This window comes from Sphingobium sp. TCM1, from assembly GCF_001650725.1.
Taxonomy (GTDB): domain Bacteria; phylum Pseudomonadota; class Alphaproteobacteria; order Sphingomonadales; family Sphingomonadaceae; genus Sphingobium.
The window spans coordinates 455,427-511,584 of record NZ_LXVX01000039.1 but is presented as its reverse complement, the minus strand read 5'-3'; the positions used below and the strand labels follow the sequence as shown (position 1 = coordinate 511,584).

Below are 56,158 nucleotides of genomic sequence, written 5' to 3'. Positions count from 1 at the left end.
GGTGACGAGTGCCGAATGGGCGCGGCTCAAGGCCTATTTCGGCCCTGCCGTGGCCGAGATCGACTGCACCTTCCCCGCGACCGGCGGGCAGGAGCAGCTGCGCGCCGCCATCGCCCGCATCCGCGAGGAGGCCGAGCAGGCCGTGCGCGAGGGGCGGACCGAGATATTCCTGACCGACGAGGGCGTGGGCGCCGACCGCGTCGCCATCCAGGGCGTGCTGGCGGCGGCTGCCGTCCACACTCATCTGGTGCGCAAGGGGCTGCGCAGCTATGCGTCGATCAACGTGCGCTGCGCAGAAGCGCTGGACACCCATTATTTCGCGGTGCTGATCGGCGTCGGCGCCACGACGGTGAACGCCTATCTGGCCGAAGCGAGCATCGCCGACCGCCATGCGCGCGGCCTGTTCGGCGACCTCGGCTTCGACGCCTGCATCGAGCGTTATCGCGTCGCCATCAACGAAGGCCTGCTGAAGATCATGTCCAAGATGGGCATCGCGGTCATCAGCTCCTATCGTGGCGGCTATAATTTCGAGGCGGTCGGCCTGTCGCGCGCGCTGGTCAACGATCTCTTCCCCGGTATGCCGGCGAAGATTTCGGGCGAAGGCTATGCCTCGCTTCATTACAGCGCCATGCTGCGCCACGAGGCGGCGTTCGACGCGGCGGCGGTGCGGCTGCCGGTCGGCGGCTTCTATCGCCAGCGCAACGGGGGCGAAAGCCACGCCTATTCGGCGCAGCTCATGCACCTGCTCCAGACCGCGGTGGCGACCGACAGCTATTCGACCTATCTGCAATTTTCGCGCGGGGTGCGCGACCTGCCGCCGGTCTATCTGCGCGACCTGCTGGAGTTCAACTTCGCCCGCGAGGCGGTGCCGATCGACGAGGTCGAGGCGACCACGGAAATCCGCAAGCGCTTCGTGACGCCCGGCATGTCGCTGGGCGCGCTCTCGCCGGAGGCGCATGAGACGCTGGCGATCGCCATGAACCGCATCGGCGCCAAGGCGGTGTCGGGCGAGGGCGGCGAGGATGCCGCGCGCTTCAAGCCCTATGAGAATGGCGACAACGCGAACAGCGTCATCAAGCAGATCGCGTCGGGCCGCTTCGGCGTCCATGCCGAATATCTGGGGTCGGCCGAAGAGATCGAGATCAAGGTCGCGCAGGGCGCCAAGCCCGGCGAGGGGGGCCAGCTGCCCGGCTTCAAGGTGACGGAGTTCATCGCCCGCCTGCGTCACTCGACGCCCGGCGTGACGCTGATCTCGCCGCCGCCGCATCACGACATCTATTCGATCGAGGATCTGGCGCAGCTCATCTACGACTGCAAGATGATCAATCCGCGCGCGCGGGTCTGCGTCAAGCTGGTCAGCCAGGCCGGCATCGGCACGGTCGCGGCGGGCGTGGCGAAGGCCCATGCCGACGTCATCCTGATCGCCGGCCATGTCGGCGGCACCGGCGCTAGCCCGCAGACCTCGATCAAATATGCCGGTACGCCATGGGAAATGGGCCTGTCGGAAGCGAACCAGGTGCTGACGCTCAACGGTCTGCGCCATCGCGTGAAGCTGCGCACCGACGGCGGCCTCAAGACCGGTCGCGATATCGTGATCGCGGCGATCCTGGGCGCCGAGGAGTTCGGCATCGGCACATTGTCGCTGGTCGCCATGGGCTGCATCATGGTGCGCCAGTGCCACAGCAACACCTGTCCGGTCGGCGTCTGCGTGCAGGATGAAAAGCTGCGAGCGAAGTTCACCGGCACGCCGGAGAAGGTCATCAACCTCATGACCTTCATCGCCGAGGAAGTGCGCGAGGTGCTGGCGCGCCTGGGCTTCCGCAGCCTGGACGAGGTGATCGGGCGGACCGAACTGCTCAAGCAGGTCAATCGCGGCGCCGAGCATCTGGACGATCTCGACCTCAACCCGATCCTGGCCAAGGTGGACGCGCCGGACGATCAGCGCCGTTTCAGCCTGGAGGGTCGGAACCCGGTACCCGAAAGCCTGGACGCGCAGATGATGAAGGACGCGCGCGCCGTGTTCGAGCGCGGCGAGAAGATGCAGCTGACCTACACGGTGCGCAACACGCATCGCGCCGTGGGCACGCGCCTGTCCGCCGCCGTGACCGAGAAGTTCGGCATGTCGACGCTGGCCGACGGGCATCTGACCGTCCGTCTGCGCGGGAGTGCGGGGCAGTCACTGGGCGCCTTCCTCTGCAAGGGCATCAAGCTGGAAGTGTTCGGCGACGCCAACGACTATGTCGGCAAGGGGCTGTCGGGCGGCATCATTTCGGTACGCACGACCGTTTCCAGCCCGCTGTCGTCGAAGGACAACACCATCCTGGGCAACACCGTCCTCTACGGTGCGACCAGCGGCAAGCTGTACGCCGCCGGTCAGGCCGGTGAACGCTTCGCGGTCCGCAATTCGGGCGCGCAGGTGGTGGTCGAGGGCTGCGGCGCCAATGGCTGCGAATATATGACCGGGGGCACTGCTGTGATTCTGGGCAGGACCGGCGCCAATTTCGGCGCGGGCATGACCGGCGGCATGGCCTTCATCCTGGACGAGGACGGCAGCTTCCCGACTCGCGCCAACCCGGAAAGCATCGTCTGGCAGCGGCTGGAAAGCGCCCATTGGGAAGCGCAGCTCAAGTCGCTGATTGCAGAACATGCGGTGGCGACCGACAGCAAATGGTCGAACACCATCCTGGACGACTGGGACCGGTGGCGGCGCTATTTCTGGCAGGTCTGCCCGAAGGAGATGATCAACCGCCTCGCCCAGCCGCTGAGCGATGCGCAGGCGGAGGTCGTCGCGGCGGAATAAGCCCTGCCGGCAAGACTATCGGGGGTCGGTCGCGGCGACCGGGAGCATCGTCTCCCCGTCGGCGGGATCGGCCCCTTCCTGCGTCGGGACCACCTGCACCGGCATCGGCCGCGCCGCCGACGCGCCGTCGGCAAACCGGATGATGCGGGGGTGCAGTTGATGCGCGGTCGAGGGCTGCGCCACTTCCACAACCGGAGTCGGTTCCTCGGCCAGATAATCCTGCACCACCGGATCGTCGCTGCCCGAGATCATGCCGTCGCTGTCCAGCCCGGCCATGTCGGCGGCAAAGCGCCGGTCGGCGAGTGTCGGGCCGCAGCCGGTGCAATGGATCGCAACCGGACCGGTGTCGGCGGATGCCGCGACCGGCGCAGGGGCATCGACCTGGACGTAGGGATCGTCCATGCTTTCCAGCGGTGAGCGCTGGGGACTGATGGCGTAGCCGCCCAGCGCCAGGCCCATCGCCGCAGCGGCGGTCATCGTCGCCGTCGACAGCATCCACAATCGCATCGTCCTGCTCCTCTTGCCTCCGCTCCGGGGTTGGGACCATCGCCTTTCTCGACAAACATAACGCGGATGCAGATCGGTGGTTGCATGGGGCAAAAGCCTTTGCTAAGGGCCGCCTCCTACCAAGGCACCGGCGCCGCCGGTTTCCCTGTTGATGTGCGGTCGTGGCGGAATTGGTAGACGCGCAACGTTGAGGTCGTTGTGGCCGAAAGGCCGTGGAAGTTCGAGTCTTCTCGACCGCACCATCATTCTTCAGTCGGATCATTATCACCGCCTTGGCGGTCCGGTCAGCCACCACGCCGGCGAATGAACGAGGGCGTCGACCGCGATGCGGGGCGCCCTCCTCCTGCAAATAAGTTTCGCGCGGCGTTAAGCGATCGGCCTCGTCCCGCGCGGCGTGTTGGCGTGTTGGCGCGCTGCCCCGCGCCCCGGCCGAACTGCCGGCGAGCGGATCGAGTTCACCGCGCCGATCATCTTGACCCTGCCGGCCCGGCCGCAAGCGCCCGCGTGCGTAGAGGGAATTGCTTGTGCCACCGATGGCACAAATGCTATCCGGCGGTCATGGACACGCTTTCGATGACAAGGTCGGCTCTCCCCGACGCCGTGCAGATCGCCCCCGAGGATCAGGTGGCAGTCGCCTTGCGCGCGCTGGAGGCCGGCGAGAGGGTGGAGGTCGGCGGTGCGGCGCTGCACATCGAGGAACCGATCGGGCGAGGGCACAAGGTTGCGCTGCGGCCGATCGCGGCGGGCGAGCCGGTCAACCGCTATGGCTGGCCGATCGGCACCGCCAAGCAGGATATTGCGCCGGGCCATCATGTCCACAGCCACAACCTCGTCACCAATCTGAAGGCCGAGGAGCCTTATGATTATGCGCCGATCGGGGCGCGAGACCAGCGCCAGCCGGGGGACTGGCGCTTCCGGGGCTATCGACGCGCCGACGGATCGGTCGGCACGCGCAACGAAATCTGGGTGATCCCGACCGTCGGCTGCGTCGCCCGTACTGCCGAGCGCGTGGCGCAGCGCGCGGCCAAGGCCCATGCAGGGTTGGTCGATGATGTCGTCGCCTTCCCGCACCCGCTCGGCTGTTCGCAACTGGGCGACGATCTGGACGGCACGGCCCGGCTGCTGGCGGCGCTGGCGAGCAGCCCCAATGCCGGGGGTGTGCTGCTGATGGGGCTGGGCTGCGAGGAGAACCAGCTGGCCGCGTTGCTGGAGCGCGTGCCGGAGGAGCGGCGCGACCGCATCCGCACCGTCGGCGCGCAGATGAGCGCGGACGAATATGAATCGGCGGCCGAGGCGATCGAGCAACTGGTCGCGATTGCCGCCCGCGACCGGCGCGAAGAGGTCGATCTCAGCGCGATGCGCGTCGGCCTCAAATGCGGGGGGTCGGACGGGCTGTCGGGCCTGACCGCCAACCCGCTGATCGGCCGGATCGCGGACATGGTGACGGCGGCGGGCGGGCAGGCGATCCTGACCGAGATTCCCGAAATCTTCGGCGCCGAGCGGCTGCTGATGCAGCGTGCGTCGGATCGCGCGGTGTTCGATGACCTCGTCGCGCTGGTCAACCGCTTCAAGCGCTATTTCATCGATCATGGCGAGCCGATTTCCGAGAATCCCAGCCCCGGCAATGTCGCGGGCGGCATCACGACGCTGGAGGAAAAGTCGCTGGGGGCGGTGCAGAAGGGCGGCCATGCGACGCTGACCGACGTGCTGGCCTATGGCGAGCGGCTGCGCCGGCCGGGTCTGACGCTGCTGGAGGCGCCGGGCAATGATGCGGTGTCAACCACCGCGCTGGCGGCGGCGGGGGCGACGATCACCCTCTTTTCGACCGGCCGGGGTACGCCGCTCGGCAGTCCGGTGCCCACGCTCAAGCTCGCCACCAACCATGACCTTGCCGCGCGCAAGCCCGGCTGGATCGATTTCGACGCCGGACAAGTGCTGGACGAGGGGCTGGATGCCGCGGCCGATGCGCTGATGGCCCATATCTGCGCCATTGCCTCGGGCGAGCCGGCGCGCAACGAAGCCAATGGCGAACGCGACATCGCCATCTGGAAACGCGGCGTGACGCTTTGATTCAGGCGGTGGCGCGGGCCGTGCGGTCCCGCTTCGCCTGGATCGCGCGCCGCGCATCATCGACCGCCTTTTCCTCGGTGGCGAAGAGCAGGCTGTCGAGCACGGCCGACAGATGTGCGCGCATCGCCATGCGGGCGGCGGCTGGATCGTGGTCCTTCAACCCTTGCAGCACGGCGCTATGCTCGTCGACCACCGGCTTGATATTGGCGGTCCGTGCCTTCTGGTGCAGCAGTGCGGCTTCGGGCGACGTGTCGCGCAACCGCCAGAGCTGCTCGATCGCCTCATAGACCGCCTGGTTGCGTGTCGCCCGCGCGATCGCGAGGTGAAAGGCGCGATCCGCCTGGACCGATCCAGCCGGGTCCAGATTCTCGCGGGCGATCTGGGCGACCAGCGCCTCGATCTCGACCAGTTCTCCGTCCGTTACCTGGGTTGCGGCCAGCGCCGCCGCTTCGCCCTCGAACAACAGGCGCGCCTCGGTCAGTTCGATCGCGCTGATGTTGAAGCCGGGGACATCCTCCTTGCCGGGCAGGCGCACCACATAGGCGCCCGACCCGATCCGCACCTCGACCAGCCCCTGCACCTCCAGCGCGATGATCGCCTCCCGCACCGTGGGGCGGCTGACGCCATGCTGCTGCGCCAGTTCGCGCTCGGCCGGCAGCCGCGCCCCCACCGGATAGCGTCCGGCGGCCAGATCCTCGAGCAGCGCGCGCGCCAGATCCTGGTAAAGTCGTTCCTGTCCCCGCGCGGTCATCGTCATTCCTCTGGCATTACCGCATGAAGGATAGGGCCTTACCAAAATGGGGTCAACGCACGGGGCCGTGGAACTCCGCTTCGACGATGCCCAGATGCCAGCCGGGCGGCACGGCCTCGGCCCCGGTGTCGCCGGCCGCCCTGGCATTGTTCAGTTCGATGACCTTGCCGAATGCATCCTTGTCCGCCACCGCGCCGGTCTGGCGGATGCGCAGGGCCGTGCCGGTCGTCGCGGGGAAATCCAGCGTCACATAACCGAGCGACCGGTCCGTCGTGCCCCGCCAGACCGTCCTGCCGTCGATGCTGATCTCCAGCGGATAGGCGCGGGAACGCCATCCGACCAGCTTCAGGTCGATGGCGTTCAACTCGACCGGCGCGGCGAAGCGATAGTCGATCCAGGCGTTGCCGGGCTGACCGTCGCTCGACCAGCGGGTCAGTTCATTGTCGTCCAGCGTGCGCCCCGCCTCGCCCTGGCCCGATCCGGCGCTGACGCCCTGGGGCATATGGGTGGTTCGATGTTGCTGGAAGCTCGGCGTCTCCGGCGTCGGGCCACGCACCAGCGATCCGGGCTGATGATCCTCCGGAAAATCCGCCGACAGGCCGCCGGTCGCCGGCGCCGCCGCCCTGCCAGCGATCGAAAGGCGCGCCGACGGCAGTCCTTCGGCCGTGACGCTCAGGCCGACCGTTCCGGCACGGGTACCCGCGCGCAGCAGCACGCGGGTTATCCCGCCCTCCAGCGGCAGGGTCTGCGACAGGATATGATTATCCTCGTCGCGCGCGGTGCCGGCGTAGCTGGTCGTGCCGTCGGCGCCATGGGGCTTCGTCACGACGGCTTCACCGGTGGTTTCGCCGGCACGCCGCCTGCCGGTGGAATCGCCCTGCGCGATGCCGCCGCGCCACTGGGCGGGGCCGTCCAGCGTGAAATGCAATGTCCGATTGTCGACCGGCACGCGCCGGCCCCCGGCATCGACCGCCTCGACGTCCACCAGTGCGATGTCGGCCCCGTCCATCACGAAACCGCGCGGCGAAACGCGGGGCGTCAGCCGGAGGGCCATCGCCGGGCCGGTGGTTTCAAGCCTGTATTCCGATGTGCGGCCGTCCTTGTGGGTCGCCACGGCGCGCAGCGTTCCGGTTGCGAAATCGACATGCTGCCAGCGGAAAAGGAAGCTGTCGCTCCGCTCGCCCTTGCCCAGCGACCGGCCGTTCAGGAACAGTTCGACCGTCTCGCCATTGGATACGACCGTCACCGCCTTGCGCGTGCCGGGCGCATAGTTCCAGTGGCCGATGATGTGGGTGGCGGGGGTGACGCTGTCGACCCAGTCGCTCCACATCACCCTGTGCGCGAAAAAGCCCTGCTTGGGGATGCGGACCGCATCGACCTCGCCCGAGCGGCGATAATTATTGTCGCCGCGGAAATGGGTGTTGCTGTCGCTGAAGATGATGTTGACGCCGCCCGAGCTGACCCGCGTCCCGGTGCCGGGCCGCGCCCGATAATAGTCGCTCCAGCGCCGCACATCCTCGATCGCATGGCTGTCCTGGTTGCGGTTATAGTCGGGCGCATCCTTGTGAAAGGGCGGGGTAAATTCGTCCTGATAGAGGCGGGCGCCTTCATCACGCGAATATTCCATCGCCCACATCGGATGGCAGGCGCTCCTGTTGATGTAGAGCATCTCCCCGCCATATTCGGCGAGCCTGCTGTCCAGCATCTCGCGCGATCCGATCGCGCGGCCGCCATGCGGATCATAGCGGTCGCGGATCGCCTTCAGCTCGGCCATATGAGCCTCGCTGATGCTCTCATTGCCGCCTTCATAGAAGAGGATGGACGGGTTGTTGCGGTTGTAGATGATCGCATCCCGCATCACCTCCTTGCGTTGTTCCCAGCGTCGTCCGCTGGTGTCGCTCTCGGCGTCGCCCGCCGGCATCGCCTGCATCAGCCCGACGCGATCGGCGGACTCGATGTCCTGTTTCGATGGCGTGACATGCATCCAGCGCACCAGATTGCCGCCGCTCTCGACCATCAGCGCATTGGAGAAATCGCTGATCCAGGGCGGGATGGAGACGCCCACCGCCGGCCACTCGTTGGACGTGCGCTGGGCATAGCCATGGACCTGGATCGCCCGGCCATTGAGTTCGACCATGCCGTCGCCGAACCGGGTCTGGCGAAAGCCGGTGCTTGTATCGACGCTGTCGATGATCCTGCCGCCTTCGACCAGGCTGGTGGTCACGGTGTAGAGATAGCCATAGCCCCAGCTCCAATAATGCAGGTCCCCGATCGGCCGCGCGGCGGACAGCATCGCCGTCTCTCCGGGCGCGACCGATGTCGATGCGCCGTCATAGCGGGCGACGCGCCTGCCGGACGGGTCGCGTATCTCCACCCGCAAGGTCAGGCGGCGGGCGCGGTCGCCTTCGTTGCGGACCTGGGTTTCGGCATGGATGGTGGCGCGGCGCGCCTTCAGGTCGAAGGCGTCGGCCCAGACATATTGGCCGGTCGTGCCGAGACCGGAGAAGAGCGGCAGCGTCTGATAGACCAGGCCGGTCAGGTGCAGCCGGACATTCTTGGTGATGCCGCCATAGTTGACGTTGAAATTATCGTTGTTCCACTGGAAGCCGCTGCCGCTGGCGCGCTCCTTATATTTCCAGTCATTGTCGATCCGCACGGCGATCAGATTCTCGCCCGGCCGCAGTGCCGCCGTGATGTCCGCGCCGAAGGCCATGACGCCATTTTCGGACAGGGCGACCGACCGGCCGTTGACCCAGACTTCCGCCGCCTGACGCACCCCCTCGAACTCCAGCAGCGCCTTGCCATGGGGTGCGGTGCGGGGGAGGGTGACGCGCTTGCGATACCAGGTGATGCCGGTCGACAATTGCTTGATGTCGCGGGCGAAGGCCTCCGTCTCGTTGAAGGCATGGGGCAGGGTCACGGGGCGCCAGCCGCTGTCGTCGAAGCCGGGCTGCTGCGCCCCGGCAGGGTCGCCGGTGCTGCTCAGCCAGCCGGGGTTGAGATTATAGGTGCGGCGGGGCGAGGCCACGACTCGCGAGGCGTCATGGGCGAAAGCCGACACCGACATGGACAGGTCCGCGACTATCGCCAACAGCGCGATCCCGATCGGCGCGCTGCTCCTCTTCCACCGCGTCTGCCCGTTCCGCATGGCCGTCCTCTCCTGATCTGGTCAGGCCAGTCTGACGGATATGGCGCATTTGGTCAACCATCATCCCAAAAGGAGGCTGTGGGGTTCACATCGTGAATTAGGCCGTCCCGCGCTCCAGTCGCGCCACAAGCGCCGCCGCCGCGCGCGTCACATCGTCCCAGGTGATCTCGAACCCGGCCTCGTCGCCATAATAGGGATCGGTGACGCCGCTTCCCGCGCGTCCGGGTACAAGGTCCATGAGCAATTGCAGGCTGGCCGTGCCGTCCGACGGACGGATGCGGCGGAGGTTGCGCAGATTGTCGGTGTCGAGCGCGAAGACATGGGTGAAGCGGCGGAAATCCTCCGCGCTCACCTGTCGTCCACGATAATGGGAAATGTCGATGCCGCGCGCCAGCGCCACCGCCTGCGCGCGAGCGTCGGGCGGGCTGCCGACATGCCAGTCGCCCGTCCCCGCCGAATCGACGATCATGTCCAGCCCGGCTTTCTCCGCCTCCGCCCGCAACGCGGCTTCGGCCAGCGGCGAGCGGCAGATATTGCCGAGGCAGACGAAGAGAATGGCGGGCCTGCTCATCCGTCCGCCGCCGCCGTGGAAAGGCCAAGGCCCGGCACGCCGATCGATCGCTTGCCCGAAAAATCCGTGCGCGCGACGATGACGCCCAGTTTCTCCATATAGTCGATCAGCCGGCGCACCCGCCCCGGCGAGCTGGTGCCATAGGCGCGGGCGAGCGCGCCGTCGTCGGGGCAGGGCTGGCCGTCCAGCGCCGCGCGGGCGATCAGCAGGAAGGGGGCGAGCATGTCCTCCGGCACCGGCTCCGCCGCCCTGATCGCGTCCTGCCAGCGGGGATCGTCGGCATTCGCCATGCCCGCCTGCGCCATGGCGAACCGCTTGCGGAAGGCGGGCAGGTCGAGCGGGGACCGCTTCAGCCCCTTCATCCGGCAGCGCACGCCGAAGTCCTGGTAGAGCGCCGCCACGCCGGGCGCGGCATCGCCCAGATCGGCGACGATATCCTCCAGCACGGCGATCACGATCGGTTCATTCTCGCCAAAGTCGAGCTCGGGCGCGGCGGGCTTGGCCGATGGGGCGTCGGCCAGCTGGCGCATGATGTCCTCGGCGGCGCGCGGCGGCGGATCGGCGCGTGGCGGGGGCGGGGGCAGAGCATCCTCCTCGACCCTGGCGAACAGCAGTTCCTGAAAATCCTCTCCGGTCGTCACCGGCGGCGGCATCAGCTTGTGCGTGCCGCCGCGCGTCCCGGTTTTCACCACGCCGATCTTGACCGCGACCGGCCGTCGCGCGATCGCCGGGCCAAGGCCCAGGAAACGGCCACGTTCCAGATCGCGGATCTGCTCCGCCTGCCGCCGCTCCATGCCCAGCAGGTCGGCCGCGCGCGCCATGTCGATGTCGAGGAAGGTGCGGCCCATCAGGAAGTTGGAGGCTTCGGCCGCGACATTCTTCGCGAGCTTGGCGAGGCGCTGGGTCGCGATCACGCCGGCGAGGCCGCGCTTGCGGCCCCGGCACATCAGGTTGGTCATGGCGGCGAGAGACAGCCGCCGCGCCTCGTCCGACACGTCGCCGGCGGCGACCGGGGCGAACATCTGCGCCTCGTCCACCACCACCAGAGCCGGATACCAATGGTCGCGCGGGGCATCGAACAGGGTCGACAGGAAGGTCGCGGCGCATTTCATCTGTGCTTCGAGTTCGAGGGAATCGAGGCTCAGCACCACCGAGGCGCGATGTTCGCGGATGCGCGCCGCCATCTTGACGATTTCGCGCTCATTATAGTCGCCCGCGTCGATCACCACATGACCATATTCGTCGGCCAGGGTCACGAAGTCGCCTTCGGGATCGATCACCACCTGCTGCACCATGGCGGCACTTTCTTCCAGCAGGCGGCGCAGCAGATGCGACTTGCCCGACCCGCTATTGCCCTGGACGAGCAGGCGGGTGGCGAGCAATTCCTCGACATCGACCAGCACGTCCTTGCCGTGGCTGTCGGTTCCTATGCTGATGCTGGCGGTCACGGCAGCGTCTTGCCCATAGGCAGGGCAGGGCGCAAGCCCGTTGTCATCGAAGCGCGGTCGCGGCAATGTATTTATGCAAACCTTTGCAATATCGCAATTGCATGGGTTTTGCTTGGCTACTCAAGGCGGGATTTGCTTGACGCCCACCTTGTTGCGATGCAGCATCAATCTCCTATGGCGACTCTGGCACCCCCTTCCGCAGCCCCTGCGATCACGCAGAATCCCGACATCCGCTATCTGGGGCGTCTGCTGGGCGACGTCATTCGCGCCTATGGCGGGGAGAAGCTGTACAAGCAGACCGAATATATCCGCTCCGCTTCGGTCGACCGGGCGCGGGGGTTGCAGGGCGCGGACCTGACCGACACCGGGCTGGACGCGCTGAGCCTGGACGATACGCTGGCCTTCACCCGTGGCTTCATGCTCTTTTCGATGCTCGCCAACCTGGCCGAGGACCGGCAGGGCGTGGCGGCAGAGCCGGGGGCGGACGTCGCTTCCGCGATCGCGCGGCTCGAATCGCATGGCGTCGACCGCGATGCGGTGCTCGACCTGCTCGCGCACAGCCTGATCGTGCCCGTCCTGACCGCCCACCCGACCGAGGTGCGGCGCAAGAGCATGATCGACCACAAGAACCGTGTCGCCGACCTGATGCAGCTCAAGGACGCCGGGCGCACCGAGACGGACGATGGCGAAAATCTGGACGAGGCGATCTTCCGCCAGATCGCGCTGCTGTGGCAGACGCGCCCGCTGCGCCGCGAAAAGCTGTTCGTCGCGGACGAAATCGAGAATGTGCTCGCCTATTTCCGCGACACCTTCCTGCCTGTGCTGCCCGCTCTCTATGCCCGCTGGGAACGGGTGCTGGGCGCGCGGCTGCAAAGCTTCCTGCGGGTGGGATCGTGGATCGGCGGCGACCGCGACGGCAATCCCTTCGTCCAGGCGCCGCAGCTGGAATTCGCGCTCAAGCGGGGCGCCCAGGCGGCGATCGCCTATTATCTCGACGCGCTGCACGCGCTCGGCGCGGAACTCTCGCTTTCGACCGAACTCGCCCATGTGCCGCAGGCGGTGCTGGACCTGGCCGAGGCGAGCGGCGACGCATCGCCCAGCCGCAAGGACGAACCCTATCGCCGCGCCATTTCCGGCATCTACGCCCGCCTGGCCGCCACCTGCGTCCAGCTGACCGGCGCGCAACCGGCCCGGCCGTCCAGCCTCAAGGGCGCGGCCTATGCCGCGCCGCAGGAGTTGCGGCGCGACCTCGTCACCGTGGCGCAGGGGCTGGCGAGCGAAGGCGACGGCGCGCTGGCGAGCGGCGGGGCGCTGGGCCGGCTGATCCGCGCGGTCGAGACGTTCGGCTTCCATCTCGCCACGCTCGACATGCGCCAGAACAGCGCCGTGCATGAACGCGTCGTCGCCGAACTGCTCAGGATCGCGGGGGTCGAGGCGGACTATCTCGCGCTCGACGAATATGCCCGTATCGCCCTGCTGCGGAAGGAGCTGGCGACCAACCGGCCGCTGGGAGCGCCCTTTTCCGACTATTCGGAGGAAACCGCGTCGGAACTGGCGATCGTCCATGCCGCCGCGCAGGCGCACCGCACCTATGGCCCGTCCTGCATCACCCATTATATCATCTCCAAGGCCGAAAGCGTGTCGGACCTGCTGGAGGTCAACATCCTGCTCAAGGAAGCGGGCCTCTGGCGCGCCGGCGTGGGCGGCGCCGCGCCGCAGGCCGCGATCATGGCGATCCCGCTGTTCGAGACCATCGCCGACCTGGAGGCCGCGCCCAAGATCATGTCCGCCTATTTCGGCCTGCCCGAAATTGCCGGGGTGGTGCACGGGCGCGGCCATCAGGAAGTGATGATCGGCTATTCGGACAGCAACAAGGATGGCGGCTACATCACCTCCACCTGGAGCCTCTACAAGGCGAGCCAGGCGCTGGAGCCGGTGTTCGCAGAGGCGGGCGCGGCGATGCAGCTGTTCCACGGCCGGGGCGGCGCGGTGGGGCGCGGAGGCGGATCGGCCTTCGCCGCGATCCAGGCGCAGCCGCGCGGCAGCGTGCAGGGCCGCATCCGCATCACCGAACAGGGCGAGATGATCGCCGCCAAGTTCGGATCGCGCGATGTCGCCATGACCAATTTGGAGGCGATGACGAGCGCGACGCTGCTCGCCAGCCTGGAGCCGGAAGGGATTTCGGACCGTGACGCCGCCCGTTTCAGCGCAGCGATGGACGAATTGTCGAAAAACGCCTTCGCCGCCTATCGCGACCTCGTCTACGGCACCGAGGGGTTCAAGGAATTCTTCCGCCAGCTGACCCCGATCCAGGAGATTTCCGGGCTCAAGATCGGATCGCGCCCGGCGAGCCGGACCAAGAGCAATGCGATCGAGGATCTGCGCGCCATCCCCTGGGTATTCAGCTGGGCGCAGGCGCGAGTCATGCTGCCGGGCTGGTATGGCGTGGGCCATGCGCTGTCGGCGTTCGAGGACAAGGCATTGCTGGCTGACATGGCGCAGCACTGGTCCTTCCTCAAGTCCGCGCTCGCAAATCTGGAAATGGTACTGGCCAAGTCCGACCTGGGCATCGCCGCGCGCTATCTGCCGCTGGTCGAGGACCAGGCCAGGGGCGAGGCGATTTTCGGCCGCATCCGCGATGGTTGGGCGCAAACCCATGACGGCCTGCTGGACGCTACCGGCCAGTCGCGGCTGCTGGAGAAAAGCCCGGCGCTCGACACCTCGATCCGGCTGCGCCTGCCCTATATCGAGCCGCTCAACCTGCTCCAGGTCGAACTGCTGAAACGCCATCGCGCCGGCGAGGACGACGCGCGTGTCAAGGAAGGCATCGAACTGTCGATCAACGCGATCGCCACGGCGCTGCGGAACAGCGGATAGGGGAGAACCCTCGCCCATTCTCCTCCGTCACCCCGGCGAAGCGGCGATCCATCTCCCAGCGTTGTGCTTGCGGTAAGGTCAGGAGATGGGTTCCCGCATTGGCCTGCGGCCACCCTTCGGGGCGCGGGAATGACGGAACGGGGTGGTTAGCGGACGGACGGCTCATGAGGCATGTCGCCCGACAAGCGGACATTGCAAAATTCAAACATTCTTGCATCATGGCCGCATGGCAAATATGTTAGCTCGGATCATTGGTTGGTGGCGAAGTCTCGACCTCCCAATGAAAATTAATGCTGCGGCTTGCGCATTTCCTATTTTGATTATGCTCTTTACGCGTGGTCCGGATACAGTTGATAGATCCGGATACGAATACTCTATCCTTGAAACGATTGCTCAGTGGTTCATTGGAATACCTGCGCTATTTATGTTTGCGCCCGTGGTAGGAGCATCCCAATTTGGGCTTCTATGGCTTGCGCGCCGCTCTCCTGATGTCTGGATGCGTTGGCTATTTTCCACTGCTGCTATAATTTTATTGTATCCGTATCACGATTTCCTTCGGACCACCGATCTAACTGAAAATTCCACCGCTGCACTGGCTGCGATGTTTTATCCACTTTATTTGGCGGCAGGAGCGCTACCTGTTGCCGCTGGTATTTGGTGGATAAGAGTCTGGTTTGGGCGTGACGACGAACATTGATCAATGACCAAAAATGGTCTTTCCAGAACCCCGCGATTCCTTGTCCTGCACCCTGCCCTTCATGCAACAGGCCCGCCCAGACGCCCATGCATGTTGCGCCGGACTGCCCGATTGGATCAGCCCGGCGCACCATCATGTCATAATCTGCGGGAAATGTGCGAAGCCAGGTCTTACCCCAGCGGCGCTGAGGCCCAGCGCTTGAGCCGCGCATAGAGGCCCGCGATGACGCCTGCGAAGATCAGTATGGCGAGCGGCACCGCCCAGTGATTTTCGCCCACCAGCGCCAGCGGCGCGTCGCTGTCCGTCCCAGCGACGATGCCGGCGAAGGCGACGCCGAACAGGCTTTCGCCGACGATGAAGCCGGTCGCCATCAGCACGCCCATGCGCTCGGCGAACTCCGGATTGCTCTGGCGCAGCGCCCAGCGGTTGTAGACATGGCCGATGACCGCGCCGACCGGGATCAGCAGCGTCAGCGCCATCGGCAGGTAGATACCCATGCCCACCGCCAGCGGCGGCAGGCGCAGCTTGCCGGCCTTGCCCAGCAATTCGTCGATCAGGATGACGACCGCGCCGATGCCCGCGCCGATGCCGATCAGGCCCCAGTCGAGGTCGCCGCCCAGCACGCCCTTGGCCAGGGCGGAGATCAGCGCGGCCTGCGGGGCGGGCAGCGCATTCTGGCCCGCGCCCGGCGCGCCGGCAAAGCCGAAGGCGCTGTTGAGCAGGTCCAGCACCGGCGGGATGACGAGCGCGCCGAAGATGACGCCAAGCACCAGCGCGAGCTGCTGCTTCCACGGCGTCGCGCCGACCAGCTGGCCGGTCTTGAGATCCTGGAGATTATCGTTGGAAATGGTGGCGATGCCGAACACGATCGCCGTGGTGAAGAGGGCATAGGCGATCAGCGCCTGGGTCTGCGACGGGTCGCCGCCCGACCCGTAGATGGCGGCGAGCAGCAGCGACGCGCCCAGCACGGCGAGGATGCCGACGCCCGAAATCGGGCTGTTCGACGCGCCGATGAGGCCCGCCATATAGCCGCAGACCGACGCGATGACGATGCCCGCCACCAGCACATAGGCCAAGGTCAGCCCGATCACCGGCACCGGATTGGCGGCGATCGGCCCGCCCTGCGCGAAGATCCAGAGCAGCACGCCGATCGGCAGCAGGGCGGCCAGGATGGTGCCGCCGACGATGGAGATGGGCAGGTCGCGCTCGGTGATGTCGAGGCTGGCGGCGTCGCCCGCCCGGCGCGTGGCGTTGGCGGCCAGAGCGGAGCGGATGCCGCTGACGATAGGGCCAAGGATCTTGAGCAGGGTCCAGATCGCGGCGACGCCGATCGTGCCTGCGCCGATGAAGCGCGCCTTCATGCGGAAGGCGGTGCCGACCACGTCGGACAGTTCCGCGCCCGCAGGCAGCGGGGCGGTGAGATAGGGGACGAGGCCGGTCCAGCTGATCAGCAGGCCGATGAACATGGCGACGCCCACCGACAGGCCGACCAGATGGCCGACGCCGATCAGCGCCATGGAGAAGCTGGTCGACATGGAGGTCGCGCCCGCGCCGAACTTGAAGAAGGTCGCGGCTTCCTCCGCGATGATCTTGGTCTTGGCGGTGATCGAGAAGGCGGCGGCGGCGACGGCGCTGGCGACGATGGCGGCGAGGCCGCGCTTATTTTCTTCCAGCCCTTCGCGCGAACCGGCACCGACCTTGAGCACTTCGGCCGCGGCGACGCCTTCGGGATAGGGGAGGTCCGATCCGGTGACGAGCGCGCGGCGCAGCGGCACCGAATACATGACGCCCAATATGCCGCCGGTCGCAATGGTGAACGCGCTCAGCCAATAGGGAAAGCCCTGCCACCAGCCGATGATGACAAGGCCGGGCAGCACGAAGATGATGGCCGACAGGGTGCCGGCGGCCGATGCGATGGTCTGGACGATGTTGTTTTCCAGGATCGTGCCGGTCGCGAACAGCCGCAGCACCGCCATGGAGATGACCGCCGCGGGGATCGACGTCGCGAAGGTCAGGCCGATCTTGAGGCCCAGATAGACGTTCGCCGCCGTGAAGACGAGCGTGATCAGACCGCCCAGGATCACGCCGCGCAGCGTCAGTTCGGCCATGGCGCTGGCCTGCGCTCCTCCTGCTTGAGCTTGGCTTGTCACCTCTGGTCCCCCTGGCTTGGCGCTTGTGTCATGCGGTTGGTAATAATGTTGCTTGGCCGTGGATCAATCGGAAAGTGGTTCAGTATGCGCTTTCTGGCGCCTGCTCCTGCGCGGCGCGATCGATCCAGCCATGGACCAGTTGCGTCCAGCGCTGATAGCCGCGCGCGTTCAAGTGCAGCCCGTCCGGCCGGAACAGCGTTGCGTCGGGCAGGCCGTCGGTCGCGAGCAGGCTGGAGCCGACATCGACATAATCGAACCGGTCGGCGCGGGCGCGGGCGGCCACGGCCTGGTTCACCGCCGCCATCCGGGGCCATAGCGTCCAGCGGATGGGGCTGGGCTTGAGCGAGAGGAAGGCGATGGGCGCGCGCGGATAATCGATGCGCAGCCGCCGCAGCAGGGTGAGGATGTCGCGGGTGACCGTTTCGGGCGTGGCCCCGGCCGCCAGGTCATTCTCGCCCACATAGACGACGATGGAGCGCGGGGGCAGGGACGGCAGCAGGCGCTTGTAATAATGCAGCACATGCGCCGTGGTCGCGCCGCCGAAACCGCGGTTGACCGTGCCGATGTCGTGGAAACTGCTGGCAATGTCCCACAGCCGGATGCTCGAACTGCCCAGGAACAGCGTGGCGTCGCGGACCGGTGGGCCGGCGGCATTGGCCCTGGCGAAGGTTTCGATTTCTCGCGAGAAGGGAAAGACCGGGTCGGCATTGGGCGGCGCGGCGGCGGCGACAACCCATGCGCAGGCGGTCAGCAGCAGCGCGCCGACGCTCCGGCGCGTAACCGACGCGCGCGAGCGCGACAGGCCGCGCTCAATGTCGATGGAGCGGGCGGAGCCGATATTTGCCGTTCGCATAGGCGCCGAACATGCCCGCGATGGCAGGATGATCGACCGGTTCGTCGCTGTCATCGACGACCAGATTCTGCTGGCTGACATAGGCCACATAAGTGGAATCGCCATTTTCCGCGAGCAGATGGTAGAAGGGCTGCTGCTTGTCGGGGCGGGCATGTTCCGGGATGGCTTCATACCATTCCTCGCTGTTGGCGAAGACCGGGTCGATATCGAACACGACGCCGCGGAACCCGAACATGCGATGTTTGACCACGTCGCCGATGTTGAAGCGGGCATGGGCGATCGGCGGAGCAGTCATCCCGGCGCCGAAAATCTGAATCGTGTCTCTCATATGACCAATTTAGGAGGCTCTTGCGCCGACACAAGAAAAATACCCGTTTGGCCGCTTGGCAAGCGCGATTTCATTCGCTAATGGCCGCCCCTCGACCGGATCGGCAACGCTGATCCTTCTGCGGAGAGGTGGCAGAGTGGTCGAATGCACCGCACTCGAAATGCGGCGTGCCCGTGAGGGTACCGAGGGTTCGAATCCCTCCCTCTCCGCCAGTTATTTGCAGAAAACTGCATCATGACGATCTTCTGATTCTTGGCTATCCGGTCCTGGTCCCAGCGCGCCGCGGGCGATAGTTGGCGCGCGCTTGCGGGACGGCGGCGGGACGGGCAACATGGCCCGGAGGGCATCAGCCGGTGATCGCCCGCCATCCTTAGCGAGTGTCCCCGCCCATGCCCTGTCGCGCACCAGCTTTCCTGATCCCCATCGTTGCGGCAGGCGACTGGCGCTAGGGCGCGCGGACCATGTGGGTGCTGCTTGGCATCGCGGTGATCGTCGCGGGTTTTCTGCTGCGTTTCCATCCGCTGCTCGTCATTCTCGCCTCGGCGCTCGTCACGGGGCTGACGGCAGGGCTTGATCCCGTCGCCATCCTCGCCGCCTTCGGCAAGGCGTTCAACGAGGCGCGCTATGTCAGCATCATCTGGATCGTGCTGCCGGTGGTCGGCCTGCTGGAGGCCTATGGCTTGCAGGAGCGGGCGCGCGGCCTGATCGCCCGGATGCGCGGCGCGACGGTGGGGCAGTTCCTGACCTTCTACCTGTTGCTGCGGCAGGGGCTGGCGGCAGTCGGCCTGACCTCGGTCGCGGGTCATGCCCAGACGGTGCGTCCGCTGGTGGCCCCGATCGCGGAAGCGGCGGCGGAGGCGCAGGCGGGCGGGCTGGACGAGGAGGCGCGTGAGGAAGTAAAGGCGTGGGCCGCGGCCACCGACAATGTCGGCCTCTTCTTCGGCGAGGATATTTTCCTCGCCATCGGCTCGATCCTGCTGATCAAGGGGCTGCTGGAGCAATATGACATCCTGCTGGAGCCGCTCCAGCTGTCGGTCTGGGCCATTCCCACGGCGATCGCCGCCTTCCTGATTCATGGCTTTCGCCTGTGGCGGCTGGACCGGCGGTTGCGGCGGCGGCGCGCGGAGAAGCAGCCATGATCACCCTCCACTGGGTCTATGCGCTGGCCGGCGCGATCTTCGCGGCCTTCGCCCTGCTGGGCGCGCGTGATCGAGCCACCCCGCGCCGCTGGACCAATGCCGCCTTCTGGGCGCTGCTGGCGCTCAGCATGTGGGCGGGCGACCGGCTGGGCGATGTCGGCAACGGCCTGCTGGTGCTGGGCCTCATCGGCCTGGGCGCGCTCGGCGGGCTCGGCCGGGGCGATGGCGCCGTCCCGCCGGAGACAAGGCAGGCGCGTGCCGACCGGTTCGGCAATCGCCTGTTCGTCATCGCGCTCATCATCCCGGCGACTGCTTTGATCGGCACGATCCTCTTCAAGCAGGCGCCGGACTGGTTCGACGGCAAGCAGGCGACGCTGATCGCGCTGGCGCTGGGCGTGCTGATCGCCATGACGGTCGGCTGCCTCTGGCTGCGCGCCGGCGCGCAGGTGCCGCTGCAACAGGGGCGGCGGCTGATGGACTGTATCGGCTGGGCGGCGATCCTGCCGCAGATGCTGGCCAGCCTGGGCGCGGTGTTCGCGCTCGCCGGCGTGGGAGATGCGGTCGGCGGCATCGTGAGCCAAGCGATCCCCGATGGGAGCCTGCTCGGCGCGGTGATCGCCTATGGGCTGGGCATGGCGCTGTTCACCATCGTCATGGGCAACGCCTTCGCCGCCTTCCCCGTGATGACGGCGGCGATCGGCGTGCCCCTGCTCATCCGCACCTGGCACGGCGATCCGGCGGTCATCTGCGCCATTGGCATGTTGGCGGGCTTCTGCGGCACGCTGATGACGCCGATGGCCGCCAACTTCAACCTGGTCCCCGCTGCCCTGCTGGAACTCAAGGACCAGCATGGCGTCATCAAGCGGCAGGTCGGTACGGCGCTGCCGCTGCTGCTCGTCAACATTCTCCTCATCTACTGGCTCGCCTTCCCATGACCCGCCTGACCTCCGATATCGCCAGCCGCTTCGCGGCGCTCACCCTCTCCCATCTCGGCCGCCGCTATCCCTTCAAGATGGATCTGGTGCTGAACGGGCCGGAGGATGCGCGCGAACCGGCCAAGCATCATCCGATCTTCCACGGCAGTTTCGACTGGCACAGCTGCGTCCATGGCTGGTGGCAGGTGATGCGGCTGACGCGCCTGTTTCCCGGCCTGCCGGAAGCGGCGGCGATCCGGGAGCGGGCCGACGTCATGCTGGTGCCGGACAGGGTGGCGGGCGAGCGCGCCTATCTCGCCCGGCCGATGAGCGCGGGGTTCGAGCGCCCCTATGGCTGGGCGTGGCTGCTGGCGCTGCATCAGGAACTGGCCCGGCATGACGCGCCCTGGGCAGCAGCGATCGAGCCGCTGGCACTTGATTTCGCCGCGCGCTTCCATGCTTTCCTGCCCCGGCTCACCTATCCGCTGCGGGTCGGCACGCATTTCAACATCGCCTTCGCGCTGGTGCTGGCGCTGGATTGGGCGCGCACACGCGATCCGGCGCTGGTCGACCTGATCCGGGATCGGGCGCTGCACTGGTTCGGGCAGGACCGCGCCTGCCAGGCCTGGGAGCCGGGCGGCGACGAATTTCTCTCGCCCTCCTTATGCGAGGCGCTGCTGATGAGCCGCCTGCTGGAGCCTGCGGCTTTCGCCGACTGGTTCCACGCCTTCCTGCCGCGATCGGCGCAGGGCGAGCCGGCGACGCTCTTCACCCCCGCTATCGTGTCCGACCGCAGCGACGGCAAGATCGCGCATCTGGACGGACTGAACCTCAGCCGGGCCTGGTGCTGGCGCGCGATCGCCGCCGCGCTGGGGGAGGACGATCCCGTCTTCATGCGCGCTCAGGACGCCGCCCGCGTCCATATCGACACCAGTCTGCCCCATGTCGCGGGCGATTATATGGGGGAGCATTGGCTCGCGACCTTCGCCCTGCTCGCGCTCGAATGAGGCGTCAGTGGCTCACCGCGTGGACGAACATATAGCCTTCGTTGCGGATGGTGCGGATCACCGGCCCCTTGAGGCCTGAAGCGGCCAGCTTGCGGCGCAGGCGGCAGAGCTGGACGTCGATCGACCGGTCATAATGGTCGCTGGTCTTGCCATGCACCTGGTCGAGCAGTTGCGACCGGTCCAGCACCTGGCGCGGATGTTCGATGAACACCCGCAGCAGCTGAAATTCGCCCTCCGACAGCAAGATCGCGGTGCCGGCCGGATCGAACAACTGGCCGGTCTGCAGATCGACCCGCCAGCCCGCGAAGCGGACGGCGCTCGCCGGGCTGGCGCCGACCTGCGCCGCGCCACGCAGGGCTGTCCTGATGCGCGCCAGCAATTCGCGGGGATTGGCCGGTTTGCTGAGGCAATCCTCGGCCCCCATTTCCAGAGCGGCGATCCGGGTCGCTTCGGTGCAGGCGGCCGAATGGAGGATCACCGGCAGGCGATGGTCCACCACCAGCTCGCGCAGCAGCCCGCCGCCATTGTCGGCCTGGATCAGCGGGTCCAGCACGACCAGCGCATAGTCCGTCCGCCCCAGCAGCGCGCGCATCATGCCGGGGCTGGCGGCGTCATCGGTGGCGAAGCCGTACCGGGCGAACAGGTCGGCCAACCGGGCCGTCAGCGGGGCATCGTCATCGACGATGAGCAGGCGTTTGTGCATGGCGATCATCGTCCGAATGACGCTGCCGCCAGCGGACAACCGTCCCTGAACGGTCGGCCTGGTCCTGCCAGCGCAGGCGGGTCGCGAGCAGGGCTTCGGCCCGTGCGTAATGGGCGCGCAACCATGCGGACAGCCGGTGATCCATCAGATCGGCGGTGCGCAGCGGACGGCCGCAACGGCCCGATCCGTTCAATCGCCGCAGCAGGCGGCGGCTGAGGCGATACCAGCCGGGAATGTGGATGAACCAGCTCTTGTCGGCCACCGCGCGGCGGGTGAACAGGTTCATCGCCCGCGCCATCCACAGCAGGGGCCGGCTGAGCGAGGGATTGCGGGCATCGAAATCGATCTGTGACAGGTCCACCTCCAGCCCGAAACGCGCCGCGAAGGCGGACGCGAAGCCGCGCGGATCGGCGCGGAAATCCTCGTAGCGGAAGACATGGACCCGATCGGGCCCGAACAGCATGTCATACAGGCCGATCAGCCGGTGATAGTCGAAATGGTCGAGACGAAAACCGGGCGCCTCGTCGCGTTCGGGGGCCACCGGGCTGAGCCGGTCGCGCCCGAACAGATAGCGTTCGAGCCCGAACGTGCCGCCGCCCTTCACATATTGCAGCCACGCCGCGGCGATGGCGGAAACGGGATCGCGCACGAAAATGACGATATCCGCGTCGGGCAGCGTCGCGTGCAGCCGATAGGCGATATCCTTGGACAGGTTGCCCGCCAGCCCGCCATTATGCAGGCCGCCGGTCAGATTTTCCTCGCACAACAATGCCCGGTCCCGGTCGGCGCCCAGGATGCGGCGGGCCTGCGCCGGGTCGAAATGCAGGGCCCCCGGCGCCAGCAAGGCCGCGCGCGCGGTGGCGCGGGCCAGGTAGCGGCGGTTGCGGACGGCGGGGTAGAAAATCTCCTGGAACCAGGTCGTGCCGGTCTTGTGATAGCCGATATGGACGATCGCCCCCATGTCAGGCGGCCTGCGGCAGAATGGAGGGGAGGAGGGCACTATCCTCGTCCGACAGGCAGAGCCGGCAGTGCCGGTCCCAGGACAGGTTGGCCTGCGCCCAGGCGCGGGCCCGGTCGCCGATGCGCCGGCACAGGGCGGGATCGCGCACCAGCAGGTCGAGCGCGCTGCGGATCGAATCGATCGAACGACCATCGACGATGAAGCCGGTCACGCCGTCGCGGACCAGTTCGGCCGGGCCGCCATCCTGTCCGACGACGCACACCATGCCGTGCGCCATGGCGTCGGCGATGGACAGGCCGAAGCCCTCGATTTCCGCGCCGTCCTCCAGAGCGATCTGGGGATGGAGGAAGATGTCGGCCTGGGCATGGTGGTGCGCCAGTTCCGTGTCGGTCACATAGCCCGCCATGACGATCCGGTCGGCCAGGTCGGCCTCGCGGATGACTTCGCGCACGCGCACGCCATCGATGCCGCGCCCGACGATGACGTGGCGCAGCCCTTCGTCGCGGCGCGCGCAGGGAATGACGGCGCGGACGGCGGCGGGCACATTCTTGCGCGCGACGAGGCGGCAGACGGTGAGCAGGCGGGGGCTGCCCTCGCCCTGGGCGAAGGGGGTGGGCGCGCGCAGGGCGGGCATCAACACGCCGTTCCACGCCGTGACGGCGCGCGCGTCGAGATGGGGCAGGCGATCGAGCAGAAGGGTGCGGGTCACGTCACTGACCGCGATGATCCGCTGCGCCCGCGCCAATGTCAGGCGCAGCAGCACGAATGCCAGCCCGTGCGGTCGCCCGACCTCGCGGCCATGGATGGTCACGAGCAGCGGCCGGGGAAAGAGCAGGGCGGGCAGCGCCGCGCGCCAGGTGCAGGCGTGGATCATGTCCGGCCGGTCGCCTGCCATCCAGGCGCTCAGCATCGCGTGAAACAGCCGCCAGTAGACGATCAGCATGGCCGCCGCGCCGACATCGATCAGGGTCACGCCGCCCTCCTGCACCCGGCGCGGCCCGGCCGAGGACTTGGCGAAGAGGGTTACGCGCCGTCCCTGCGCGGCATAGGCGCGGCCGACTTCGCGGGCATAGGTCTGCACCCCGCCCTCGTCGGGTTCATAGACGCGGGCAACGAGCCAGAGATCGGACGGAGCGTCAGGCATGGGGCAGGGGGTCCAGTCGGGTCAGGGAGGGCATCGGCCGCACGGCGACGGGCCGGCTCCGGTGGAGATAGGCGGCGAGCGCACGGGCGGCGCGGGTCGAGGCCGGCTGGGCGCCATGGTCGAACGTGCGGGCGACGCCCTGGCGCTGGGCCGCCTCATAGGCGGCGTGGCTGGCGATGGCCGCCTCCGCCTCGTCGACGATATGGGCTGCGCTCTCCAGCACCGGGCCATAGCGCCAATGCCCGTAGCTCGGATCGTCGTGCCAGGCGGCGGCGTGACCGTTCAGGAACAGGCAGGGGCGCGGGCGCGCCAGATATTCATAGACCTGGCTGCTGACGTCGCCGAGATAGAGGTCCGCCATGTGGACATAGCTCATGTCCACGCTCGCCCGGCTGCCAAGGTCGACATGGATATGGGGCAGTGCGGCGAAGGGCGCCAGCCGCGTCTCCATTTCGGCCCGTTTGCGGCGCTTGTCGAACAGGCGGATATGGGGCGCGACGATCAGGTTGAACCGGTCATCCTGCGCGAAACGGTCGATCACCTGTTCGCCCATGCTCGACCAGGAAGACAGGCCGGGCGAGAAGTGGGGATTGTAGAGGACCACCGGCCGGGCGTTGGGGAAGAGTCGTTGCCGCCGCGCGCCCTGCGTCAGGTCGAACTTGGAATAGCCGGCGACGGCATAATGACCCTCGCGGATCAGCCCTTCGTCCAGCATCCGTCGCCGTTGCTTGTCGCCTGCGAGCAGCACGAAATCGAACCGGGCGATGCGCCGGTCATAGCCGACGGCCCGGTCGCCCGCGCCGTGGCAGGTATGGATGAAGCGGGTATTGCCCAGGCCCAGCCGCTTGAGGAGGAGCGAGGTGCGTTCCGGCACCACGATCGCGTCATAGCCGGCGAGCCGGTTGCGCGCGGCCAGCAATGCCGGCAGCTTGGGCGGGGTCGTAACGCCGGCCAGCCGGGCCAGCGCCTCCAGCCAGCGCCCGCCGCAGCGCAGGAAGCGGATCGGCCCCGCCCCGCGCGCCGCGGCTATGTCCCGCGCGAGCGTCAGATGGTCGTCGGTGGCGGCCATCAGGTCCACGACAAAGGCGGGATCGCGCGACAGCTCGATCGCGATCGGCAATGCGTGCAGCAGCTGGTGAATCTGGGCGTTGAAGAAGAAGCAGAGGCGCTGCGGCCGGGCCAGGAGCGCGGCTTCGCCGTGGATGAGCCAGGGGCGTCCCATGATGATTCTCCGTTGGTGCAGACCCGAACGGAGGACATGCCGCGTATTTATCGCGGCGGAATTTCACTATGCGTCAGCGCGCAAGGTGCGTGCAACAAAGATGTCAAACAGGGGCGGGCTGGCGCAATGAAGCGATCGTGCCCCTTGAAAAGGCCGGGTGCGTGCCTCGGATCACTCTCGCCCCGTCATCCCTGGCTTTGCGGGGATGACGGAGGAAGGTGGGCGGCGATCAGTCGCGCAGCAGTTCGTTGATGCCGGTCTTGGAACGCGTCTGCGCGTCGACGCGCTTGACGATCACCGCGCAATAGAGGCTGGGGCCGGGCGTGCCGTCGGGCAGCGGCTTGCCGGGCAGGGAGCCGGGGACGACCACCGAATAGGGCGGCACTTCGCCGATGAACACTTCGCCGGTGGCGCGGTCCACGATCTTGGTCGACATGCCGATGAACACGCCCATCGACAGCACCGAACCCTTGCCGATACGCACGCCTTCGACGACTTCGGAACGGGCGCCGATGAAGCAGTCATCCTCGATGATGACAGGGTCGGCCTGAAGCGGTTCCAGCACGCCGCCGATGCCGACGCCGCCCGACAGATGGACATTCTTGCCGATCTGGGCGCAGCTGCCGACCGTCACCCAGGTGTCGACCATCGTGCCTTCGTCGACGAAGGCGCCGATATTGACGAAGCTCGGCATCAGGATGACGTTCCTGGCGATATGACTGCCTGCGCGGGCGAAGCTGCCCGGCACGGCGCGGAAACCGGCGGCGCGGAAGGCGGCCTCGTCCCAGCCGGCGAACTTGCTCGGCACCTTGTCCCACCAATGGCCCGCACCCGGACCATTGTCGATCATGACATTGTCATTGAGGCGGAAGGACAGCAGCACCGCCTTCTTCGCCCACTGGTTGACCTGCCAGCCTTCCGCGGTCGGCTCGGCGACGCGCAGTTCTCCCTTGTCGAGCAGGGCCAGCGCCTTGTCCACCGCCTGGCGGACCTCGCCCTGGGTCGAAAGGCTGACATTGGCCCGGTCCTCCCAGGCGGCGTCTATGGTGGCGATCAGATCTTGGCTCATGGTTCAGTCCCCAATGATGTCGGCCAGGAATGGCGTCAGATGGTCGGTTTCGAAATCGATGAAATCGGGATGATGGCCATGATCCCCCGCTTCCGAGCCATTATTGACCCAGATGGTGGTCATGCCGATCGCCTTGGCGGGTGCCAAGTTGCGGGCCATATCCTCGAAGAAGGCGGCACGAGTCGGATCGACGTCGTGAACCCGGCACAGCTCGGCATAGCCCGACGGGTCGGGCTTGGGCACATATTGGCAGGCGTGGATGTCGTGGATCAGCTCGAACGTGCCGCCAAGCCCCAGCCTGTCCAGCACGCGCGCCGCATAGGCGGCATCGCCATTGGTGAAGATCAGGCGTCGGCCCGGAAGCGCCGCGATGCAGCGGTTCAGTTCGCCGTCTATTTCGAGACGGTCCATGGATATGTCATGGACATAGTCCAGAAATTCGCGCGGCTCGACGCCATGATGGTGCATCAGCCCCGACAGGGTCGTGCCATGTTCCAGGAAATAGCGTTTCTGCGTCTGGCGCGCGACCACCGGGTCGCATCCCAGCAGCCCCTGGATGAACTCGCCCATCTTCACGTCGATCAGGCCGAACAGGTCCGTCTTCGCCGGGTAGAGCGTATTGTCCAGATCGAAGATCCAGCTGTCGATATGGGCCATATCCGCGCGCATGGCCGCGCCCTAATCCCGCGCGGGGGCAAGGGCAAGGGGCGGAGGGCTATTCGAGTTGTCCTAATCCTCAACGTCGTCCCCGCGGAGGCGGGGATCCATCTCCAGACCTCTCATCCGGTTGCAACGTCGGGAGATGGATTCCCGCCTCCGCGGGAATGGCAGGGATTGTGGGCTATGCTGTGCCGCAGCCCGGCGTTTCGCTGTCCTGATAGAAGGCCTGCACCGCCGCCCAGGCGTCCTCGGCGGTCTCGACCCAGGTAAGGAGGTTGAGGTCCGACGGCGCGATCACGCCTTCGTCGGCCAGCGCCTCGAAATCGACCACCCGATTCCAGAATTCCCGGCCGAACAGCAGGATCGGGATCGGCTTCATCTTGCCGGTCTGGATCAGGGTCAGCAGCTCGAACATCTCGTCGAACGTGCCGAACCCGCCGGGGAACACCGCCAGCGCGCGGGCGCGCAGCAGGAAGTGCATCTTGCGCAGCGCGAAATAGTGGAACTGGAAGCTCAGCTCCGGCGTCACGAAGCGGTTGGGCGCTTGTTCATGCGGCAGGACGATGTTCATGCCGATCGTCGTCTGGCCGACATCGATCGCGCCGCGATTGGCTGCCTCCATGATCGAGGGGCCGCCGCCCGAGCAGACGACGAAGTGGCGACATCCCGCGTCATTCACCGGATATTGGGCGGCGATGCGTGCCAGCTTGCGCGCTTCGTCATAATAGATCGCCTTGCGGCCGAGATTTTCGGCGATGCGCCGCTGCTGCGGCGTGGTCGCCGCGTCGATCCGCGCCTGCACTTCTTCGGGCTGCGGGATGCGGGCGGAGCCGTAGAAGACGAAGGTCGACTCGATCTTCGCCTCGTCCATCAGCAACTGGGGTTTGAGCAGTTCGAGCTGGAAGCGGATCGGGCGCAGATCCTCGCGCAGCAGGAATTCCGTATCCTGAAAGGCGAGCTTGTAGGCCGCGCTCTGCGTCTGCGGGGTGCCGGTCAGATGTTTGCGGGCATCATCGGCCTCTTCGCGGGCCGGACGGAATTTCCGTTCTTCGATTTCTTTTTTCGTCATTTGCACCGACTTAGTGCGCGGGAACGACAAAACCAAGACCGGATCGCGGCAAATCCGGGCAGGTCGTCGCTAGCGGCAAAATCCCCCTTTGCCCCCCATGTCGAAATGGAAATGGTCATGATGGGCGGCGTTATAGTCGGGGCTGAGGACGGTGTTGAAACGCTTGCAGGCGCTGGCGTGGATCAGGCTCAGAAACTGGCGCGTCTGCTTGTCGCCATTCCAGTCCTTCTGCACGCTGATCCGGCGTCCGTCGGCCAGGACGAAGGCGGACACGTCGATCGCGTTGCTGTGTGCATGTTCGCTCAATCGGCCGCTGCCCGCGATCGGCCGGCAATTATAGGTGCCGAACGTCTCGATCTTCTGGATTTCCGCGCCCAGTACCAGGCGTGCGGCCGGCTGCACGCCATAACGTGCCCAGGCCGCGAAATTGGCGGCGAGCGTGCAGGTCATAGCGCCGAGGCCGGTGGCAGGGACGCCGATGTCGATCAGCTTGACGCTGCCGATCGCGCTGCACCCGCCGCCGAAATTCCGGTCGGGCAGGGGTGTGAAGGCCACCGCCTGGGATTGCAGTTTCGCAAGGCATTGCCGCGTTTCCAGCGCCGGCTGGGCTGGCGCGCGGACTGGATTCGATGCGCGAGTCACCTTGCCGCGCGGCACCAGGTCGCCGCCGCATCCCGCCAATGCCATCGTGCCTGACAGCAGCACGGCCAGGGCCGCGCCGCGCAGGTTGCCCTTCGCCCGCCTTTCCATGAATCGGGTCTTTACCACTGGAAAGGCAGCGGGGGGTTAACGACACCAACGATTCGTCGCATTTCGACATTCGCCTTGACTCTTTCCCCTATCTCTCTAGTGCGGCCGACGGGCCACGCGGTCCCAACGCCGCGCGTGCTCTCTGTAAGGAGACGCATTACATGACTGATCTGACTGCCGTTGACGCCACCCTTGCGCCTGTCGCAAAGCCTGCCAGCCGTCCGGCCCGCCCCTTCTTTTCTTCCGGTCCCTGCGCCAAGCCTCCGGGCTGGGACGCCGCCAAGCTGAGCACGGACTCGCTCGGCCGCTCGCACCGCGCCAAGATCGGCAAGACCCGCCTCGCTTATTGCATCGACCTGATGCGCGAACTGCTGAACCTGCCCGACACCCACCGCATCGGCATCGTGCCCGGGTCCGACACCGGCGCCTTCGAAATGGCGATGTGGACGATGCTGGGCGCCCGCCCCGTCACCACGCTCGCCTGGGAAAGCTTCGGCGAAGGCTGGGTGACGGACGCCGCCAAGCAGCTGAAGCTCGACCCCACCGTCATCCGCGCCGACTATGGCCAGCTGCCGGACCTTGGCACCGTCGATTTCTCGAACGACGTGCTTTTCACCTGGAACGGCACCACCTCGGGCGTGCGCGTGCCGAACGCCGACTGGATTCCGGCCGACCGTGAAGGCCTGACCTTCGCCGACGCGACCAGCGCGGTCTTCGCTTACGAGATCGACTGGACCAAGATCGACGTCGCCACCTTCTCCTGGCAGAAGGTGCTGGGCGGCGAGGGCGGCCATGGCGTGCTGATCCTCGGCCCCCGCGCCGTGGAACGCCTCGAAACCCACACCCCGGCCTGGCCGCTGCCCAAGGTGTTCCGCCTGATGGCGAAGGGCAAGCTCGCCGAAGGCGTGTTCAAGGGCGAGACGATCAACACTCCCTCGATGCTCGCTGTCGAGGACGCGATCTTCGCGCTCGAATGGGGCAAGTCGCTGGGCGGCCTCAATGGCCTGATCGCGCGCAGCAACGCCAATGCGGCAGCGCTGAACAAGATCGTCGAGGAACGCGACTGGCTCGGCCATCTCGCCGCCGACGCGGCGTCGCGCTCGACCACGAGCGTCTGCCTGACCGTCGAGGGTGCGGACGAAGCCTTTATCAAGGCCTTCGCCGCGCTCCTCGAAAAGGAAGGCGCCGCCTATGACGTCGCGGGCTATCGCGACGCCCCGGCGGGCCTGCGCATCTGGTGCGGCGCGACCGTCGAAACTGCCGATATCGAGGCGCTCGGTCCCTGGCTCGACTGGGCCTATGCCCAGACCAAGGCTGCTTAACTAACCTCTTCCCTTATATTCCCGTCATCCCAGCGAAAGCTGGGATCTCAGGCCTCTTGGTACGACTTCGCCGCCTGAGATCCTGACTTTCGTCAGGATGACGAATTGCACAGAAAGGCAATTCGTCATGCCCAAGGTACTTATCAGCGACAAGATGGACCCCCGCGCCGCCGCGATTTTCCGTGAACGCGGCGTGGAAGTCGATGAAATCACCGGCAAGACCCCCGAAGAGCTGAAGGCGATCATCGGCCAGTATGACGGTCTCGCCATCCGCAGCTCGACCAAGGTCACCAAGGAGATTCTGGAGGCCGCGACCAATCTGAAGGTCATCGGCCGCGCCGGCATCGGCGTCGACAATGTCGATATCCCGGCCGCTTCGGCCAAGGGCGTGATCGTCATGAACACGCCGTTCGGCAACTCGATCACCACCGCGGAACATGCCATCGCGCTGATGTTCGCGCTGGCTCGCCAGCTGCCCGAGGCGAACGCGCAGACGCAGGCGGGCCTGTGGCCCAAGAACGGTTTCATGGGCGTGGAAGTCACCGGCAAGGTGCTCGGCCTGATCGGCGCGGGCAATATCGGCTCGATCGTCGCCAGCCGCGCGCTGGGCCTGAAGATGAAGGTCGTCGCCTTCGATCCCTTCCTGACCCCGGAACGCGCGATCGAGATGGGCGTGGAAAAGGCCGATCTCGACACGCTGCTGGCCAAGGCCGACTTCATCACGCTGCACACGCCGCTGACCGACCAGACCCGCAACATCCTGTCGAAGGACAATCTCGCCAAGACCAAGAAGGGCGTGCGGATCATCAACTGCGCGCGTGGCGGCCTGATCGACGAGGCGGCGCTGAAGGAGGCGCTGGATTCGGGCCATGTCGCGGGCGCCGCGCTCGACGTGTTCGCCACCGAGCCGGCGAAGGAATCGCCGCTGTTCGGCACGCCGAACTTCATCTGCACCCCGCATCTGGGCGCATCGACCGATGAAGCGCAGGTCAATGTCGCGCTCCAGGTCGCCGAACAGCTGAGCGACTATCTGCTCGACGGCGGCATCACCAATGCGCTGAACGTCCCCAGCCTGTCGGCCGAGGAAGCCCCGAAGCTCAAGCCCTATATGGCGATCGCGGAGAAGCTGGGCAGCCTGGTCGGCCAGCTCGAAGGCGATGCCATCACCGGCGTCGCGGTCGAGGTGGAGGGCCATGCCGCCGAACTCAACCAGAAGCCGATCACCGCTGCGGTGCTCGCCGGCCTGATGCGAGTCTATTCGGACACGGTGAACATGGTCAACGCGCCCTTCCTGGCGAAGGAGCGCGGTCTGGACGTGCGCGAAGTCCGTCACGACCGCGAGGGCGATTACCAGACCCTGGTGCGCGTCACCGTCACGACGGCGAATGGCGACAAGTCGGTGGCCGGCACGCTGTTCGGCCATGCCCAGCCGCGTCTGGTCGAGCTGTTCGGCATCAAGGTCGAAGCCGATCTCGACGGCACCATGCTCTACATCGTCAACCAGGACGCGCCCGGCTTTATCGGTCGCCTGGGTAGCAAGCTGGGCGAGGCGGAAGTCAATATCGGCACCTTCCACCTTGGCCGTCGCGACCAGGGCGGCGAAGCCGTGCTGCTGCTGTCGGTCGACGGTACCGTCACCGAGCCGCTGCGCTGGGAAATCTGCAACCTCACCGGGGTGAAGCAGGTCAAGCTGCTGCGCTTCGCCTGATTTCGACCCTCGGGTCCGGGCATCGCCGAATGCCCGGACCCGAGAGTAGAGGGACTGGCCAAAATCGCATAATTCGCTAAAGGGCCAGCCCATGACCATGACAAGCGCCATGATCCCGCCCGGCCTTCTTCCCGAAGGCCTGTCCGACCGCCTGCCGCCGCAGGCCGAAGCCTCCGCCCGGCTGGCGCGCCGCGTGCTCGATACGGTCGCGACTCATGGCTATGAACGGGTCATGCCGCCGCTGGCGGAGTTCGAGGATACGCTGACCCAGCGCCTCAAATCCATGCGCGCGCAGGATCTGGTCCGTGCCGTCGATCCGGTGTCGCAGCGCAGCCTCGCCTTCCGCCCGGACATGACTGCACAGGTCGGCCGCATCGCCGCCACCCGCCTGGCGAGTGTGCCGCGCCCGCTGCGTCTCTCCTACGCCGGCCCGGTCATCCGCCAGAAGGCGAGCCAGTTGCGCCCTGAGCGCGAGAAGATGCAGCTTGGCGCCGAACTGATCGGCAGCGACAGCACCGCCGCGGCGGTGGAGATCGTCAACATCGCGATCGAGGCGCTGACCGCCGCCGGGGTCGCCGGCATCACCATCGATTTCACCCTGCCCGACCTGATCGACGCGCTGGCCGCCGGTCCGCTGCCGCTTGCCGCGCAGGAGATCGAGGCGGTCCGCGCCGGACTGGATGCGAAGGATGCGGGCGCGCTGGTGGCGATCAGCCCGGCGGCGGCCGCCTATCTGCCGCTGATCGAGGCGACCGGACCATTTCATGCCGCGATGGAGCGGCTGGAGGCGTTCAGCGCAGAGCTGGGCGGCGCGATCGACAGCCGCATCGCCGGTCTGCGCGCCATCGCCAAACCGATCGGCTGGGACATCACCCTGACCCTTGATCCGACCGAACGCCATGGTTTCGAGTTCCAGAACTGGTTTGGCTTCTCCATCTTCGCCGAAGGCTTCATCGGCGAGATCGGCCGCGGAGGCAGCTACGCCATCGCCCGCGCCGACCGCGCGGACGAGCCGGCCATGGGCTTTTCCCTCTATCCCGATCCGCTGATCGACGCGGGCTTCGGCGGTGAAAGTCCCCGGCGGCTGTTCCTGCCGCTGGGTCATGACGCCACGCGCGCGGCGGAACTGCGGGCCGAAGGCTGGCACACCGTAGCAGCGTTGTCCGGCGATGAAAATGGTACGGCCCAGCGTTGTTCGCATTGGCTGGACGGCGGGGAACCGCGCGCCTATTGACTTGACTTCACCGGGGCAGCGCGGCTAACGCGCGGCCCGCAACAGGGCGCAGTGCGCGCCCATTTGATCCCACCGGCATGTCGAGTCCCGTCGAAGGACATGGCCGGTCCGCGCGGCGGGCGGAGGACTGTATCTGTGGCAAATGTGACCGTGATCGGCGCCCAGTGGGGCGACGAAGGCAAGGGCAAGATCGTCGACTGGCTGTCGGAGCGCGCCGATGTCGTCGCCCGTTTCCAGGGCGGCCATAATGCCGGCCACACGCTGGTCGTGGGCGAGAAGGTCTACAAGCTCTCGCTGCTCCCTTCGGGCATCGTGCGTGGCACGCTCAGCGTGATCGGCAATGGCGTGGTGCTTGATCCCTGGCACTTCCGCGATGAGGTCGCCAAGCTCAAGGGACAGGGGGTCGAGATCAATCCCGGCAATCTCCAGATCGCCGAAACCTGCCCGTTGATCCTGCCCTTCCACCGCGACCTCGATGGCCTGCGCGAGGATGCGAGCGGCGCCGGCAAGATCGGCACCACTCGTCGCGGCATCGGTCCGGCCTATGAGGACAAGGTCGGCCGCCGCGCCATCCGCGTCTGCGACCTCGCCCATCTCGACGACCTTGGCCCGCAGATCGACCGGCTGACCGCGCATCATGACGCGCTGCGCGCCGGGTTCGGCGAGGCGCCGATCGATCGCGCCGCGCTGATCGCCGAACTGACGGAGATTGCCGACTTCATCCTGCCTTTCGTCAAGCCGGTCTGGCTGACGCTCAACAAGGCGAAGGCGGACGGCAAGCGCATCCTGTTCGAGGGCGCGCAGGGCACGCTGCTCGACATCGATCATGGCACCTATCCCTTCGTCACCTCGTCCAACACGGTGGCGGGCACGGCGGCGAGCGGCACTGGCCTTGGTCCCAATGGCGCCGGTTTCGTACTGGGCATCGTCAAGGCCTACACCACCCGCGTCGGCTCCGGCCCGTTCCCGACCGAACAGGAAAATGACGTCGGCCAGCGGCTGGGCGAGCGGGGTCATGAATTCGGCACCGTCACCGGCCGCAAGCGTCGCTGCGGCTGGTTCGACGCCGTGCTGGTGCGCCAGTCGGTCGCCGTGTCGGGCGTCACCGGCATCGCGCTGACCAAGTTGGACGTGCTGGACGGGTTCGACATGCTCAAAATCTGCGTCGGCTACCAGATCGGCGACCAGAGGTTCGACTATCTGCCCGCCCATGCGCAGGACCAGGCGAAGGCGGAGCCGATCTACGAGGATATCGAAGGCTGGCAGGACACCACCGCCGGCGCGCGCAGCTGGGCCGATCTTCCGGCGCAGGCGATCAAATATATCCGTCGTATCGAGGAGCTGATCGGCTGCCCGGTCACGCTCGTCTCCACCAGCCCCGAGCGCGACGATACCATCCTCGTCCGCGATCCGTTCGCGGACTGACCGCCATGGCGGGAGAGCGTTTCGAGCGCCACAAGCAGCCCTGGACCCAGGACGAGATCCAGAAGCTGCACACGCTGGCAAAGAAGGGCATGGCGCTCAAGGCCATCGCCAAGGCGCTCACCCGCAGCGAGGAATCGGTCAAGACCCGTGCCAAGCAGGACGGGCTGTCGATCGCGAAATTGCGCTAACGCCGATGCCCCATGCGCTGGTCGATCCAGACCAGCGCATGGCCGGCGAGCAGGAATCCGGCGGCGATCAGCAGGGCATTGAGCGCGACCTGCCCGATGCCGAGCTTCGTCACGTCGAGGAAGGGATAGGCATATCGTCCTTCCATCGCCCCGCGGAGCAGGGCGTAGGGCAGATAGGCGGCGGGAAAGAGCGCCCAGATCCAGGGATCGCGCCAGCCCAGCATCCCCTTGCGGGCGCATGTCAGCCACCAGAGCGGCGCGAGCAGCGGCGTCACCTTGTGCAGCAGCATATCGGCCAGCAGCGCGCCGCCGCTCAACGACAGAAGCCCGCGCAGCAGCAGGCCATAGATCACGCCCACCAGCAATATCGCCAGCAGGACGCCGCCGAGCAACCGGGGCGCGACCCTGCGGTCGAACGCGATGGCGGTGAAGGTCATCGCGACCGCGACATTGGTCAGCACCGTGAAGAAACGCAACAATATCCACAGCGTCCCGGCCACCGACCCGGTCTGGGCAAAGGTCGCCTGGAACTGGACCCCCAGCCCCGCCACGGCCGCCAGCGCGACCAGCGCCGCCCCGAACCGCGCCATCATGCCCGCGCCGTCTCCCGTCCATCCTCTTCGCCCGCCGAGATCACGGTGGCGGCCACCAGGTCGCCGGTCACGTTGAGCGACGTGCGACACATGTCGAGGAACCGGTCGACGCCCAGCACCAGGCCGATTCCGGCGGGCGGGATGCCGACCATACCCAGGATCATGGCCACGACCGGCAGCGATCCGGCCGGAACCCCGGCCGTGCCGACCCCGCCCAGGATGCAGACCAGCATCACCATCAGTTGCTGCGTCAGGCTGAGGTCGATGCCGAAAAATTGCGCCAGGAAGATCACCGTGATCCCTTCGAACATCGCCGTGCCATTCTGGTTGGCGGTGGCGCCGATGGTGAGCACGAAGCGCGCGATGCGACGGGGCAGATGGAGATTGTCCTCCGCCACGCGAAGCGCGGTGGGCAGGGTGGCGTTGGACGAAGCGGTGGCGAAGGCCATCACCGTCGCCTCCTGCACCGCCGCGAAGAAGCGCAGCGGCGATCGGCGCGCGAAGACCAGCAGCAGGAGCGAGAAGACGCCGAACATCTGGATCGCCAGCGCCAGCAGCACGACGCCGACATAGGCGGACAGGCGGATCAGCAAGTCCCAGCCGAACTGCGCCGCCAGGTTGAACATGAAGCAGGCGATGGCGACCGGGGCCAGGCGGATGACGATGCCGATCAGGCGCATCGTCACTTCGAACATCCCCTCCATGGCGGTCAGCAGCAGCCTGGACCGATCGGTCTGGACCAGCAGCAGGCCGATGCCGAAGAACAGAGCGAAGACCATTACCGCCAATATGTCGTTGTCGGCCATCGCACTGACGACATTGTCGGGCACGATGGCGATCAGCGCCTGCATCCCGGTGGGCGTGTCGCCGCCGCGATCCAATATGGCCTGGGCGCCCGGTCCTGCCTCGGCCAGCATCGCGCGTGCCTGCGCCGGGTCGATCCCCACCCCCGGCTGGAGCAGGTTGACGAGGGTGAGGCTCAGCGCCACCGCGATGCCCGACACGATCAGCGTGTAGACGAGCGTGCGGATCCCCACGCGCCGCAGGGATCGCAGTTCGCCCATCTCGGCGATGCCGACGATCAGCGCCGACACGAGCAGCGGAATGACCAGCATGAAGAGCAGGCGCAGGAAAAGCTGGCCGACCGGGCCGGTCACATAGGTGGTGATGGCGTCGACCCATCGCGCATCCGGGGCGGTCACATAAACGGCCAGGCCAAGGAGCAGCCCCACGAGGAAGCCGACCAGCATCTGCCATTGCAGCGACAGGCCCGACTTCTTCGCTTCGATTTCGGGCGCGACGCCGGTCATGACCTTCTCCCGCTCAACCATGGCTCAACGAGCCAGGACGCCGCCAGTTGCACATGGCCGCGCCGATCGTTTCGCTATAGCATCAAGGGAGCCTTTGCGCGCCTCTCGCGTTGGGGCGGTCCATTCATCGGAGACCTGCATGATCGTCGATCCCGTTCCCAGCATCCGCCGGATCGCGGCCGAAGTGTGGAAGCCGCTGACGGTACTATTCGTCTGGGACTGCGCCGTCACGATCACTTATTATGTGTTGCCCTTCAAGGCGCCCGAATTGCCACTCACCATCTTCGGGTCGGCGCTGGCATTGTTCCTGGGTTTCCGGTCGAACAGCGCCTATCAGCGCTGGTGGGAGGGGCGGGTGCTGTGGGGCGCGATGATCAACGCCTCGCGCAGCCTGTCGCGCGCCACCCGCAACTTTCTGCCGGACCCGGAGGCGCGCGACCTGAAGCGCGAGATCGTCAAGCGCCAGATCGCCTATGTGAACGCGCTGCGCTGCCAGCTCCGCCGCCAGCCGATCGGCGAGGAGGTCACGCTCTTCCTGCGCGAGGAGGACAGGGGCAAGGCGCTGGCCCGCGCCAATCCCGCCAACGGGCTGCTCGACAGCACCGGGCGCCGGATCGACATCGCCCGGCGCGAAGGCTGGCTCGACACCATCCAGCAGACGCAGATGGAGGCGGTGCTGGTCGACATCGCCAATGCGCAGGGTGGCATGGAGCGGCTGAAGAACACGCCGCTGCCTTTTCAATACCGCTTTCTGCCGACCGTGTTCACCCACATGTTCTGCATCCTGCTGCCCATCGGGCTTGTCGAGTCGCTGGGTTTCGCGACGCCGCTGGGATCGACGGTGGCGGGGCTGATGTTCCTGGCGGTGCTGCGGATCGGCGACGACCTCACCGATCCCTTCGACAACAGCGTGCATGACGTGCCGCTGACCGCCATGTGCCGGACGATCGAGATCGACCTGCTCCAGTCGATCGGCGACCCCGCGCCTGAGCCGGTGAAGCCCGTGCGCGGAGTGTTGTGGTAATCAGCCTATAGGCCGTCCGAACCGGGGCAGGAGTGTCACCCCTTCCGGTCGTCGTCCACCATGTCGGAGGCCAGCTCCAGTCCCGCGCGACCATGGGAGGGCGTGTGGGCGGGCGCCTTGGGATGGGGCACGTCGATCGGCTCCTCGACCTCCAGCATCCCTTCCCACTTGGTGATGACGGAGGTGGCGATGGCGTTGCCCAGAACGTTCGTGGCGGTGCGGCCCATGTCCATGAAATGGTCGACGGCGAGGATGAAGGCCACGCCTTCGACCGGCAGGTCGAACTGGCCGAGCGTCGCTGCGACCACGACCAGCGATGCGCGCGGTACGGCGGCGATGCCCTTGCTGGTCACCATCAGCACCAGCAGGATGGTGATCTGCGTCGCGATCGGCAGGTCGATGCCATAGGCCTGGGCGATGAAGATGGTCGCGAAGGTCGCGTACATCATCGACCCGTCCAGGTTGAAGCTGTAGCCCAGCGGCAGCACGAAGCTGTAGATGCGCCGCGGCACGCCGAACCGGTCGAGCTGTTCCAGCATCTTGGGATAGGCGGCCTCGGACGAGGCGGTCGAGAAGGCGATCAGCAGCGGCTCGCGGACATAGCGGATCAGCGTCACCATCCGTTTGCCCAGGAAGATGGAACCGGCCGCGACCAGCAGCACCCACAGGCAGATCAGCGCGATATAGAATTCGCCCACCAGCTCGCCATAGGTCTTGAGTACCCCCAGCCCCTGGACCGTCACCGACGAGGCGAGGGCGCCGAACACCGCGAAGGGCGCGACGCGCATGACATAGCCCGTCACCTGCAGCATCAGCTCGACCATCGCCTCGATCACCGTCACGATCGGCTTGCCCTTGTCGCCTATGGCGGTCAGCGCGACGCCGACGAACAGCGAGAAGACGACGATCTGGAGGATCGAATTTTCCGCCATCGCGCCCACCATCGAGGTGGGGAAGACGTGCAGGATGAAGTCGCGGAAGTTGAGCGCCTCGGTATTGACGCCCGACTCTCCGCCGGAGCGGACGAGGTTGAGGCCGTCGCCCGGCGCGAAGAAATTGACGAAGATCAGGCCCAGCGTCAGCGAGATCAGGCTGGCGATGATGAACCAGGCCAGTGCCCGCCCGCCGATCCGCCCCAGCGCCGCGCTGTCGCCCATATGGGCGATGCCCGCGACCAGCGTGGAAAAGACCAGCGGCGCGATAATCATCTTGATCAGGTGCAGGAAGATGTCGGCCAGAAGGTGGAAATAGCCCGCTACATCCTTCGCCAGCGTTTCGTCGCCGCCGACCCAGAGATTGGCCACGAAGCCCGTGAACACCCCCAGGACCATGCCGATGAGGATGAAGGCCGTCAGTCTGTTTCGCATCAAATCCCTCTAGGTCGCGTCTGCACGCGCCCCCGCATATTGTACATCTGTCAGGCCGACACCTAACAGGCGCTTGGGAAGCCCGCAATCGGCGCGCGTCCAGTCGCATGGGAGAAGACGAAGCAGTGCGGTCTTTCCGCCCCCCGCTTTTCGCTCCGTCCCGGTGTTAACGGCAAATGTCTGGATCAGGGTCAGGGATAGAGCAGCCCTTCGCGCCAGCCGTCGGCAGTGCGTTCGAACAGGCGGCGCTCATGCAGCCGATGTTCGCGATCCTGCCAATATTCGATCCGCTCGGGCGTCACGCGAAAGCCCGACCAGTGCGGCGGGCGCGGGACCGGACCGCCATCGAACCGGGCGCTGACCGCCTCGAAACGGTCCATGAAGGTCTGGCGATCGGGCAGCGGGCGGGATTGGTCGGACGCCCAGGCGCCCAGCTGGCTGTCGCGGCTGCGGGTGGCGAAATAGGCGTCGGCGGTGGCGTCGTCGACCGGGCCGACCGGCCCCTCGACGCGGATCTGCCGACGCAGCGACTTCCAGTGGAAGAGCAGCGCGGCATGGGGGTTTTCCAGCAATTCGCCGGCCTTGCGCCCCTCGAAATTGGTGTAGAAGATGAAGCCGTCGGGGCCATGGCCCTTGAGCAGCACCATGCGCACCGACGGCCGCCCGCGCGCGTCCGCGGTAGCCAGAGCCATCGCGTTGCTGTCGTTGGGCTCGGACTGGCGCGCCTGCGCGTACCAATCGTCGAAAAGGGCGAAGGGATCGTTCATGTGTCGGTCTTTACGGGTCTGTCCCCGGCGTGTCGATACGGGCAAGCCGGTATGGACAGCCGCGCCATCCCCTTCTTGAATGTCGGCCGCGTATCGTCCACATAGTCCACAAGTGATGCTTTTGTGCAACAGGTAGAGAGAATGGCTGATCCTTATTCCACCCTGGGCATAGCCCGCAACGCCAGCGAGGCGGAGATCAAGTCCGCTTACCGCAAGCTGGCCAAGGAGCTGCACCCCGACCGGAACAAGGACAATCCCAAGGCGGCCGAGAAATTCTCGGCCGTCACCAACGCCTATGACCTGCTGTCGGACAAGGACAAGCGCGCGCGCTTCGACCGTGGCGAGATCGATGGCGACGGCAATCCGACCGCGCCCTTCGGCTTTAGCGGGGGCGCTGGCGCTGGCGGCGGCTTTCGCGGCCAGCAGGGTGGCGGTTTCGATGCGGGCGGCGCGGATTTCGGCGACATATTCGAAGGGCTGTTCGGCGGCGCGGGCCGGCGGGCCGGCGGTGGCGGAGGCTTTGGCGGTTTCGGCCGGCAGGCGCCGCCGCAGAAGGGCGCTAACGTCAATTATCGCCTGGCGGTGCAGTTCGTCGACGCGGCGACGCTGGCGCCGCAGCGTATCACGCTGCAGGACGGCAAGACCATCGACCTCAAGCTGCCCGCTGGAGTCGAGAGCGGCACGCAGATGCGCCTGTCGGGCAAGGGGCAGGCCGGGCCGGGCGGCGCGGGCGATGCGATCGTCACCGTCGATGTGAAGCCGCACCCCTTTTTCACCCGCGACGGCGACAATGTGCTGCTCGACCTGCCCATCACCCTGGGGGAGGCGGTGAAGGGCGGGAAGGTCAAGGTACCGACGGTCGACGGCCCGGTGATGCTGGGCGTGCCGGTTGGCGCGACCTCCGGCAAGACGCTGCGGCTGCGCGGCAGGGGCTTCACCGGCAAGGACGGCAATCGCGGCGACCAGCTGGTCACGCTCCAGATCGACGTGCCCGCCGACGATCCGGCGATCCGGGCGCTGGTGGAAAGCTGGCAGGACCAGCGCGCCGTGCGCGCCCATCTGGGCGTCTGACGCGTTAGGCGCGGATGCCGATGCCATCGCCCTATTCGCCCGAAGCCCGCCGCAAGATGGCGGAACAGGCGCGGGCGCATTTCCATCGGCACATGAACCGCGTCCGGCCGGGGTCTCATCTGTTCGAAGTGGTCAAGCGGGTGGCCGTCGGCGCCTATAGCGACGGCTTCATCCACGCGGGCAACCTTGCCTATCTGTCGCTGATGACGCTGTTCCCCTTCTTCATCGTCGCGGCGGCGGTGGCCAGCATCTTCGGCCGCACGGAGGACGGCGTGGCGGCCGTCAACGCCTTTCTGACCACGGTGCCGCGCGGCGTGGCCGATGTCGTGCGGCAACCGATCAGCGACGTCCTCAACGCCCGGACCGGCCCCCTGCTCTGGATCGGCGGGCTCGTCGGCCTGTGGACCGTCGGCAGCCTGATCGAGACGATCCGTGACATATTGCGGCGCGCCTATGGCACCCGCAGCACCAAATCCTTCTGGCACTATCGGCTCGGCGCGATCGGCATCACGCTCGCCAGCGTCTTCGCCGTGATGTTCGCCTTTTCGCTCCAGGTCGCGATCACCGGCATCGACCAGTTTCTCAACCAGATACTGCCTTGGGCCGATACGGCGATCGCCTGGGTCGCTTCGGCCCGGCTGGTGCCGATGGGGATCACCTGCGTGGCGCTCTGGTCGCTGTTCGTGGCGCTGACGCCGACCGCCTACAAGGATCGGCGCTTCCCCAAATGGCCCGGCGCGGTGGCGACATCGCTCTGGTGGTTCGGCACGACCATGCTGCTGCCGCCCACCCTGTCGCTGCTGGGCGGCTATGGTCGCACCTATGGCAGTCTGGCGGGCGTGATGATCACGCTCATTTTTTTCTTTCTCGTCGGGCTTGGCGTGGTAATTGGCGCGGAATTGAATGCGGCGCTGGCGGAATTTCCCGAAGAGGAACTGGACGAGGCGTCGGCGACCCAAGGGAACGGAACGACGATATGAACGGCTTGATGGCAGGAAAGCGCGGCCTCATCATGGGCCTGGCGAACGACAAGTCGCTGGCCTGGGGCATCGCGAAGGCCCTGCATGAACAGGGTGCGGAACTGGCATTTTCCTATCAGGGCGATGCGCTGGCGAAGCGGGTGAAGCCGTTGGCCGAACAGGTTGGCTCCGATTTCCTGATCGACTGCGACGTCACCGACATGGACAAGCTGGACGCGGCCTTTGGCGAGATCGAAAGCCGCTGGGGTGGCCTCGACTTCGTGGTCCACGCGATCGGCTTCTCCGACAAGAATGAGCTGCGCGGCCTCTATGTCGACACCAGCCTAGACAATTTCCTGCTGACCATGAACGTGTCGGCCTACAGCTTCGTCGCCGTCACCAAGCGCGCCCGCGCACTCATGCCCAATGGCGGCAGCATCCTGACGCTCAGCTATTATGGCGCGGAAAAGGTCATTCCCCATTATAATGTGATGGGCGTGGCCAAGGCAGCGCTGGAAACCAGCGTCAAATATCTGGCGATGGACCTCGGTCCTGAAAATATCCGCGTCAACGCCATTTCCGCCGGCCCGATCAAGACACTGGCCGCCAGCGGCATTGGCGATTTCCGCTATATCCTCAAGTGGAACGAACTGAACTCGCCGCTGCGCCGCAACGTGACGATCGAGGATGTCGGCGGCGCGGGCCTCTACCTGCTGTCCGATCTGGCCAGCGGCGTCACCGGTGAAATCCACCATGTCGATGCCGGCTACAATGTCATCGGGATGAAGGCCGAGGACGCGCCCGACATCGCGCTGGACAAGTAAGGACACATGCCGACGGTCCTGCGCGAAGGCAGCCTTCGCGTCATGATCTACACGGACGACCATCTCCCCCCAGCACGTCCATGTGTTCGTGGACGGCGAGGCGGAGGTGGTGCGGATCGTCGGGGCCGATCGGCGGGAGAGTCGACGGGCTCTCGATATTGTGCGAGAAAAGCGGGACTATCTGCTCGGAAGGTGGCGCGGCATCCATGGGTGAGTTGACCCAGGAACAGTTTGAAGAGGCCGTCAGGCGCGGCGAGCATGATCTTGCGATCAAGCCGCGCGCCCGTGCTGTGCGCTATGACCGGAGCAGCGGGCGGATCATGATCGATCTGGTGAGCGGCGCCACGTTTTCCTTCCCGGCCACCTTGGCGCAGGGGCTGGAGCGGGCGAGCGCGGACCGACTGGAAAAGGTCGAGATTGCAGGTGCCGGATTCGGTCTGCATTGGGAAGAACTGGATGCCGACCTCACGGTGGAAGGGCTGCTTGCCGGCCGTTTCGGCAGTCTGCGTTACATGGCGCAGCGTTTCGGCTCCGATTGGGATAGTGAAGCAGCAGAATGAGTTTCAACAGTTTTGGTCGCGTCTTTCGCTTCACCACCTGGGGTGAGAGCCATGGCCCGGCGATCGGCGCCGTGGTGGATGGCTGCCCGCCAGGGCTGGAGTTGAGCGAGGCCGACATCCAGCCCTGGCTCGACCTGCGCAAGCCCGGCACCTCCAAGTTCACGACCCAGCGGCGTGAGGCGGACGAGGTCCGCATCCTCTCCGGCGTGTTCGAGGGCAGGACCACGGGTACGCCGATCAGCCTGATGATCGAGAATACCGACCAGCGGTCGAAGGATTATTCTGAGGTGGCCAAGGCTTACCGCCCCGGCCATGCCGACTATGCCTATGACGCCAAATATGGCTTTCGCGACTATCGCGGCGGCGGGCGCTCCTCGGCGCGCGAAACCGCCAGCCGGGTCGCGGCGGGCGCTGTCGCCCGCGCGGTCATCGCCGAAGTCGACATCTTCGCCTATGTCAGCGAAATCGGCGGCGACGCGATCGACTATGCCAATTTCGATCCGGCGCAGATCGCGCAGAACCCGTTTTTCTGCCCCGACGCGGAGGCCGCGAAGCGCTGGGAAAAGCTGGTCGACGATGCACGGCTGGACGGTTCGTCGCTCGGCGCGGTGGTGGAATGTGTCGCCTCCGGCGTGCCGGCGGGCTGGGGCGCGCCGCTCTATGCCAAGCTGGACAGCGAACTGGCGAGCGCGATGATGAGCATCAATGCCGTCAAAGGCGTCGAGATCGGTGACGGCTTTGCGGCGGCGCGCCTGCGCGGCGAACAGAATGCCGATCCGATGCGGCCCAATCTCGAACAGCCCGATGCCGGCCCCGTCTTCCTCGCCAATCATGCCGGCGGCATCGCCGGGGGCATTTCCACCGGCCAGCCGGTCAAGGTCCGCGTCGCCTTCAAGCCGACCAGTTCGATCCTGATCCCGGTCGAAACCGTCACGCGGGAAGGCGAGGCGTCTGACATCATCACCAGGGGGCGGCACGACCCTTGTGTCGGCATCCGGGGCGTGCCGGTGGTGGAGGCGATGATGGCCCTTGTGCTGGCCGATCAGAAGCTGCTCCACCGCGCCCAATGCGGTGAATGACGCGCCGAACCGATGCGGCAGGATGCGAAAGAACGAGACGACTCGGCCCTGTTACGATAGGATGACATCCATCGCCCGCGGGAGGGCGAGCGGCAGAGCGTAAGCCTGGGGAGCGTCACCACGCGTCGCAGCGTTTTTCTTGAAAAACCCTGCGATTAAAAAGCGCGGATTGACGGTCAAAACGTCCCCTCAACGCCGCGACACGGGCCAGCCATGCAACCATGGCTGGCCCATTTCGTTGCACTTCCGTCAGAGGCGTGTCTAGTTTCCGATCGCATTGCGCCGGAAACGGTCCGTCACGATCGGGGGACAGGGTACATGCATTTCATCACCGCGCTGCTCGGTATCTATCGCGCGGAAATCGGCCTGCTGATCCTCGCCTGCATGTTCCTCGCCTTCGTGCGCGAACGTTATTCCCCCACCGTCATCGCCGTGGTCGGCGCCTGCGTCTACGCGCTGCTCGGCTTGCTCGATGAAAAGGCGATGTTCTCGGTCTTTTCCAACAGCGCGCCGCTGACCGTGGGCGCGATGTTCGTCCTGTCGGGCGCGCTGATCCGGACAGGAGTGATCGGCCGCATCGCCGACCTCATCATGACGCGGGCCGAACGGCATCCGCGCGTGGCGTTGGCGGAAGTCACGCTCGGCACCCTGCTGCTTTCGGCTTTCCTCAACAATACGCCTGTCGTCGTGCTGCTGATCCCGATCATGTTCAAGCTTGCGGAGGCGACGGGCTATCCGGTCAAGAAGCTGTTGATCCCGATGAATGTCGTCGCGGTGCTGGGCGGCTGCCTGACCCTGGTCGGCACCTCGACCAATCTGGTGGTCGCGGGCATCGCCGCCGAACAGGGCATGGCGCCTTTCGGCATCTTCGACATCAGCCTCTACGGTGGCGTCGGCGCGGCGGCGGGCATCGTGGCGCTGGTCTGCCTGTCCTTTCTGCTGCCCAGCGATCCGCCGTCGATCGCGGGGGAAGGCGGGGGCAATGTCCAGGACTATCTTACCGAACTGGTCGTGCCACAGGACAGCGATGTGATCGGCCGGGAAATCGGCGCCCTGGGCATGTTCGGTCGTTCGGTCCAGTTGCTCGGGCTGAAACGGGGCGGCGAAATCCGGCGGCGCGACCTGATGCGGGAGGAATTTCATTCCGGCGATCGGCTGATCGTACGGGCCGACGGCGCCGCGATCCTGACGCTGCGCGAATCGGGGCGGTTCGAACTGGGGATCGCCGCCGATTCCCGCACCAGCGCGCAGGACGGGACGGTGGTGGAGGCGATGATCGCGCCCAGCCATCCCTCGCTTGGCGAGCGGCTGATCGACATCCCCTTTCTCCACGCGCTGCGGGTACGGATCATCGGCATCCACCGCGCCCGTCATCTGCCCGGTCCCAATCTTGGCGACACGCGAATCCGCGGCGCGGACCGGCTGCTGGTGGCGGGCGGCGACGATGCCATGCGCGCGCTCAAGGACAATCCGCACCTGATCGGCGTCGATGTCAGCCGCACCCGCGCGTTCCGCCCGCGCAAGGCGTGGATCGCCATCGCCGCCATGGCAGGGGCGGTGCTGCTCTCCGCATTCGACGTGGTCGGCATCGGGCTGGCTGCCGTCATCGCTGTGGGCGTGATCCTGGTCTCCCGCTGCATCGACCCGGAGGAGGCCTGGGGCGCGATCGACGGCGACGTGCTGATCCTGATCTTCGCCATGCTCGCCGTGGGCCTGGCGCTGGAGCGGGCGGGCAGCGTGGCGCTGATGGTCGGCTGGGTGACGCCGCTGCTGCGCCATGCGCCGGAATGGGGGCTGGTCTTCGTCATCTATTTCCTGGCGCTGCTGCTGTCCGAACTGCTCAGCAATAACGCGGTGGCGGCCTTGCTGACGCCGATTACCATCGCGCTGGCGCAGTCCCTGGGCGTCGACGCCCGCCCGCTGGTGATCGCGCTGATGATCGGCGCGTCGGCCTGTTTCGCGACGCCGATTGGCTATCAGACCAATGCGCTGGTCTATGCGGCGGGCGACTACCGCTTTTCCGACTTCGTGCGGATCGGGGTGCCGATCAATATCGTCGTGGGGCTGGCGGTCTGCACGGCGCTCGTCCTGCTCGGCTGAACGGCCAATAGGCGGTCGCTGGCTCTGTTCGTGCCGTCGCCCGCGCACCATGAAGGCGCAAATGCACAAGGACAGCCCCATCATGACCAGTTTGCCCTTCACCCAGGTCGACGCTTTCGCTGACGCGCCCTTCTCCGGCAATCCCGCCGCGGTGATGCCGCTCGACGCCTGGCTCGACGACGCCACGCTCCAGGCGATCGCGGCGGAGAATAATCTTTCAGAAACCGCCTTCACCGTGGCGACGCCCGACGATCCGGATGCCGACCATGCACTGCGCTGGTTCACCCCGACGGTCGAGGTCAAGCTGTGCGGCCATGCGACGCTGGCGAGCGGCCATGTGCTGATGCAGGGCGACGCCATCCGTTTCCGCACCCGCCATGCCGGCGTCCTGACGGTCACGCGCGATGGCGAAGGCTATGCGCTCTCGCTTCCCGCCTGGACGATGGCGCCCAGGCCGCTGCCCGATCTGGCGGCGGGTCTTGGCGGCCATCCGGTCGAATCGCATTGGCGCGATGGCGGCTACAGCCTGTTCCTCTTCCCCGACGCGGCCGCCGTTGGGGCGCTGACCCCCGATTTCGCCGCTTTGAAGGCGCTGGGTGACGTCATGCTGATCGCCACCGCGCCCGGAGATGATAGCGACATCGTCAGCCGCGTCTTCGTGCCGGGCGGCGGGGTCGACGAAGACCCCGTGACCGGTTCGGCCCATTGCCTGCTCACCCCCTTCTGGGCGGAACGATTGGGGAAGACGCAGATCAGCGCCTTTCAGGCGTCGGCGCGCGGCGGCCGACTGGGCTGCACGCTGGCCGGGGATCGCGTCATCCTGACCGGGGCTTGCCGCACGGTGATCGAGGGGCGCTTCCTGCTCTGAGGCTCAGCCCGGAAACAGGCCGATCAATTGCGCCAGCGCACCGCGCACCGCGCGGCGCTGGTCCTTGTCGGTCGACATGCCGATCCGCACCACGGTCAGCCGCTGGGATGGCGAAATCAGGATATATTGCCCATTATGCCCGACGCAGCCGAACAGGCTCTCGGGCGCCTGGCCCGGCATCAGCGCGCTTTCGCTGCTGTCGCGGTTCAGCCAGATATGCAGCCCATAGGCCGGATTGCGGCGCGAAGGCGTGGTCATCAGGTCGATCCACTTTTCCGGCAATATCTGGTGCCCGTTGGGCGAGCGGCCCCGGCGGCGCAGCAGGTCGCCGAAGCGGCCATAGTCGCGCGCGGTCATGTGCAGGATGCTGCCGCCGATCATCGTGCCGGTCGCGTCATATTCCGGCGTCAGGCTGGGCAGCTTTCCGGGCGCCTTCAGCCGCCCGTCGATGAACATCTGCATCGCCCGTCGCCGCACGTCGGGATCGGCGCTGTTGGTCAGCATCCGCGTCATCAGGTCGGTCAGGATCATGCTGCTGCCGGTCGAATAGGCGAACATCGCGCCCGGCGCATGGGCCAGCGGCTTGGATTCGGCATAGGCCGCCATGTCCTGCGTCCCGTCGGCAAACAGCATCCGCACCGTGTCGCCCTGAGGCTGGGGATCGCCATCCTCGACATGATCGAGGCCCGAACTCATCGTCAGCAATTGCCGCAGGGTGATGCGCCCGCGCGGATCGCCCGGCTGGTTCCAGGCCGGCACCGGGACCGGCGAATCGAGCGCCAGCCGTCCGTCCGCGACCATCAGCCCAACCAGCACGGCCGTCACGCTCTTGGCGATCGACCAGGACAGCAACTTCGTATCGGGGCCGAAACCCGGTGCATAGCGTTCCGCGATCACCTTCCCGTCGCGCAGGACGACCAGCGCGCGGGTCTGGCCCATCGCATCATCATCGAACAGCGGGTCGATCGCGCCGCGCAGGGCGCTTTCGCTCACCACCGCGTCGGATGCCACGCTGTAGACGGAGTCGGGCCCCTGTTGCGCCGCGCGGCCGGCGAGCGTCGCCGCCACCACAAGCGCGGCGATGCCGGCGCCCACCCCAAGGCGCTTTACGATTCGGCTCTCGATCTGCATAAGCCGGCGCCCTTACATGGAGGCGTGGAAAAGAGCCATGGTGGTTCGGCGGAAATGGTGGATGGCGGCAGGGCTGATCGTTCTGGCGCTGCTGGGCGCCCTGATGTGGAACTGGGCCAGCCTGCGCGCGCAGGCACGGCTTGGCACCGCCTATGGCGCGCGCATCGGCTGTTCCTGCCGCTATGTCGAGGGCCGCACGATGGGCAGCTGCCAGCAGGACAAGGAACCGGGCATGGCGCTGGTGCGCCTGGCCGACCTGCCCGAAGAGCGGGCGGTCAAGGCCAGCGTGCCCTTGCTCGCCAGCCGCACCGCGCGATTCAAGCCCGGCTGGGGCTGCCTGCTCGATCCGATCGGCTGATCGCAAAAACCTCCGTTCGGTTCGCGCGTGTCGGGAACCGCCCGCGCAAGGCTGGCCCCGGCCCGCATCAACCGCTAAGGCGCTCGGCATGGCGCGCGACATCCCCACGCTTCTCCACGACATCTTCGGCTTCACCAGCTTTCGCGGGGTGCAGCAGCAGGTGGTGGGCCGCGTCATGGCGGGCCAGCCGACGCTCGCCATCATGCCGACCGGCGCGGGCAAGTCGCTCTGCTACCAATTGCCCGCCGTGGCGCTCGACGGCTGCTGCGTGGTCGTGTCGCCGCTGATCGCGCTGATGCACGACCAGCTGCGCGCCGCACAGGCGGTGGGCATCCGCGCCGCCAGCCTGACCAGCGTGGACGCGGACTGGCGCGAGACGCAGGACCGGCTGCGCAACGGCGACCTCGACCTGCTTTACGTGGCGCCGGAACGGGCGAGCGGGGAGGGTTTCCGGAGCCTGCTGCGCAGCGCAAGGATCGCGCTGTTCGCGATCGACGAGGCCCATTGCGTCTCCGAATGGGGCCATGATTTCCGCCCCGATTATCGCCTGTTGCGCCCGTTGCTGGACGAATTTCCGGCCGTTCCGCGCCTCGCCTTGACGGCGACCGCGGACGCGCATACCCGCAGGGACATCCTCGTCCAGCTCGGCATCCCCGAGGATGGCCTCATCATCTCGGGCTTCGACCGGCCCAATATCCGCTACGCCGTCCATCCGCGCGACGGCCTGACGCGCCAGCTCGCCGATCTTCTGGCGAGCGAGAAGGGGCCGGGCGTCGTCTATGCCCAGACCCGCGCCGCGACAGAGAAACTGGCTGAAACACTGGGCCGGTCGGGTCGCCCGGTGCGCGCCTATCATGCCGGCATGGACCCGGCCCGGCGCGCCGCCAACCAGTCCGCCTTCATCGCCAGCGAGGATATGGTGATGGTCGCTACCGTCGCCTTCGGCATGGGGATCGACAAGCCCGACGTGCGCTTCGTCGCCCATGCGGGCCTGCCCAAGTCGATCGAGGGCTATTATCAGGAATCGGGCCGCGCCGGTCGCGACGGCGAACCGGCGGTCGCCCATCTCTTCTGGGGGGCGGAGGATTTCGCCCGCGCGCGGATGCGGATCGCCGAACTGGACCAGAGCCGCCAGCAGGGCGAACGCACGCGCATCGCGGCTCTGGGCGCGCTGGTCGAAACGGCGACCTGCCGCCGCGCGATCCTGCTGCGCCATTTCGGGGAAGACCCGCCGCCCGCCTGCGGCAATTGCGACAATTGCCTGACGCCGCCGGCCAGCGTCGATGCGACCGAGACCGCGCGCAAATATCTTTCCGCCGTCTACCGCACCGGACAGAGTTTCGGCAGCGGCCATATCGAGCAGGTGCTGAGCGGCGCGACGACGGACAAGATCCGCGAGCGCGGCCATGACAAGATATCCGTCTACGGGATCGTCAGTGGCGACGAGGCGGCGCTGTTGCGCCCGGTTTCGCGCGCGCTGCTGGTCCGCGACGCGCTGGAGACGACCGAGCATGGCGGGCTGATGCTCGGTCCCAATGCTCGGCCGATCCTGCGCGGCGAGGAGGAGGTGCGGATTCTCGTGCCGCCGAAGCGCCCGCGCGGCAAGCGCAGCGCCCGCAACGGCGCGGATGCCAACCCGGTCGGCGATCCGCTGTTCGACGCGCTGCGCGCCTGCCGCCGCGAACTGGCGCAGGAGGCCGGCGTGCCGCCCTATGTCATCTTCCATGATTCGACGTTGCGCGAAATGGCCGAGCAGCGCCCGTCGAGCATCCGCGAGATGAGCCATATCAGCGGCATCGGCCAGAAGAAGCTGGACGCCTGGGGCGATGCCTTCCTCGCCGCGATCCGGCCCTTCCTCTAGCTCCGCTCTTGAATCCCCCGCCTTACCGGCGCATGGCTCGCGCAAAAGGAGAAGCCCATGTTCCGCAAGCTCACTGACCGCATCCTCGTTTCGCCCCAGATCAGCGTCGATCAGGTAGCGGACGCGAAGGCGCAGGGCGTGACGGTCATCATCAACAACCGCCCCGATGACGAGGAACCGGGCCAGGTCAACGGCGCGGCGATCGAGGCGGCCGCGAAGGACGCGGGTATCGCCTATGTCGCGGTGCCCGTCGCCCATGGCGGCTTCGCGCCCTGGCAGCTGGACGGCATGGCCGGCGCGCTCGACCAGGCGGGCGAGGGCAAGGTGCTCGCCTATTGCCGCTCGGGCACGCGCAGCACGCTGCTCTGGGCGCTCACCCGCGCGCGCGCAGGCGACAATGGCGATGTCCTCGCCGCGCAGGCGGCGGCGGCCGGCTATGACATCAGCCCGGTCCGCCAGATCATGGACGCCTTGTCAGCCCGATAGGTTTTACGCCCAGAACTGCGCGAGCTGCCGCACGGAGGCGGCGGCGGCGGCGTGGTCGGGCTGCTCGTTGGCGTCGCCATAGCCATAAAATTCGTCCTGCCCCACCTCCTGCACGACGATTCCGTCGCGCCGGGCGAGCATGGACAATGACCCGTAGAAAACGCCATAGGTCGCCCCGGCCTGCGGGATCAGCCAGGCGATCTGGCCACGCACGGGGACGATGCTCTCGTCCCGCCAGAGCGCTCGTGCGCCATAGCCGGTGCAATTGATGACGACCTTCTGCTTCAGTCGGGTGACGTCGCCGGGCTCGTGAAACTCCATCGGAACGAGGCGGCCGCCCGCGATCAGGAAATCATGGGTCAATTGATGGGCCAGGTCGGCGACGTTGAAGGTCAGCGAACTGTTGCGACGGACGAATGCGGGGCGGAAGGGATGGGTGCCGGGCGCCATCTCCACCGATCGCGGCATGATGTCGCTCAGCCGGCTTTCCAGATGCAGGAAATCGTCGGGCCGCTCGGTCGGCATGGCCGCCGGTTGGCGCTCTTGTCCGAAGGGCGTGTCGGACAGCATGTAGCGATCGGTCCATTCGACCGGATCGCCCGGCAGGCCGAGATAGCTCTGATAGGTCGCGAAGGAACTGCGCGCCATCGCCTCCCATCGGTCGCCGAAGCCCGGATCGACCGCCTTCTGCATCGCCACCCGGCTGTCGGGCGACCAGGTGCCGGTCGCCCGCGCGGAGCGGACATGCGGGAACTGTTCCCTGGCATAGATGGTGACGCTGGCCCCCGCCCGCTGCGCGGTGAGAGCGGCGGTGATGCCCAGCGCGCCCGCGCCGATTACCGCGACCTCCCGCACGCCGTCGGCCAGCGCCATGCCAACCGCCACCTCGGCCGAACCCCAGCTCAGCGACCAGCCGCTGCCGCCATGGCCATAATTATGGACGACCCGCTTGCGTCCGACCTGCTCCACCTCGATCCGGGGGCCGGCTGCCCGAAAGGGGCGCAGGCAGACGGTGGTGCGGAAGATGCGGTCGGGTGTCGCGCGGATCGGTTCGACCCCGGCGAAGGGGTTGAAGGGCAGGGCGGCCCGCGCCGTCGCCGCCCAGCTCGCCGCGCCCGCGCCGCCGATCGCTCGACCCAGAAACGCCCGTCTGTCCATCGCCTGTCCTCCCGCATGTCCCTGGTTTGAAACGAAGCGTCCCGGCTTTACCGCAACCATGGCGTCGGGCGCGCCGCCGCACAAGGCGCGGATCGGGGACGCCTGACTGTACGCCTGCCCAGAAGGGCAGGTCTTGATCGAGATTGTGGACAGCGGCAAGCACTGAACATATCAGGAACAAATGGTCCAGCTTTCCCCCCGGCAGAAGCTCGAAATCCTGGCCGACGCGGCCAAATATGACGCATCCTGCGCCTCCTCCGGCACGGCCCGGCGCGACAGTCGCGGCGGCAAGGGGATCGGCTCGACCGAAGGCATGGGCATCTGTCACGCCTATGCGCCCGACGGCCGCTGCATTTCGCTGCTCAAGATATTGCTGACCAACAGCTGCATCTTCGACTGCCATTATTGCATCAACCGCCGGTCGAGCGATGTGCGCCGCGCCCGCTTCACGGCGCAGGAGGTGGTCGACCTGACGCTCAGCTTCTACCGGCGCAACTATATCGAGGGGCTGTTCCTCTCGTCGGGCATCATCCGTTCCTCCGACTATACGATGGAGCAGCTGGTGGAAGTCGCCCGGTCGCTGCGCGAGGATCATGAATTTCGCGGCTATATCCACCTCAAGACCATTCCCGACGCTGATCCGGAACTGATCCGTCGGGCAGGGCTTCATGCCGACCGCCTGTCGATCAACGTCGAACTGCCGACCGAAAGCGGGCTGCGGCAACTCGCGCCGGAAAAAAATGGCGGCCGGATCGAGGGCGCCATGGGTCGCCTGCGTGCGGAGATGGAGGATCATGGCGACGCGCGGCGCAAATATCGCCACGCTCCGCGTTTCGCGCCGGCCGGCCAGTCGACGCAGATGATCGTCGGCGCCGACGCGGCGGATGACCGCGCGATCATTGCGCGGGCGAGCAGCCTCTACGACCGGCACCGGCTGCGGCGCGTCTATTACAGCGCCTTTTCCCCCATTCCCTCGCCCAGCGCGGTGCTGCCGCTCAAGCGCCCGCCGCTCCTGCGCGAACATCGCCTCTACCAGTCGGACTGGATGATGCGCTTCTACGGCTATGATGCGGGCGAGATCGCCGCTGCCACGGACCCTGCCACCGGCTGCCTGCCGCTCGACATCGACCCCAAGCTGGCCTGGGCGCTCAACCATCGCGCGACCTTCCCGGTCGATGTCAACCGTGCCCCGCGCGAAGCGCTGCTGCGGGTGCCGGGCCTGGGCGTGAAGGCCGTGGACCGCATCCTGGCGAGCCGCCGCCACCGCCGCTTGCGGCTGGAAGATGTCGGCCGGCTCACCACCTCCATCATCAAGCTGCGCCCCTTCCTGGTGACGGCGGACTGGCGGCCGACGGCGCTGGTCGACCGGATCGACCTGCGCGCCCACATCGCCCCGCCGGCCCGCCAGCTCGAACTCTTCGCCTGACCGCGGCATTTCCATCGCCAGATTCCCCTTGATTGCGTGACTTTATCGTGAAATTCTGTGTTCCGGGTCATTTATGGAGGACGGGGCCGTGGCGACCACATTGGGCAATCGGGGGCAGGGGCGCGCCGGTTATGCCAAGCGGATCAGCAGTCATCTTGCTGCCGCGCTGGTGGTCTTCTGCCTGCTCCAGATCTTCATCGTCGCGAAGATGGGGGGATCGCTCGTCCTGCACCTGGGCATCATCATCGCGATCGGCGGCTATGCTCTCGCCGCGCGCGGGCTGGAACGGCGCTGGCACATGCTGGAGCAGGGCGGCCTGTCGCAGCATGGACTGGCGCTGCGGTTCCGGCGCGACCTGCTGCAACTCTGGGGGGCGAGCCTCATCGGCGCGCTGCTCTGGATTCCGGTCGCGATCATCTACCGCTTCCTCTTCGGCTGATTTGTCTTCGGCGGATCGGCCGGAGCCAATTGCCGCGCCTGTCGTTGTCCTTGCTCGCACGAGGAGGACCGACCATGGCCGACGCCAGTATTTTCCATCGCCTGAAGCAGGATCACGACGCCCACCGCCAGCTCTTCGCCAAGATGGCGGACGCCGACCGCGACCAGGATGGGGAGCGGCTGGAAAAGCTGTTCGCCCAGTTCAAGGTCGAGGTGACGGCCCATGCCGCCGCCGAGGAGGAAACGCTCTACGCCACCATGCTGTCCCGCCCCGACCTGCGCGAGGATGCGCAGCACAGCGTGTCGGAACACAAGGAAATCGACGATTTTCTGGAGGAGCTGGACGGCCTTGCCTTCAATGGCGAGGAATGGCGCAAGACCTTTGCAGACATGAAGAAGCGCTACCTCCACCATATCGAAGAGGAGGAGGAAGAGATGTTCCCCGACGCCGCCAGGGATCTGACGACGGACGAGGAGCAGGAACTGGGCGCACTGTTCGCCAAGCGCAAGCCCGCCGAACTGGAGCGCGCCCAGGCCGACGAGTGATGTCATGCACCGCGTCGTATTGACGGCCCCCGATGATTTCGAGGGCTGGCGCGATGCGGCGCGGGGGCTGGCGATGGCCGGGGTCGATCCGGCGGCCATCGTCTGGCAGGTGGGCGATGCGCCGGGCGACCTGTTCGGTGACGCCGTCGCGCCCGCGGCGCCGCCAGCCGGCGGCCTTGCCGTCCCGCGCGCCTTCATCGACCTGGCCCGAAGCGCCATTCTCCACCGCGATCCCGAACGCTTCGCCTTGCTGTATATGTTGCTCTGCCGGTTGCGCGACCGGCCGCGGCTGATGGAGGACAAGGCCGACCCGCTCCTGCGCCGCATCGACGCGCTGGCAAAGGCGGTGCGGCGCGATGTCCACAAGATGCGCGCCTTCGTCCGCTTCCGCGAAGTGGCGGAGGGAGAAGGCGTGCGCTTCGTTGCCTGGTTCGAACCGGAACATCATGTCGTCCGCGCCAATGCGGGCTTCTTCGTGCGTCGCTTCGCCGCGATGCGCTGGTCGATCCTGACGCCGGAACTGAGCATCCATTGGGACGGTGGGGCGTTGACGCAGGGACCGGGTGCGACCCGCCAGGACGCGCCGGACGGCGACCCGGTCGAAGCGCTGTGGAAGGGCTATTATGCCGCGATCTTCAATCCCGCCCGGCTCAAGACCGGCGCGATGCTGTCGGAAATGCCGAAAAAATACTGGCGCAACCTGCCGGAAGCGGCGCTCATCCCCGATCTCGTCGCCGGCGCGCAGCGGCGGGAGGCGGCCATGATCGCGACCGCGCCCAAGGCGCCGGCCGCCCGACCGGCCAACAGCGCCACCGCCTGGAGCGCGGTGCGGGACCAGGCGCTGCGCTGTACCCGCTGCCCGCTCCACCGGGACGCGACCCAGACCGTCTTCGGCGAAGGCCCGCTCGATGCCTCGCTCTTCTTCATCGGCGAGCAGCCCGGCGACCAGGAGGATCTGGCCGGCCGGCCCTTCGTCGGCCCGGCGGGGCAATTGTTCGACCAGGCATTGGCGGAGGCCGGGGTGGATCGCGCCCGCGCCTATGTCACCAACGCGGTCAAGCATTTCAAATATGCACAGCGCGGCAAGCGGCGCATCCACCAGACGCCGGACGCGGGCGAGGTGCAGGCCTGCCATTGGTGGCTGGCGCAGGAACTGGACATCATCCGTCCCCGGCTGCTGGTCGCGCTCGGGGCAACGGCGGCGCGGGCGATGCTGGGGAAGCCCGTGACGATCAGCCGGACGCGCGGACAGGCGATCGCGCTGGAATCGGGCGCGGAAGGGTGGGTGACGGTCCATCCCAGCTATCTGCTGCGCCTGCCCGACCCGGTGCAGGCGGCCGAAGAACGGATGCGCTTCGTGGCGGAATTGCGGATGATCGGCGAACGGGCGCGAGCGCTGGCCTAACCCGCGCTCAGCCCATGTTTCTTCATGCAGTGGCGCAACTGGTCATAAGTGAGGCCCAGCCCCTTGGCGGTCGCGCGCTGATTGTAGCGATAGCGCTCCAGCGCGGCCCGGA

General features: G+C 66.8%; 50 protein-coding genes and 2 tRNA genes (2 of these 52 only partly in view). 29 read left to right on the top strand and 23 right to left on the bottom strand.

The window, feature by feature from the left end; translation table 11 throughout:
* On the top strand, window positions 1-2,800 hold the 3' portion of the coding sequence (gene gltB / locus A7Q26_RS23075) for a glutamate synthase large subunit (RefSeq protein ID WP_066865087.1). 1,736 nt of this gene lie to the left of the window's left edge; only the last 2,800 of its 4,536 coding nucleotides appear in the window; the start codon falls outside the window, past its left edge; it ends in the stop codon at window positions 2,798-2,800.
* A 15-nt stretch (window positions 2,801-2,815) separates the two neighbouring features.
* Here gltB and A7Q26_RS23070 read toward each other — a convergent pair whose 3' ends face one another.
* Complete coding sequence (locus tag A7Q26_RS23070; protein WP_066865084.1) at window positions 2,816-3,307, bottom strand: hypothetical protein; 492 nt, start codon at window positions 3,305-3,307, stop codon at window positions 2,816-2,818.
* A 155-nt stretch (window positions 3,308-3,462) separates the two neighbouring features.
* On the opposite strand from A7Q26_RS23070, the gene A7Q26_RS23065 reads away from it, so the two are divergent.
* Window positions 3,463-3,549, top strand: a tRNA-Leu gene (locus A7Q26_RS23065).
* Between the two features lie 331 nt (window positions 3,550-3,880).
* Complete coding sequence (locus A7Q26_RS23060; RefSeq protein WP_198163027.1) at window positions 3,881-5,377, top strand: UxaA family hydrolase; 1,497 nt, start codon at window positions 3,881-3,883, stop codon at window positions 5,375-5,377.
* Window position 5,378: 1 nt separating this feature from the next.
* Here A7Q26_RS23060 and A7Q26_RS23055 read toward each other — a convergent pair whose 3' ends face one another.
* The 4 genes from A7Q26_RS23055 to A7Q26_RS23040 form a co-directional block, all read right to left on the bottom strand.
* Complete coding sequence (locus tag A7Q26_RS23055) at window positions 5,379-6,128, bottom strand: FadR/GntR family transcriptional regulator (RefSeq protein WP_232313897.1); 750 nt, start codon at window positions 6,126-6,128, stop codon at window positions 5,379-5,381.
* A 52-nt stretch (window positions 6,129-6,180) separates the two neighbouring features.
* Complete coding sequence (locus tag A7Q26_RS23050) at window positions 6,181-9,276, bottom strand: sugar-binding domain-containing protein (RefSeq protein WP_066865075.1); 3,096 nt, start codon at window positions 9,274-9,276, stop codon at window positions 6,181-6,183.
* Window positions 9,277-9,373: 97 nt separating this feature from the next.
* The gene (locus A7Q26_RS23045) at window positions 9,374-9,847 is read right to left on the bottom strand and encodes a low molecular weight protein-tyrosine-phosphatase (protein ID WP_066865073.1); all 474 of its coding nucleotides are present in this window, start codon (window positions 9,845-9,847) and stop codon (window positions 9,374-9,376) included.
* Entirely contained in the window at window positions 9,844-11,295 is a 1,452-nt protein-coding gene (locus tag A7Q26_RS23040) for an ATP-binding protein (RefSeq protein ID WP_066865070.1), read from the bottom strand. The genes A7Q26_RS23045 and A7Q26_RS23040 overlap by 4 nt, the downstream gene beginning before the upstream one ends.
* Before the next feature lie 174 nt (window positions 11,296-11,469).
* On the opposite strand from A7Q26_RS23040, the gene ppc reads away from it, so the two are divergent.
* Together ppc and A7Q26_RS25455 are read left to right on the top strand one after the other, a co-directional pair.
* Window positions 11,470-14,172, top strand: coding sequence for a phosphoenolpyruvate carboxylase (ppc, locus tag A7Q26_RS23035; protein ID WP_066865067.1), 2,703 nt, complete (start codon window positions 11,470-11,472; stop codon window positions 14,170-14,172).
* 280 nt (window positions 14,173-14,452) lie between these two features.
* On the top strand, window positions 14,453-14,869 hold the full coding sequence (locus tag A7Q26_RS25455) for a hypothetical protein (protein WP_198163026.1): 417 nt from the start codon (window positions 14,453-14,455) through the stop codon (window positions 14,867-14,869).
* A 170-nt stretch (window positions 14,870-15,039) separates the two neighbouring features.
* Here the strand turns inward: A7Q26_RS25455 and A7Q26_RS23030 are convergent, their stop codons facing one another.
* The 3 genes from A7Q26_RS23030 to hspQ all read right to left on the bottom strand — a co-directional run bounded on the left by A7Q26_RS23030 (window position 15,040) and on the right by hspQ (window position 18,200).
* A complete protein-coding gene (locus A7Q26_RS23030; RefSeq protein ID WP_066865064.1) occupies window positions 15,040-16,977 on the bottom strand; it encodes an OPT family oligopeptide transporter in 1,938 nt (645 codons plus the stop codon).
* A 121-nt stretch (window positions 16,978-17,098) separates the two neighbouring features.
* Window positions 17,099-17,872, bottom strand: coding sequence for a GDSL-type esterase/lipase family protein (locus tag A7Q26_RS23025; protein WP_066865061.1), 774 nt, complete (start codon window positions 17,870-17,872; stop codon window positions 17,099-17,101).
* Window positions 17,829-18,200, bottom strand: coding sequence for a heat shock protein HspQ (hspQ, locus tag A7Q26_RS23020; RefSeq protein WP_066865058.1), 372 nt, complete (start codon window positions 18,198-18,200; stop codon window positions 17,829-17,831). Before hspQ ends, A7Q26_RS23025 begins: the two co-directional genes overlap by 44 nt.
* A 122-nt stretch (window positions 18,201-18,322) precedes the next feature.
* Here hspQ and A7Q26_RS23015 point away from each other — a divergent pair.
* From A7Q26_RS23015 to A7Q26_RS23000, 4 genes are all read left to right on the top strand, one after another.
* Window positions 18,323-18,412 (top strand) — tRNA-Ser (locus A7Q26_RS23015).
* A 249-nt stretch (window positions 18,413-18,661) separates the two neighbouring features.
* Window positions 18,662-19,339, top strand: coding sequence for a DUF969 domain-containing protein (locus tag A7Q26_RS23010; RefSeq protein WP_066865055.1), 678 nt, complete (start codon window positions 18,662-18,664; stop codon window positions 19,337-19,339).
* The gene (locus tag A7Q26_RS23005) at window positions 19,336-20,274 is read left to right on the top strand and encodes a DUF979 domain-containing protein (RefSeq protein ID WP_066865052.1); all 939 of its coding nucleotides are present in this window, start codon (window positions 19,336-19,338) and stop codon (window positions 20,272-20,274) included. The genes A7Q26_RS23010 and A7Q26_RS23005 overlap by 4 nt, the downstream gene beginning before the upstream one ends.
* Window positions 20,271-21,260 carry a DUF2891 domain-containing protein gene (locus A7Q26_RS23000; RefSeq protein ID WP_066865049.1) on the top strand — a complete coding sequence of 330 codons (990 nt, stop codon included), beginning with the start codon at window positions 20,271-20,273 and terminating at the stop codon, window positions 21,258-21,260. Before A7Q26_RS23005 ends, A7Q26_RS23000 begins: the two co-directional genes overlap by 4 nt.
* Window positions 21,261-21,264: 4 nt before the next feature.
* Here A7Q26_RS23000 and A7Q26_RS22995 read toward each other — a convergent pair whose 3' ends face one another.
* The 8 genes from A7Q26_RS22995 to A7Q26_RS22960 all read right to left on the bottom strand — a co-directional run bounded on the left by A7Q26_RS22995 (window position 21,265) and on the right by A7Q26_RS22960 (window position 28,838).
* Complete coding sequence (locus tag A7Q26_RS22995) at window positions 21,265-21,963, bottom strand: winged helix-turn-helix domain-containing protein (RefSeq protein WP_066865349.1); 699 nt, start codon at window positions 21,961-21,963, stop codon at window positions 21,265-21,267.
* The gene (locus tag A7Q26_RS22990) at window positions 21,935-22,924 is read right to left on the bottom strand and encodes a sulfotransferase (RefSeq protein ID WP_157102662.1); all 990 of its coding nucleotides are present in this window, start codon (window positions 22,922-22,924) and stop codon (window positions 21,935-21,937) included. Before A7Q26_RS22990 ends, A7Q26_RS22995 begins: the two co-directional genes overlap by 29 nt.
* A gap of 1 nt (window position 22,925) precedes the next feature.
* A complete protein-coding gene (locus A7Q26_RS22985; RefSeq protein ID WP_066865046.1) occupies window positions 22,926-24,068 on the bottom strand; it encodes a glycosyltransferase family 4 protein in 1,143 nt (380 codons plus the stop codon).
* Window positions 24,061-25,290, bottom strand: a complete 1,230-nt coding sequence (locus A7Q26_RS22980; protein WP_066865044.1) for a glycosyl transferase — start codon at window positions 25,288-25,290, stop codon at window positions 24,061-24,063. Before A7Q26_RS22980 ends, A7Q26_RS22985 begins: the two co-directional genes overlap by 8 nt.
* 229 nt (window positions 25,291-25,519) lie before the next feature.
* Window positions 25,520-26,359 carry a 2,3,4,5-tetrahydropyridine-2,6-dicarboxylate N-succinyltransferase gene (dapD, locus tag A7Q26_RS22975; protein ID WP_066865041.1) on the bottom strand — a complete coding sequence of 280 codons (840 nt, stop codon included), beginning with the start codon at window positions 26,357-26,359 and terminating at the stop codon, window positions 25,520-25,522.
* Between the two features lie 3 nt (window positions 26,360-26,362).
* Window positions 26,363-27,028 carry a pyrimidine 5'-nucleotidase gene (locus A7Q26_RS22970; protein WP_066865038.1) on the bottom strand — a complete coding sequence of 222 codons (666 nt, stop codon included), beginning with the start codon at window positions 27,026-27,028 and terminating at the stop codon, window positions 26,363-26,365.
* Window positions 27,029-27,200: 172 nt separating this feature from the next.
* Entirely contained in the window at window positions 27,201-28,088 is an 888-nt protein-coding gene (locus tag A7Q26_RS22965) for an LOG family protein (protein WP_066865035.1), read from the bottom strand.
* A 69-nt stretch (window positions 28,089-28,157) separates the two neighbouring features.
* Window positions 28,158-28,838, bottom strand: coding sequence for an extensin family protein (locus tag A7Q26_RS22960; protein ID WP_066865031.1), 681 nt, complete (start codon window positions 28,836-28,838; stop codon window positions 28,158-28,160).
* A 161-nt stretch (window positions 28,839-28,999) separates the two neighbouring features.
* On the opposite strand from A7Q26_RS22960, the gene A7Q26_RS22955 reads away from it, so the two are divergent.
* From A7Q26_RS22955 to A7Q26_RS22935, 5 genes are all read left to right on the top strand, one after another.
* Window positions 29,000-30,160 (top strand): phosphoserine transaminase, encoded by a 1,161-nt coding sequence (locus A7Q26_RS22955; RefSeq protein ID WP_066865028.1) that lies wholly within the window; start codon window positions 29,000-29,002, stop codon window positions 30,158-30,160.
* Between the two features lie 127 nt (window positions 30,161-30,287).
* The gene (gene serA, locus A7Q26_RS22950) at window positions 30,288-31,868 is read left to right on the top strand and encodes a phosphoglycerate dehydrogenase (RefSeq protein WP_066865025.1); all 1,581 of its coding nucleotides are present in this window, start codon (window positions 30,288-30,290) and stop codon (window positions 31,866-31,868) included.
* 97 nt (window positions 31,869-31,965) lie between these two features.
* Window positions 31,966-33,102, top strand: coding sequence for an ATP phosphoribosyltransferase regulatory subunit (locus A7Q26_RS22945; RefSeq protein WP_066865346.1), 1,137 nt, complete (start codon window positions 31,966-31,968; stop codon window positions 33,100-33,102).
* 135 nt (window positions 33,103-33,237) lie between these two features.
* On the top strand, window positions 33,238-34,527 hold the full coding sequence (locus A7Q26_RS22940; RefSeq protein ID WP_066865022.1) for an adenylosuccinate synthase: 1,290 nt from the start codon (window positions 33,238-33,240) through the stop codon (window positions 34,525-34,527).
* A gap of 5 nt (window positions 34,528-34,532) precedes the next feature.
* Window positions 34,533-34,715 carry a hypothetical protein gene (locus A7Q26_RS22935; RefSeq protein WP_066865020.1) on the top strand — a complete coding sequence of 61 codons (183 nt, stop codon included), beginning with the start codon at window positions 34,533-34,535 and terminating at the stop codon, window positions 34,713-34,715.
* Here the strand turns inward: A7Q26_RS22935 and A7Q26_RS22930 are convergent.
* Complete coding sequence (locus A7Q26_RS22930; protein ID WP_066865017.1) at window positions 34,712-35,308, bottom strand: Pr6Pr family membrane protein; 597 nt, start codon at window positions 35,306-35,308, stop codon at window positions 34,712-34,714. The genes A7Q26_RS22935 and A7Q26_RS22930 overlap by 4 nt on opposite strands.
* The gene (locus tag A7Q26_RS22925) at window positions 35,305-36,618 is read right to left on the bottom strand and encodes a dicarboxylate/amino acid:cation symporter (RefSeq protein ID WP_066865343.1); all 1,314 of its coding nucleotides are present in this window, start codon (window positions 36,616-36,618) and stop codon (window positions 35,305-35,307) included. The genes A7Q26_RS22930 and A7Q26_RS22925 overlap by 4 nt, the downstream gene beginning before the upstream one ends.
* Window positions 36,619-36,757: 139 nt before the next feature.
* Here A7Q26_RS22925 and A7Q26_RS22920 point away from each other — a divergent pair, with 139 nt between their 5' ends.
* The gene (locus A7Q26_RS22920; RefSeq protein WP_066865014.1) at window positions 36,758-37,642 is read left to right on the top strand and encodes a bestrophin family protein; all 885 of its coding nucleotides are present in this window, start codon (window positions 36,758-36,760) and stop codon (window positions 37,640-37,642) included.
* Between the two features lie 35 nt (window positions 37,643-37,677).
* Here A7Q26_RS22920 and A7Q26_RS22915 read toward each other — a convergent pair whose 3' ends face one another.
* Together A7Q26_RS22915 and pdxH are read right to left on the bottom strand one after the other, a co-directional pair.
* A complete protein-coding gene (locus A7Q26_RS22915) occupies window positions 37,678-39,009 on the bottom strand; it encodes a dicarboxylate/amino acid:cation symporter (protein ID WP_066865012.1) in 1,332 nt (443 codons plus the stop codon).
* A 191-nt stretch (window positions 39,010-39,200) separates the two neighbouring features.
* Window positions 39,201-39,821 carry a pyridoxamine 5'-phosphate oxidase gene (gene pdxH / locus A7Q26_RS22910; RefSeq protein ID WP_443018180.1) on the bottom strand — a complete coding sequence of 207 codons (621 nt, stop codon included), beginning with the start codon at window positions 39,819-39,821 and terminating at the stop codon, window positions 39,201-39,203.
* A gap of 96 nt (window positions 39,822-39,917) precedes the next feature.
* Here pdxH and A7Q26_RS22905 point away from each other — a divergent pair, with 96 nt between their 5' ends.
* The 7 genes from A7Q26_RS22905 (at window position 39,918) to A7Q26_RS22875 (ending at window position 47,237) form a co-directional block, all read left to right on the top strand.
* On the top strand, window positions 39,918-40,847 hold the full coding sequence (locus A7Q26_RS22905; RefSeq protein WP_066865007.1) for a DnaJ C-terminal domain-containing protein: 930 nt from the start codon (window positions 39,918-39,920) through the stop codon (window positions 40,845-40,847).
* A 14-nt stretch (window positions 40,848-40,861) separates the two neighbouring features.
* Complete coding sequence (locus A7Q26_RS22900; protein WP_198163024.1) at window positions 40,862-41,827, top strand: YihY/virulence factor BrkB family protein; 966 nt, start codon at window positions 40,862-40,864, stop codon at window positions 41,825-41,827.
* Complete coding sequence (fabI, locus tag A7Q26_RS22895) at window positions 41,824-42,630, top strand: enoyl-ACP reductase FabI (protein ID WP_066865004.1); 807 nt, start codon at window positions 41,824-41,826, stop codon at window positions 42,628-42,630. Before A7Q26_RS22900 ends, fabI begins: the two co-directional genes overlap by 4 nt.
* Window positions 42,631-42,836: 206 nt before the next feature.
* Window positions 42,837-43,190, top strand: coding sequence for a DUF2442 domain-containing protein (locus tag A7Q26_RS22890; RefSeq protein WP_066865001.1), 354 nt, complete (start codon window positions 42,837-42,839; stop codon window positions 43,188-43,190).
* Window positions 43,187-44,269 (top strand): chorismate synthase, encoded by a 1,083-nt coding sequence (gene aroC / locus A7Q26_RS22885; protein ID WP_066864998.1) that lies wholly within the window; start codon window positions 43,187-43,189, stop codon window positions 44,267-44,269. The genes A7Q26_RS22890 and aroC overlap by 4 nt, the downstream gene beginning before the upstream one ends.
* A 318-nt stretch (window positions 44,270-44,587) precedes the next feature.
* Window positions 44,588-46,369 carry an SLC13 family permease gene (locus A7Q26_RS22880; protein ID WP_066864995.1) on the top strand — a complete coding sequence of 594 codons (1,782 nt, stop codon included), beginning with the start codon at window positions 44,588-44,590 and terminating at the stop codon, window positions 46,367-46,369.
* An 82-nt stretch (window positions 46,370-46,451) separates the two neighbouring features.
* Entirely contained in the window at window positions 46,452-47,237 is a 786-nt protein-coding gene (locus A7Q26_RS22875) for a PhzF family phenazine biosynthesis protein (protein ID WP_066865337.1), read from the top strand.
* Between the two features lie 3 nt (window positions 47,238-47,240).
* Here A7Q26_RS22875 and A7Q26_RS22870 read toward each other — a convergent pair whose 3' ends face one another.
* On the bottom strand, window positions 47,241-48,368 hold the full coding sequence (locus A7Q26_RS22870) for a serine hydrolase domain-containing protein (RefSeq protein WP_066864992.1): 1,128 nt from the start codon (window positions 48,366-48,368) through the stop codon (window positions 47,241-47,243).
* Between the two features lie 37 nt (window positions 48,369-48,405).
* Here A7Q26_RS22870 and A7Q26_RS22865 point away from each other — a divergent pair, with 37 nt between their 5' ends.
* From A7Q26_RS22865 to A7Q26_RS22855, 3 genes are all read left to right on the top strand, one after another.
* Window positions 48,406-48,726, top strand: coding sequence for a hypothetical protein (locus tag A7Q26_RS22865; protein ID WP_066864990.1), 321 nt, complete (start codon window positions 48,406-48,408; stop codon window positions 48,724-48,726).
* Window positions 48,727-48,814: 88 nt separating this feature from the next.
* Window positions 48,815-50,587 (top strand): DNA helicase RecQ, encoded by a 1,773-nt coding sequence (gene recQ / locus A7Q26_RS22860; RefSeq protein ID WP_066864987.1) that lies wholly within the window; start codon window positions 48,815-48,817, stop codon window positions 50,585-50,587.
* Between the two features lie 57 nt (window positions 50,588-50,644).
* A complete protein-coding gene (locus A7Q26_RS22855; protein WP_066864984.1) occupies window positions 50,645-51,073 on the top strand; it encodes a TIGR01244 family sulfur transferase in 429 nt (142 codons plus the stop codon).
* Window positions 51,074-51,076: 3 nt separating this feature from the next.
* Here A7Q26_RS22855 and A7Q26_RS22850 read toward each other — a convergent pair whose 3' ends face one another.
* Window positions 51,077-52,231 carry an FAD-dependent oxidoreductase gene (locus A7Q26_RS22850; RefSeq protein ID WP_066864981.1) on the bottom strand — a complete coding sequence of 385 codons (1,155 nt, stop codon included), beginning with the start codon at window positions 52,229-52,231 and terminating at the stop codon, window positions 51,077-51,079.
* 181 nt (window positions 52,232-52,412) lie between these two features.
* Here A7Q26_RS22850 and A7Q26_RS22845 point away from each other — a divergent pair, with 181 nt between their 5' ends.
* The 4 genes from A7Q26_RS22845 to A7Q26_RS22830 all read left to right on the top strand — a co-directional run bounded on the left by A7Q26_RS22845 (window position 52,413) and on the right by A7Q26_RS22830 (window position 56,046).
* The gene (locus A7Q26_RS22845) at window positions 52,413-53,657 is read left to right on the top strand and encodes a putative DNA modification/repair radical SAM protein (RefSeq protein WP_066864978.1); all 1,245 of its coding nucleotides are present in this window, start codon (window positions 52,413-52,415) and stop codon (window positions 53,655-53,657) included.
* A gap of 73 nt (window positions 53,658-53,730) precedes the next feature.
* Window positions 53,731-54,096: a hypothetical protein gene (locus A7Q26_RS22840; protein ID WP_066864975.1), complete on the top strand. Its 366-nt coding sequence runs from the start codon at window positions 53,731-53,733 to the stop codon at window positions 54,094-54,096.
* 74 nt (window positions 54,097-54,170) lie between these two features.
* Window positions 54,171-54,641 (top strand): hemerythrin domain-containing protein, encoded by a 471-nt coding sequence (locus A7Q26_RS22835; protein WP_066864972.1) that lies wholly within the window; start codon window positions 54,171-54,173, stop codon window positions 54,639-54,641.
* A 4-nt stretch (window positions 54,642-54,645) separates the two neighbouring features.
* The gene (locus tag A7Q26_RS22830) at window positions 54,646-56,046 is read left to right on the top strand and encodes a UdgX family uracil-DNA binding protein (RefSeq protein WP_066864969.1); all 1,401 of its coding nucleotides are present in this window, start codon (window positions 54,646-54,648) and stop codon (window positions 56,044-56,046) included.
* Here the strand turns inward: A7Q26_RS22830 and pspF are convergent.
* A protein-coding gene (gene pspF / locus A7Q26_RS22825) for a phage shock protein operon transcriptional activator (protein WP_066864965.1) crosses the window boundary here: on the bottom strand, window positions 56,043-56,158 show its final stretch. Its footprint extends 919 nt past the window's final position; only the last 116 of its 1,035 coding nucleotides appear in the window; its start codon lies beyond the right edge, outside the window; it ends in the stop codon at window positions 56,043-56,045. The two genes, A7Q26_RS22830 and pspF, sit on opposite strands and share 4 nt — an antisense overlap.

Excerpts from the sequence above, each read along its gene's own strand:
- A7Q26_RS22970 (WP_066865038.1), bottom strand. The coding sequence starts at position 27,028 with ATGCGCGCGGATATGGCCCATATCGACAGCTGGATCTTCGATCTGGAC.
- A7Q26_RS22955 (WP_066865028.1), top strand. The coding sequence starts at position 29,000 with ATGACTGATCTGACTGCCGTTGACGCCACCCTTGCGCCTGTCGCAAAG.
- A7Q26_RS23010 (WP_066865055.1), top strand. The coding sequence starts at position 18,662 with ATGTGGGTGCTGCTTGGCATCGCGGTGATCGTCGCGGGTTTTCTGCTG.
- ppc (WP_066865067.1), top strand. The coding sequence starts at position 11,470 with ATGGCGACTCTGGCACCCCCTTCCGCAGCCCCTGCGATCACGCAGAAT.
- A7Q26_RS25455 (WP_198163026.1), top strand. The coding sequence starts at position 14,453 with ATGAAAATTAATGCTGCGGCTTGCGCATTTCCTATTTTGATTATGCTC.
- A7Q26_RS23030 (WP_066865064.1), bottom strand. The coding sequence starts at position 16,977 with ATGGCCGAACTGACGCTGCGCGGCGTGATCCTGGGCGGTCTGATCACG.
- dapD (WP_066865041.1), bottom strand. The coding sequence starts at position 26,359 with ATGAGCCAAGATCTGATCGCCACCATAGACGCCGCCTGGGAGGACCGG.
- A7Q26_RS22920 (WP_066865014.1), top strand. The coding sequence starts at position 36,758 with ATGATCGTCGATCCCGTTCCCAGCATCCGCCGGATCGCGGCCGAAGTG.
- A7Q26_RS22990 (WP_157102662.1), bottom strand. The coding sequence starts at position 22,924 with ATGGGGGCGATCGTCCATATCGGCTATCACAAGACCGGCACGACCTGG.
- A7Q26_RS22840 (WP_066864975.1), top strand. The coding sequence starts at position 53,731 with ATGGAGGACGGGGCCGTGGCGACCACATTGGGCAATCGGGGGCAGGGG.
- A7Q26_RS22850 (WP_066864981.1), bottom strand. The coding sequence starts at position 52,231 with ATGGACAGACGGGCGTTTCTGGGTCGAGCGATCGGCGGCGCGGGCGCG.
- aroC (WP_066864998.1), top strand. The coding sequence starts at position 43,187 with ATGAGTTTCAACAGTTTTGGTCGCGTCTTTCGCTTCACCACCTGGGGT.
- A7Q26_RS22890 (WP_066865001.1), top strand. The coding sequence starts at position 42,837 with ATGGGTGAGTTGACCCAGGAACAGTTTGAAGAGGCCGTCAGGCGCGGC.
- A7Q26_RS22880 (WP_066864995.1), top strand. The coding sequence starts at position 44,588 with ATGCATTTCATCACCGCGCTGCTCGGTATCTATCGCGCGGAAATCGGC.
- A7Q26_RS23050 (WP_066865075.1), bottom strand. The coding sequence starts at position 9,276 with ATGCGGAACGGGCAGACGCGGTGGAAGAGGAGCAGCGCGCCGATCGGG.
- A7Q26_RS23045 (WP_066865073.1), bottom strand. The coding sequence starts at position 9,847 with ATGAGCAGGCCCGCCATTCTCTTCGTCTGCCTCGGCAATATCTGCCGC.
- A7Q26_RS22965 (WP_066865035.1), bottom strand. The coding sequence starts at position 28,088 with ATGACGAAAAAAGAAATCGAAGAACGGAAATTCCGTCCGGCCCGCGAA.
- A7Q26_RS22845 (WP_066864978.1), top strand. The coding sequence starts at position 52,413 with ATGGTCCAGCTTTCCCCCCGGCAGAAGCTCGAAATCCTGGCCGACGCG.
- A7Q26_RS23055 (WP_232313897.1), bottom strand. The coding sequence starts at position 6,128 with ATGACCGCGCGGGGACAGGAACGACTTTACCAGGATCTGGCGCGCGCG.
- A7Q26_RS23005 (WP_066865052.1), top strand. The coding sequence starts at position 19,336 with ATGATCACCCTCCACTGGGTCTATGCGCTGGCCGGCGCGATCTTCGCG.
- A7Q26_RS22915 (WP_066865012.1), bottom strand. The coding sequence starts at position 39,009 with ATGCGAAACAGACTGACGGCCTTCATCCTCATCGGCATGGTCCTGGGG.
- hspQ (WP_066865058.1), bottom strand. The coding sequence starts at position 18,200 with ATGAGAGACACGATTCAGATTTTCGGCGCCGGGATGACTGCTCCGCCG.
- A7Q26_RS22945 (WP_066865346.1), top strand. The coding sequence starts at position 31,966 with ATGACAAGCGCCATGATCCCGCCCGGCCTTCTTCCCGAAGGCCTGTCC.
- A7Q26_RS22980 (WP_066865044.1), bottom strand. The coding sequence starts at position 25,290 with ATGGGACGCCCCTGGCTCATCCACGGCGAAGCCGCGCTCCTGGCCCGG.
- A7Q26_RS23025 (WP_066865061.1), bottom strand. The coding sequence starts at position 17,872 with ATGCGAACGGCAAATATCGGCTCCGCCCGCTCCATCGACATTGAGCGC.
- A7Q26_RS22875 (WP_066865337.1), top strand. The coding sequence starts at position 46,452 with ATGACCAGTTTGCCCTTCACCCAGGTCGACGCTTTCGCTGACGCGCCC.
- A7Q26_RS23000 (WP_066865049.1), top strand. The coding sequence starts at position 20,271 with ATGACCCGCCTGACCTCCGATATCGCCAGCCGCTTCGCGGCGCTCACC.
- recQ (WP_066864987.1), top strand. The coding sequence starts at position 48,815 with ATGGCGCGCGACATCCCCACGCTTCTCCACGACATCTTCGGCTTCACC.
- serA (WP_066865025.1), top strand. The coding sequence starts at position 30,288 with ATGCCCAAGGTACTTATCAGCGACAAGATGGACCCCCGCGCCGCCGCG.
- A7Q26_RS23060 (WP_198163027.1), top strand. The coding sequence starts at position 3,881 with ATGACAAGGTCGGCTCTCCCCGACGCCGTGCAGATCGCCCCCGAGGAT.
- A7Q26_RS22855 (WP_066864984.1), top strand. The coding sequence starts at position 50,645 with ATGTTCCGCAAGCTCACTGACCGCATCCTCGTTTCGCCCCAGATCAGC.
- A7Q26_RS22925 (WP_066865343.1), bottom strand. The coding sequence starts at position 36,618 with ATGACCGGCGTCGCGCCCGAAATCGAAGCGAAGAAGTCGGGCCTGTCG.
- A7Q26_RS22930 (WP_066865017.1), bottom strand. The coding sequence starts at position 35,308 with ATGATGGCGCGGTTCGGGGCGGCGCTGGTCGCGCTGGCGGCCGTGGCG.
- A7Q26_RS23070 (WP_066865084.1), bottom strand. The coding sequence starts at position 3,307 with ATGCGATTGTGGATGCTGTCGACGGCGACGATGACCGCCGCTGCGGCG.
- A7Q26_RS22985 (WP_066865046.1), bottom strand. The coding sequence starts at position 24,068 with ATGCCTGACGCTCCGTCCGATCTCTGGCTCGTTGCCCGCGTCTATGAA.
- A7Q26_RS22870 (WP_066864992.1), bottom strand. The coding sequence starts at position 48,368 with ATGCAGATCGAGAGCCGAATCGTAAAGCGCCTTGGGGTGGGCGCCGGC.
- fabI (WP_066865004.1), top strand. The coding sequence starts at position 41,824 with ATGAACGGCTTGATGGCAGGAAAGCGCGGCCTCATCATGGGCCTGGCG.
- A7Q26_RS22935 (WP_066865020.1), top strand. The coding sequence starts at position 34,533 with ATGGCGGGAGAGCGTTTCGAGCGCCACAAGCAGCCCTGGACCCAGGAC.
- A7Q26_RS22865 (WP_066864990.1), top strand. The coding sequence starts at position 48,406 with ATGGTGGTTCGGCGGAAATGGTGGATGGCGGCAGGGCTGATCGTTCTG.
- A7Q26_RS22835 (WP_066864972.1), top strand. The coding sequence starts at position 54,171 with ATGGCCGACGCCAGTATTTTCCATCGCCTGAAGCAGGATCACGACGCC.
- A7Q26_RS22830 (WP_066864969.1), top strand. The coding sequence starts at position 54,646 with ATGCACCGCGTCGTATTGACGGCCCCCGATGATTTCGAGGGCTGGCGC.
- A7Q26_RS22905 (WP_066865007.1), top strand. The coding sequence starts at position 39,918 with ATGGCTGATCCTTATTCCACCCTGGGCATAGCCCGCAACGCCAGCGAG.
- A7Q26_RS22960 (WP_066865031.1), bottom strand. The coding sequence starts at position 28,838 with ATGGAAAGGCGGGCGAAGGGCAACCTGCGCGGCGCGGCCCTGGCCGTG.
- A7Q26_RS22900 (WP_198163024.1), top strand. The coding sequence starts at position 40,862 with ATGCCGATGCCATCGCCCTATTCGCCCGAAGCCCGCCGCAAGATGGCG.
- A7Q26_RS22995 (WP_066865349.1), bottom strand. The coding sequence starts at position 21,963 with ATGCACAAACGCCTGCTCATCGTCGATGACGATGCCCCGCTGACGGCC.